This window comes from Streptomyces sp. NPDC041191 (assembly GCF_055591945.1).
In genome coordinates this window covers 59,923-117,593 of record NZ_JBVIZC010000002.1, presented here as the reverse complement: position 1 = coordinate 117,593, position 57,671 = coordinate 59,923, and the positions used below count along the sequence as shown (strand labels likewise).

Here is a 57,671-nt window from a genome sequence, read left to right as displayed (position 1 = left end):
GTCGTGCGGGTCGAGCACCTCCTCAACCGGTACGGCTCCCTGGCGGAGCAGGTCCTCGACCTCGTCGCCGAGGACCCCCGGCTCGGCGAGCCGCTTCCGGCGGCCGACGACTACCTGCGCGCCGAGATCGTCTACGCCGCCTCGCACGAGGGCGCCCGCCACCTGGACGACGTCCTCACCCGGCGGACCCGGATCTCCATCGAGACCTTCGACCGGGGCACCCGCAGCGCCCGCGAATGCGCGGAGCTGATGGCTCCGGTGCTCGGCTGGGACGACCACCAGATCGACAAGGAGGTCGAGCACTACCGGAAGCGGGTGGAGGCGGAACGCGAGTCGCAGCGGCAGCCCGACGACCTGGCGGCGGACGCCGCGCGGCTGGGAGCGCCGGACATCGTGCCCCTCTGACGGCGTTTCGGCTGTCCTGGAGGGGTGTGGAGGGATTCCTCCCGGAGGGTTCCGGAGGTCCTCCGGTTTCCGCGGTGGTCCTCCGGGAGTTTTTCCGGAGGCGCCGCGGGGAATTCTCCGGCGGTTTCCCGCCGGTGTTCCGGGGGCTCTCCACCGCTCCTCCCGCGGCCCCCTCCCCGCCCCTCCCGTGTTCCTCCCCCGGCCCCCCGTCAGCCTTTTGACGGTCCTTCGGCCGTCTTCCGGCGGTCCTGCCGGGGCCCTTTCGCGGCCCCGCGCCCGGACGCCCGGGTCGTCCGTATCGGGTGGGAACCTCCGGAGTGCGCGGCGGCGTCGTCGTTCCGGAGTGCGGACCCGGGGGCGCCACCCGTCCCGTGGTGAGGGACAATGGGCTCTCTTCCAGGGCGGGTTACCGCATCGTGCGGGAAGCGGCAGACGCGGCGGAGATCAGGGATCGCAGAGGGGACGCATGTCGGAGGCGGAGCAGTCGCGGGACACGGCGAAGGACCCCGGGCGGGACGCCGCCGCGGGGGCCGCGACCGACGGCGACCGAGGAACGGTTCCGGCCGCGCGTGAGCCGGGGCGGGACGCGAAGGACACGCAGGCCGGACAAGGTGCGCAGGACTCCGGGGAGGGCGCGGGGGCAGCGCGCGACACCGAGGACGCCGAGCCCGGGGAGACCGCCCCGGGCACCGGGCCGTCGGGCGCGGGGGCCGCGGACGCCGACGCGCCGGGCGCGCGGGCCGTCCCGGACGCCACGGGCGCGAAGGACCCCGGAAGCGGGCGGTCCGACGGCGCGGCGGGTGCCGGGGCCGGGAGGACCGGGACGGCCGGCCGGCTCCAGGGGACCGAGCCGTCCACCGGGCGCGCCGGATTCGGCGCCGGGGACGGCGACGGCGGTGACGGGCGCGGGACGACCGCGAACCCCGGTGCCGCGCGCGACGGCGGCGGCACGGCGCGCGGCGGCGAGCCGCGCGGGAACCCGGCGGGCGAGGGGCGGCTGCTCGCCGGCCGCTACCGGCTCGGCGCGGTCCTCGGGCGCGGCGGCATGGGCACCGTGTGGCGCGCCACCGACGAGACCCTCGGCCGCACCGTCGCCGTCAAGGAGCTCCGCTTCCCCAGCAGCATCGACGAGGACGAGAAGCGACGCCTCATCACCCGGACCCTGCGCGAGGCGAAGGCCATCGCCAGGATCCGCAACAACGGCGCCGTGACCGTGTACGACGTCGTCGACGAGGACGACCGCCCGTGGATCGTCATGGAGCTGATCGAGGGCAAGTCCCTCGCGGACGCCGTGCGCGAGGACGGCACCCTCACGCCCCGGCGCGCCGCCGAGGTCGGCCTCGCCATCCTCGACGTGCTGCGTTCGGCCCACCGCGAGGGCATCCTGCACCGCGACGTGAAGCCGTCCAACGTGCTGATCGCCGAGGACGGCCGCGTCGTCCTCACCGACTTCGGCATCGCCCAGGTGGAGGGCGACCCCTCGATCACCTCCACCGGCATGCTCGTCGGCGCCCCCTCCTACATCTCGCCCGAGCGCGCCCGGGGCCACAAGCCCGGCCCCGCCGCCGACATGTGGTCGCTCGGCGGCCTCATCTACGCGGCCGTCGAGGGCACCCCGCCGTACGACAAGGGCTCCGCCATCGCCACCCTCACCGCGGTGATGACCGAGCCGGTCGACCCCCCGAAGAACGCGGGTCCCGAACTCGAGAAGGTCATCTACGGCCTCCTCGCCAAGGACCCGGCGCAGCGGCTCGACGACGCCGGCGCCCGGGTCCTGCTGCGGGCCGTGCTCGACGCGCCGGCGGAGACGCCCCCGGTCTCCCCCGAGGTGACCAGGGTCGTACCGCTGCCGCCGCACCCCACGGGGACGCCGGCGGCCCCGGCGGCCGGCCGGGACAAGGGCCCGGACGCGACGTCCGAGCGGATGCGGGGCGCCCTGAGGTCCGTGCGCGACGCGGCGGCCTCCGCGAAGGCGGAGCCGAGGCCGAAGCCCCAGCCGCTCCAGGGCGGCGGCAGGCAGGCCCCGGCCCGCGCGCCGCTGACCGACGTCGTGCCCCGCCGCACCCTGGTCGTCATCGCCGCCGTCGTGGTCCTCGCCCTGCTCGGGACGATCCTGGCGGTCTCCCTCGGCGGGGGCGACGCGGACAAGGGGAAGGACGACACCGCGGCCTCGGCCGGCGCCTCCACGGGCGGCCGGGACGGCACGGACGGTTCCGGCGGCGGCAAGGACCCGGCCGATCCCGGGCAGCAGGGCGGTGCACAGCCCGGCGGCGACGGCGCCACCGGCTCGGCGGGCACCGGCGGCACGAACGGCGCCACGCCGTCGGGAACCCCCTCCGGCACGCCTTCCGGAACGCCGTCCGGCGGCACGGGCGCGCCGCTGCCCGCCGGCTACACCCTCGTCACCAGCGACCGCTTCCACTTCACCATGGCCATGCCCGCGACCTTCCGGCTCAGCACCATCCCCGGATACGACCTCGGCGGCATCTTCAGCGAGAACGGCGGATTCCCGCGCGTCCAGGTCGACTTCAACGACAGCCCGAAGGACAACGCGGCGAGCGCCTGGGAGCTGGCCAAGATCGGCGTGGCCGCCACCAGCAAGGACTACAAGCACATCGGCATCAGCCCCGTCTCGTACAAGGGCTACCCGACGGTCGCCGACTGGGAGTTCGAGCGCACCCAGAAGGGCGTGCGCGTCCACGTGCTCAACCGCGGCTTCAAGGTGGACGCCGGACGCGGCTACTCCATCATGGTCACCTGCGCGGCGGGCGAGTGGAACGGCCCGGAGTGCAGGACGCTGCGGGAGACGGCGTTCGCCACGTTCAGCCCCAAGGGCTGAGCCCGGCCCGTATCGTGAGGGACCGGGAACCGTACACGGTCGAACAGAGCCGTCGGCCGTACGGTCCCGGACCTGACCGGACCGGAACCGGCGGACCCGCGTGATCCCGCACGATCCCGGGTATCCGCAGGTCCACGGGGGACAGCGCGCGTGGGGAGGCGTCGTGGACGACTACGCGGGAAGGGTGCTCGCGGACCGCTACCGTCTGCCGCTGCCGCCGGAGGACGCGGTCGCGGCCGGGGACGACCTGACGGAGACGTACGCCTTCGACACGTACAGCGGGCAGGAGGTCCTGGTCCGCCGGGTGCCGCTGCCGGAGTTCGTGGACGCCGAGGTGCTCGACGGCGACGACGGCCCCGCCGATCCCCGCGACGGTGCGGGACGGGCCACCCGCCGGCCCGCCGAACCCGTCGTGCGCCGGGCGATCGAGGCGGCCCAGGCCGCCGCGCAGATCCCCGACCACCCCTTACTGGACCAGGTCTTCGACGTCTTCGCGGAAGCCGGTTCGCTGTGGATAGTCAGCGAACGCGTGGCGGCCAGGCCGCTGGCCGCGTTCCTCGCCGAGCGGCCGCTCAACCCGTACCGGGCGGCCGAGATCGGCGCCGACGTCCTCACCGCCCTGCGCGCGCTCCACGCCCACGGCTGGGTGCACCGGAACATCACCTCCCGGACCGTGCTCGTCTGCGACGACGGCCGGGTGATGCTCACGGGCCTCGCGGTGGGCGCCGCCGAGGAGGCCCTCTGCGGCTACGCGCCGGTACCGGCGCCCGAGCCGGACGACGCGTACGGGTTCGGCCGCCCGTCCTCTCCGGAGGGGACGGAGGGGTACGGACCGGAGGCGGCGTACGGGGCGGAGACCACCGGCCCGGAGGCGTACGGCCCGGAGGCGTACGAGGAGCCGCACGAGGAGCCGCACGGGCCGGAGGCCCACGGGCCGTCCGGAGGGTACGAGCCGGAGGAGCACGCCTCCGGGCGGTACGCGTACGCGGACGAGTACGGGGCCACCGTGTACGTGCCCAAGGAGTACGACTCCGAGGAGTACCACCCCGACGCCCACGCTTCCGGGGCGTACGGCTCCGGGCCCCGTCGCCCGGAGGTGTACGAGGCGGTCCCCCACGGGCCGGACGGCGACGACCGCCCCGGGGCGGACCCGGACGGGGGAGCCGTGACCGGCGCGTGGCACGAGCCCGCCCGCGCCCCGGAGACCGGGGCCGACGCCGTCGGGGCCGGCACGCACCCCGGAGGCGATGACCACGCCGGGACCGGCACCGACCCCGAGGCCGGCCCCGAGGGCGCCTCGCACGGGGCCCCTCACGACGACTCTCCGGAGCCCCCCGCCCCCGACGCCTACGGCGCCGACCCCTACGGGCGGGCGACGGCGCCCCCGGCAGAGGCGCGGCCCGTCGCGACGCCGCCGACCGCCGACGTACGGGCCGCGCGGGCCGGGGCCATCGCCGCCTACCGGGCCGGTGCGCGGGCCGCCGCCCGGATGGGCGAGACCGGTGCCCTGCCCGTGCAGCGCCCCGCGTCCCCGGAACCGCCCGCGCCGCCTCCACCGCCCACGGCGCAGGCGGTCGGCGCGCCCGAGCCGCAGTGGTGGTCGCGGGTGGCGGACGAGGACGACGACGACGGCGACGGCGACGAGCCGTACGGCGGCGGCCCGAGGACGGGCCCGCCGCGCGTGATGCTGACCGGCAGCTGGAGCGACGGCCCGCACAGCGCGCGGGACGGCTCCGGTCCGATACCGGCCGGCGGCGGTTCCGGCCGGGGTCCCGTGCTGCCCGGCTCGGGACGCCCGGCGCTGCCCGCCGGATACACGGCGGCCCCCGGGACCGAGCGCCTCCCGGTCGCCGCGGGCGTCCCGGAGGCCCGGCGGGAACCCGTGCCGGCCGAGGTCCACCGGGGACCGGCCACGCGTCTCGCCGCCGAGCGGGCCCGGCAGACCCGGATCGCGGTCGTCGGCGCCGTCACCGAGCGCTGGGCGCCCGAACAGGCCGGTCCCGTGTACGAGAACTGGCGCCTGGCGCCGCCCGTCGGACCCGCCACCGACCTGTGGGCACTCGGCGCGCTCCTCTACCGGGCGGTCCAGGGCCACGCCCCCTACCCGGAGGACAGCGCGGCCGAACTGGTCCAGCTCGTCTGCGCCGAGCCGCCCGCCTTCGCCGAGGAGTGCGGACCCCTGCGCCCGGTCGTGGAGTCCCTGCTGCGCCAGGACCCGGACGAGCGGCCCGACTTCGAGGAGCTGCGCGGCTGGCTGCGCTCCCTCGTCCGCTCGGCGCCCGAGCCGGACGCCGGGTTCGGCGTCGTACCGCTGCCGTCCGACGGGGCGCGGCTGCCGATCGTGCGCCGGCGCGGCGAACTGGTGCGCCGGTGGCGCAAGGGCGGTAAAGCCGACAAGAGGGGCAAGAGCGGCAAGGGGGCCGAGGGGGAGGGAGCGGGCCGCCGTCGTCACAGGCGCGGCCGGGACCCGCACGCCGTGACCCGGCACGAGGACACGCGCGCGCAGGACCACGGGGCCGTCCGGCAGCACGCGCACGCGCCCGAGTACACGCCCGCGCCCGAGTACACATCGGGGTCCGAGTCGTACGCACCCGAGTCGTACGCACCCGAGCCGTACGCGCCCGCGCCCCCGCCCGAGCCGTACGCGTCCGCCCGTGGGACCGGACACGCCCGGGAGGCCGGGCACCCGCGCGTACGGGACGACGTCCGTGAGGAGTTCGACGAGGGATACCACGAGGAGCTTCCCCAGCGCGCCCCGCGTGCGCCCCGGCCCCCGCGCGCCCCGCGCACGCCCGCCGGGGCTTCGGGTTCGCCCCGTTCCCTGGGCTGCATGCTCCTGGCTCTGGTCCTCCTGCTGCTCGCCGGGGTCGTCGCGTACGCCGTCCTCTTCATGTCCCGCGAGGGGAGCGCGCCCGAGCCGGGCACGCCCACGACCCGCCCGGACCCGGGCACCGCCGCACCCCCTACGGGCGGTGCCGGTACGGGCGGTCCCACCGCGAGCGGCCCGTCGGCGAGCACCGGGCGGACCGGTGCGCCGGCCACGACCCCGCCCCCGGCGAACCCGTCCGCCCCCGCGCCGGCCGCCGGGTACACCCTGCGCCAGGACCCGGAGGGGTTCCGGATCGGGGTGCCGAACGGCTGGCGGCGCAGCCCGATCAACGACGCCGGTCAAGTGCGCTACACGGGCGGCGACTTCACGATGATCGTGGTTCCGGGACGTGACAGCGTCAGGGACAACGGTTCCGACCCGCTGGTGTACCAGAACGCCAAGGAGCGCGAGCTGGAGCCGTGGCGGGCGTCCAGCTGGTCGGGGGCCGAGCGGACGCGCCGGATCGACGTCGGCAGCACGGCGACGGCCACGGGCAGTTACTGGTGGCTGGACGGCACGGGCCGCGAGGTGTTCGTCCGCAACCTCGTCCTGATCGACGGCGGCCGGTACCACGTCGTCCAGGTCATCGGCCCCTACGCCGAACGGGACAGGGTCTCCGAGATCCACGACGAGGCCACCAAGGCGTTCCGGCCGGGCCGCTGAATCCCTACGGGCCCGCCCCCGGCCCCTGTTGGGACGGAGGATTCCCACCGGCCCACGGTCACAGTGCTGTTCCTTTGACGGCCCCGAGGTTCCGCCGCCCGTGCCCCCCTCCGTAATCTGGCTCCAGAAGGAACGGGCGGGGGCAAGTGGAACATTCACAGAGCACGGGGTCCGGACTGCTGCTCGCCGGGCGCTACCGGCTGGGCGAGTCCATCGGACGCGGCGGCATGGGCAAGGTCTGGCGTGCGCACGACGAGGTGCTGCACCGCGTGGTGGCGGTCAAGGAACTGACGGCCGGACGGTTCGTGGCCGAGGCCGACCGCCTCGTGCTGCACGCCCGTACGCAGAAGGAGGCGCGCGCCGCCGCGCGGATCACGCACCCGGGCGTGGTGACCGTGCACGACGTCCTGGAGCACGACGACCGGCCGTGGATCGTGATGCAGTACGTCGACGGGCCCTCGCTCGCCGACGCCGCCAAGGAGTCGGGGCCGATCGAGCCCCGCGAGGCGGCCAGGATCGGGCTGCACGTCCTCGGCGCGCTGCGCGCCGCGCACGCGGCCGGAGTGCTGCACCGGGACGTCAAGCCGGGCAACGTCCTGCTCGCGCGCGACGGCCGCGTCCTGATCACCGACTTCGGGATCGCGGCGATCGAGGGGGACTCGACGATCACCCGGACCGGCGAACTCGTCGGCTCCATCGACTACCTGGCGCCCGAGCGCGTGCGGGGCAGCGACCCGGGCCCCGCCTCCGACCTCTGGTCGCTCGGCGCCACGCTCTACACGGCGGTGGAGGGCACCTCGCCGTTCCGCCGCACCTCCCCGATCAGCACCATGCAGGCCGTGGTGACCGAGGAGCCGCCGCGCCCGGAGAAGGCGGGTCCGCTGGCGCCCGTCATCGTGGCCCTGCTGCGCAAGGACCCCGCACAGCGGCCGCGCGCGGACGAGGCCGAGCGGATGCTGCTCGAAGCGATGGAGGGACGCACGCCGGCGGCGGCCCAGGCGTACGTGCCGACCCAGCGCGTGGCCAGGGAGGACACGGACGGGGCGGCCGGGGAGGCCGAGCGGGAGCGGGAGCGCCCGGAGGACCGCACGGACCCGGGGAGCGGGTCCACCGCACCGCGCGGGTCCACCGCCCAGTGGCCCCGGCCGCCCCGGGCCGCCCGGCCCTCCCCGGTGCCCCGACCGCCCCAGCCGCCCCACACCGCTCCGCCGGTGGCGCCCGGCCCGTCCGGGCGCGGCCGGTGGCGCACCGCCGTCCTGGCGGCCGTGCTCGCCGGGCTGGTCGCGGGCGGCGCCGTCTTCGTCACCATGAACCGGGCGGGGGACCGCGACGCCGACGGCTCCGGAGGAGCGGTCGCCACGGCCACCGGCGGAGCCGCCGCCGGCACCGCCGCCACGGGCCCGACCGGACCCCCCGACGGGAAGACCGGCGGGAAGACCGGGAAGCCCGGGAAGACCGGCATCCCGGACGGCTGGCACCGCGTCGAGGACCCGGAGGGCTTCAGCCTCGTCGTCCCGGACGGCTGGACGCGCCAGACGGAGGGCGACCAGATCGACTACACCCCGGACAACGGCAACCACCGCATCCGGATCAGCATCGACCGCAGCCCCGACTTCGAGAACCCGTACATGCACGCGCTGGACCTGGAGCGCGTCCTGGCGAAGCGGATGGACTACACCCGGGTCAAGCTCCTTCCGACCACCTACCGCGACCAGACCCTCTCCTGCCTGTGGGAGTTCACCTGGACGGAGAAGACGACCTTCCCCGGCCCCCGGCGCGCGATCGACCAGATGTACTACGGCGACGACGGCACCGAGTACGCCCTCTACATGTCCTCGCCCGAGTCGAGCTGGGAGACCACCCGGAAGCAGTTCGACGTCATCCTCCGGCACTGGCGGGAAGCGGGCGAGCAGACGAGCGGGTAGAGGCCGAAAAATCTCCGTGGCCGCCCTTCGGCAGTCGTGAGTCCCTGATCAGGGCTTATGTGCCAGTGATCGCTGGCGCGGTGTGCGCCCGTGGTGAAAACGCGTTACCGACGGGTACCCAAAGGGCGGACGGCGGCTTACGCTCGCCCTCATGACGGACTCGCAGGCCCCCGCCGCCCCTTCGGTTCCCGACGCTCCCGCCGTGAAGGCCGGGACCGCCCCCGCCGGGGCGACCAACCCGGTCGCGCCCGCGCCGCCCGGCGTCCGGACCGCCGCCGACGTCGTGACCCCCGACGTGGTCGCCCGGCTCACCCGCGGGGTGGTCGGCTCCGGCCGGACCGCCAACCACACCCCCTTCACCGGGGAGAAGCTGGCGGACCTGCCCGAGTCCACCCCCGAGGACGTCGCCGAGGCGTTCGCCCGCGCCCGTGCCGCCCAGCCGGTCTGGGCCGCCACCCCGGTCAGGGCCCGCGCCGCCGTCCTCCTCCGCTTCCACGACCTCGTCCTCCAGCGGCAGGCCGAGGTCCTCGACCTCATCCAGCTGGAGACGGGCAAGGCGCGCCTGCACGCCCACGAGGAGATCCAGGCCGTCGCCGTCGCCGCCCGCCACTACGGCCGCAAGGCGTCCTCCTACCTGCGCCCCCGCCACCACACCGGTGTCGTGCCGACCCTCACCAAGGTCACCGAGCTGCGCCAGCCGCGCGGGGTCGTCGGCCAGATCGCGCCCTGGAACTACCCGCTCGAACTCTCCGTCGGCGACGCCCTCCCGGCCTTCGTCTCGGGCAACGCCGTCGTCATGAAGCCCGACACCGAGACCGCGCTCACCGCGCTGTGGGCCCGTGACCTGCTCATCGAGGCCGGACTGCCCGCCGAGGTCTTCCAGGTCGTCCTGGGCGAGGGCCCGGTCGTCGGCCCCGAGGTCGTCCGCCACGCCGACTACGTCTCCTTCACCGGCTCCACCCGTACCGGCCGCGAGGTCGCGCAGGGGGCCGCCGCCCGTCTCGTCGGCGTCTCCCTCGAACTCGGCGGCAAGAACGCCATGCTCGTCCTGAAGGACGCCGACGTCGAGAAGGCCGCCGCCGGCGCCGTCCGCGCCTGCTTCTCCTCCGCCGGACAGCTCTGCATCTCCATCGAGCGCCTGTACGTGCACGAGTCCGTCGCGGACGACTTCGTCGCCCGCTTCGCCGCCCGCACGAAGGCGATGCGGCTCGGCACCTCCCTCGCGTACGGGGCCGACATGGGCTCCCTCGTCGGGGAGCGGCAGCTGGAGACGGTCAAGCGGCACGTGGAGGAGGCCGTCGCCAAGGGCGCCAAGCTCGTCGCGGGCGGCGTCGCCCGCCCCGACGTCGGTCCCCTCTTCTACGAGCCGACCATCCTCGACGGCGTCGAGGCCCCGATGACCGTCTGCAACGAGGAGACCTTCGGACCGGTCGTCTCCGTCTACCGCTTCACGGACGAGGACGAGGTCGTCGAGCTGGCCAACGCCACCCCGTACGGCCTGAACTCCTCCGTCTGGACGAAGGACTCGCGCCGTGGCCACGCCGTCGCCGCCCGGCTGCGCACCGGCACCGTCAACATCAACGAGGGGTACGCCCCCGCCTACGGCAGCGTGCAGTCCCCGATGGGCGGCATGAAGGACTCCGGGCTCGGCCGCCGCCACGGCTCGGAGGGCATCCTCAAGTACACCGAGGCGCAGACCGTCGCCCAGCAGCGGCTGATCCCGCTCGCGCCCTCCTTCGGAATGGACGACGAGAAGTACGCCGCGTTCATGAGCACGTCCCTGAAGGTGATGAAGGCCCTGCGCCTGCGCTGATCCCGCACCGGCCCGTCCGTCCCGGCCCGGACCCCGCGTCCGCGCCGGCACGGGCACCCGTGCCGCCCGATCCTTTCGCCCCTTTCCGCACGAGGAGAGCCATGACCGCGGTACCCCCTGCCCAGAATCAGGAAGCGAGCGACGCGGACGACGCGTACGACTACGACGTCCTCGTCGTCGGCTCCGGCTTCGGCGGTTCGGTCACCGCCCTCCGGCTCACCGAGAAGGGCTACCGGGTCGGCGTCCTGGAGGCCGGCCGCCGCTTCACCCGCGAGACGCTGCCGAAGAACTCCTGGGACCTGAAGAACTTCCTGTGGGCCCCCGCCCTCGGCCTCTACGGCCTCCAGCGCATCCACCTGCTCGGCAGCGTCATGGTGCTCGCGGGCGCCGGCGTGGGCGGCGGATCCCTCAACTACGCCAACACCCTCTACGTACCGCTCAAGGCGTTCTTCGAGGACCCGCAGTGGAAGGACATCACGGACTGGGAGGACGAGCTGCGGCCGTACTACGACCAGGCCAAGCGGATGCTCGGCGTCCGGCTCAACCCGACGATGACCCCCTCCGACGTGCACCTCAAGTCGGCCGCGCAGGCGATGGGCATCGGCGACACCTTCCACATGGCGCCCGTCGGGGTCTTCTTCGGGGACGGCGAGGACGCCGACGGGAAGACCAGGGCGAAGCCGGGCGGGGAGGCCCCCGACCCCTACTTCGGTGGCGCGGGTCCGTCCCGGCGGGCCTGCTCCGAGTGCGGCGAGTGCATGACCGGCTGCCGGCACGGCGCCAAGAACACCCTCAACGAGAACTACCTGTACCTCGCCGAGAAGGCGGGCGCGACCGTCCACCCCATGACGACCGTCGTCACCGTCACCGAGGACTCGCGGGGCGGCTTCGCGGTGAAGACCCTGCCCACGGACAACCGCAAGAAGGGGAAGGGCCGGACGTTCACGGCCCGCCGGGTGGTGATCGCGGCCGGCACGTACGGCACGCAGACCCTGCTCCACCGGATGAAGGACACCGGGCTGCTGCCCCGGATCTCGAACCGGCTCGGCGAGCTCACCCGCACCAACTCCGAAGGACTGGTCGGCGCGCAGACCACCGACCGCCGCTACCGGAAGAAGCACGGCGCGGAGAAGGCCGACTTCACCCGGGGCGTCGCCATCACCTCGTCCGTGCACCCGAACGCGAACACCCACATCGAGCCGGTGCGGTACGGCAAGGGCTCCAACTCCATGGGCAGCCTGACCGTCCTCCAGGTGCCCTACGGCGCCCACCGGGTGCGCGGCTGGTTCCTCAACCTGCTCCGTCACCCGGCGCTCGCCGCCCGCTCGCTCTCCAACCGGAAGTGGTCGGAGCGGACCATCATCGGCCTGGTCATGCAGTCCCTCGACAACTCCCTGACCACCTACCGCAAGCCCGGCGGCATCGGGAAGGGCCTGCTCACGGCCCGCCAGGGGCACGGGGCGCCGAACCCGGTGCAGATCCCGGAGGCCACGCAGGCCGCCACCCTCCTCGCCGAGGAGATCAACGGCTTCGCGGGGTCCAACGTCGGCGAGCTGATGGGCACCCCGCTCACCGCCCACTTCCTGGGCGGCTGCCCGATCGGCGCCGACGCCGGGTCCGGCGTCATCGACCCGTACCACCGGCTCTACGGCCACCCCGGGATCTCCGTCGTCGACGGAGCGGCCGTCTCCGCCAACCTCGGCGTGAACCCGTCCCTGACGATCACCGCCCAGGCGGAACGGGCCATGTCCTTCTGGCCCAACAAGGGCGAGGAGGACCCGCGCCCGGAGCAGGGCGGGGAGTACGTGCGGCTCGCGGCGGTCGAACCGAAGTCCCCCGTCGTCCCGGCCGGGGCGTTCGGCGCCCTGCGGCTGCCGTTCCTGGGGATGCCGGCGGTCCCGCCCAAGCGGGCGTGACGCACGCCGTCCCGGCCGGGACGGCCCGCTCGTGCGAAAGGGCGCTGCACCCCCCTCCGAGTGCAGCGCCCTTCCAGTTTTTGGTGGTGCCGCATAGATGACCCGTGATCCCCGGGATTGGTTGTAGGGGATGCGCGGGACGTGCTTGTGATGTGAGTCACACCCGCTTCGGGCGCGAACGAGGGCCCCGTGGCGCGATTCCGGTCGCGGCACGGGGCCCTCGGGGTCGGCACCGGTGTCAAGGCAGCGGCGGTGCCGAGCGCTGCGGCGCCGGGAGGACGCGCCGCCGGGGAGGAGGAACGGGGAGGGTGCGGGACGGAGGGGGCGGGGGAGCGAACGAAGGGGACGGGCGAAGGGGACGAGGGCGCGGGACGGGGTTCCGTACGGGCTCGGGGCTCCGTGCGGGCTCGGCGGTTCCGTGCGGTGCCGGAGCCGTCGGGGTGCGGCCGGGAAGCCGGTTGCGGTCGGTCCCGGGCGTCCCCGGGACCGACCGCCCTTTCTTGGCGACCGGACCGCTGTCCCCTGCCGTCCGGCCACACGCGCTGGTGCGAGGTCCCACGACGTACCGGAGGCACGCCACACGCCCCAGCGAAGCCACGCGTGGTTTTCTTCGGGCCCGCCCCTGGCTGGCACGGACACCCGGACCAACGAAGCCCCCGCGGAGCCGGTCACGCGCCGTACGGGTGAGAGCGGGCCCGAACGCAGATGCGGGCACCCACCCCGTCCGCCCGCTCGCCCGCCTGCCCGCCCGCCCGCCTGCCCGGTCGCCCGTCTGTCCGTTTGTCCGGCCGCTCGTCTGTCCGGTCGCCCGTGCCGCGCCCGTGCCTCAGACGCGTCCCCGGCACAGCTCCAGCACCGTCATCGCGAGGGTCGTGCCCGGCTTGCCCAGGGCGTCCCGGTAGTGACCGAGGACCTCCATCTCGCGGGCGAGGTTCACCCGGCGACCGCCGGAGGAGATCCGGGCCTCCTGGATGACGGCCGAGACGGCCATCCGCTCCTGGACGAGGCCGATGATCCGGTCGTCCAGGGCGTCGATGCGCTCCCGGGCGTTCCCGATCAGCGCCACCGCCTCGTCGGTGCGGGCGCCGGTCCTCTCGGCGCCGGTCTTCCGGGGGGCGGTCTCGCCGGCGGTGGTCTTACCAGCGGTGGTCTTACCGGGGGCGGTCTTTCCGGTGGCCTTCTCGCCGGTGGTGATGTGCGTCGTCATGAGGGGGCTCCTGTACGGGATCGGTCGCCCCGGAGCGGCACGGTCCGGAGACAAGCAGAACGCCCCGGGCCTTGTCGGCCCGGGGCGCCTGGGAAGTCGCTTGTCAGTTGCTCAAGCAGCACGACCATGGCAGCCGGTGGGCCGGTTGCCATAGGTAAAGACGAAGGTCGGGTGCTCGCGCATGCCCCCAGTATGGACCCCGGCGCGGCGCCGGGGACAACCCGGGCCCGGATGGTGAGACGAAAGGTTCGTCCGGCACGCCGGTAGAATCGACAAATAGCACCCCTTGCAACAGCCCCCCTTTCGAGGGACTCCCTCCTACCGCCGGAAGGCCGCCGTAGTGTCATCAGCGACCCCCGCTGCCGCGCCCGACGTCACCAACCCGGACGTAGTCCTCGTTGTCGACTTCGGCGCCCAGTACGCCCAGCTCATCGCCCGCCGCGTCCGTGAGGCCCGGGTCTACAGCGAGATCGTCCCGTCCACCATGCCGGTGGCCGAGATGCTGGCCAAGAACCCGAAGGCGATCATCCTCTCCGGCGGTCCTTCCTCCGTGTACGCGGAGGGCGCCCCCCGCCTCGACCGCGCGATCTTCGAGGCGGGCGTCCCCGTCTTCGGCATGTGCTACGGCTTCCAGCTGATGGCGACGACCCTCGGCGGCACCGTCGACAACACCGGCGCCCGTGAGTACGGCCGCACCCCGCTGCACGTCTCCCGTGCCGGCTCCACCCTCTTCGAGGGCACCCCCGTCGAGCAGTCGGTGTGGATGTCGCACGGCGACGCCTGCTCCGCCGCCCCCGAGGGCTTCGCCGTCACCGCCTCCACGGACGTCGTGCCGGTCGCCGCCTTCGAGAACGACGAGAAGAAGCTGTACGGCGTCCAGTACCACCCCGAGGTGCTGCACTCCACGCACGGCCAGCAGATCCTGGAGCACTTCCTCTACCGGGGCGCGGGCATCGAGCCGAGCTGGACCACCGGCAACGTGATCGAGGAGCAGGTCGCGGCCATCCGCGCCCAGGTCGGCACCAAGCGCGCCATCTGCGGGCTCTCCGGCGGCGTCGACTCCGCCGTGGCCGCCGCCCTCGTGCAGAAGGCCATTGGCTCGCAGCTCACCTGCGTGTACGTCGACCACGGTCTGATGCGCAAGGGCGAGACCGAGCAGGTCGAGAAGGACTTCGTGGCCGCCACCGGCGTCCAGCTGAAGGTCGTGGACGCGCAGGAGCGCTTCCTCACCGCCCTCGCCGGGGTGTCCGACCCGGAGACCAAGCGGAAGATCATCGGCCGCGAGTTCATCCGCGTCTTCGAACAGGCCCAGGCCGAGATCGTGGCCGAGGGCGCCGCCGACGGCGAGGAGGTCGCCTTCCTCGTCCAGGGCACGCTCTACCCGGACATCGTCGAGTCCGGCGGCGGCACCGGCACCGCCAACATCAAGTCCCACCACAACGTGGGCGGCCTCCCCGAGGACCTGGAGTTCGAGCTCGTCGAGCCGCTGCGCCAGCTCTTCAAGGACGAGGTCCGCATGGTCGGCCAGGAGCTCGGCCTGCCCGACGAGATCGTCCAGCGCCAGCCCTTCCCCGGCCCCGGCCTCGGCATCCGCATCGTCGGCGAGGTCACCAAGGAGCGCCTGGACCTGCTGCGCGAGGCCGACGCCATCGCCCGCGAGGAGCTGACGGCCGCCGGTCTCGACCGCGACATCTGGCAGTGCCCGGTCGTCCTGCTCGCCGACGTGCGCTCCGTGGGCGTCCAGGGCGACGGCCGCACCTACGGCCACCCGATCGTGCTGCGTCCCGTCTCCTCCGAGGACGCCATGACGGCCGACTGGTCGCGTCTGCCCTACGACGTGCTCGCCAAGATCTCGACCCGCATCACCAACGAGGTCGCCGACGTGAACCGCGTCGTCCTCGACGTCACCAGCAAGCCCCCGGGCACCATCGAGTGGGAGTGACCCCTCCCCTCCCGCCGGTCGCCGAAGCCGTCGTCCCGTGCCCACCCGCACGAGACGGCGGCTTCGCCGCGTCCGGACCCCACTGACCCACCGGTCCACTGACCCACCGGTCCGCCGACCCACCGGTCCGCTGACCCGCCGGTCCGCCGACCCACCGGTCCGCTGGCCCACCGATCCACCGACCCGTCGGTCCGTCGGTCCGCCGACCCACCGGCTCATCGCTCCACCGGCTCATCGATCCGCCGGCTCATCGATCCACCGGACGGAACTCCTTCCGTCACACCATCGCCTCACCTTTCCGTACGTCAATGTGACGACCTGGCAATCACTCCCCGGCGGAGCGCGGACGGCGGACGAGAGGGCCCCCGGTACGGCACAATTCCGTGGAGCCAATGGCTTGTTGGCCCTTCGGGACGCGGCGGAACGTGTCGTGGAGCGAACTCGGGGAGTGACCACCGTGGCGGTTCGAGGGGCGCGACAGTACGGCGACCACGCGACGGCCTGCGCCGACCGCGCCCACTGCACCCGCTGCGTCCACTGCGCCCACAGTGGACGGGCCGGTCACCGACGTGCCGTCGCCGCCTTCCTCGCCCGGCGCGACGAACTCGCCGCCGGTCACGGCGTCCCCGCGGCCGTCGCCCACTCACCGGTCGCCGCCCGCCAGTGGGTCTCCGACGAACTCGCCCAGACCGCCCGCGCGGTCGCCGCGCACGGCCGGGAGGCCGAGACCGCCCGGCTCGACCGGGTACGGCGCGGAAGCCTCTTCACCGTCTGGGGCACCGTCCTCGCCCTCCTCCTCGGCCAAGCCCTCACGGCGATCGGGACCGGCTGGACCGGTGCCCGCACGGCCGGCCTCTGCGCCGCCCTGACCCTTGCCGTCCTCCTCAGCGCCGCCGCCCACGCCCACCGGGCACGCGGCGGCCTCCTCGCGCCCCTGACCGGCGAGGACAACAGACTCTCCACCCCCCATGCCGTCGCTGCCGCCTGGCTCCTGTTTCTCACCTTCTCCCTCCTCTCCCCGACCTTCCTGCTGCTCCGGTCACCGGTCGCGACCGCCTTCGGCCTGTCCCGGGGCGCCGGCCTGCTCACCGCCCTCGCCCTGGTGGCGGCCGTCGTCGTCACCGTCCGCCCCGTCACCACCGCCGGGATCGCGGCGGGCCGCCTCCAGAAGGTGCGCGCCGACCGGCCGCGCGCCACCGACCTGCTCTGCGACGACAGCGGCCGGGCCGCCCTCGCCGACGTCCAGTACCTCCTGGTCTCCGGCGCGGTCCTGGTCCCGGCGGCCGTGGGGCTCGCCCACGACCCCGCCCGGCTCCCCGCGGTGCCCTGGTCCCTCGTGCTCCTCCTCGGTGTCTCGGCCGCCTGGTACCTCGCCGCGAAGCGCACCGAGGGCGTCCGCCCCGTGATCCACTCCGTGGTCCGGTCCCGGGAAGCGGGTGACCTCGACGCCCCCATCCGCACCGGTGACGACATCGAGATCCGTGGCCGGGGCTTCGTCCCGCCCGGTGCGAACGCCCCCGACTCCCTGGCCCGCCTGGTCGTCCGCATCGGCCCCGTCCACGCGCACGTCCCTCTGGTCCCGGTTCCGGGCGGCTTCGCCAACCCCACCGACACCGTGCTGACCGTCCCCCTTCCCGCGGACGTGGAACCGGGCCGGGTGGAGGTCTCGGTCGTGACGGCGGCGGGCGTGGAGACCGGCAAGGTCACCATCGACATCGTGGACTGAGCGTCCTGCCACCCTCCCGCACCCCGGAGCGACGCCGCCCCGGGGCGGTGAGGCGGCTGTGGGACCGAAGCGGCTGTGGGACTGGAGCGGCAGTGGGACCGGAGCGGCAGTGGGAGGAGAATCGTTCGCGGACAGTCGCACGGTGTGTGGAGAGGTGACCGACGATGACGGGAAAGACGGACCGGACCGACGGACCGCCCCACGGCGCGGACGGCGGAAACAGGACGGTCGGTCCCGGTGGAGACGGCGCAAGCGGTGCTGAGGGCGCGGGCGGTCCCGGCGTGGCAGGCGGATCCGGCGACGCCACGGGCAGCGCGGGCGGCCTCGGTGGACGGGGGAAGGCGGTCGCCTCCCGTTGTGCTCTCCTTCCGTTGCGGATCTTCCTCGGGATCACGTTCCTCTACGCCGGACTCGACAAACTCGCCGATCCCTCCTTCCTCGCCGCCACCGGTGACGGCTCCCTCGGCGAGACCATGCGCGGGGTTCGGGACAGTTCCGCGCTCCCGGCCCTCGTCGACCTCGCCCTCAAGGGTCCCGTCGGCTTCGGGTACGCCATCGCCTTCGGAGAACTCGCCGTCGGGATCGGGACCCTCTTCGGCCTCTTCGCCCGGGTGGCGGCGCTCGGCGGTGCGCTGATCTCGCTGAGTCTCTGGCTGACCGTGAGCTGGCAGGTGCACCCGTACTACCTCGGCAACGACCTCGTCTACCTGATGGCCTGGCTCCCGCTGCTGCTGGCCGGAGCGCCGGTGCTCTCGCTGGACCGGCTCCTGGCCGAACGGCGCCGTATTCGATAGGCGACCCAGGTCGCGAGGACGGCCGTTCCCAGGCCGCCGCAGAGCGCCGGGACCACCGCGTACCACGGTGTCGTCCAGGCTCCTGAGGCGTCCCCCGCGTACAGGGCGGCCAGAACGAGGGCGGTGAGGCCGACGAGGAGCCGGCCGGGGCGGAACTCATGAAGCAGCACGGGTGACCTCCACCTGTCCGAGTGCGACCTCCAACGAGAGGTCCAGGGTGCCCGCCGGGGTGGTCCCGGCCGGCGGAGCGAGCGTGCGGATCTCCTCGCGGTCCTGCGCGATGTCGATGTCGTGAGGGGGCTGTCCCGGCAGCTGAAGGTCGCCCAGCGCCACCTTGATGTGCACCTTCACGACCGTGTTCTTCGGGACGATCACCATGAGCCGTCCGGCACCCACTTCGGCGCCGGTGGTGACCGTCGTGCCCGGGGGTACCGGGAGCCGTGACAGGTCGAGCGTGCCGACTCCGGCTCCCAGCTCGTAGCGCGGCTGCACGGCGCCCGCCGATGCCGGTGTCCACGTCTCACGGGCCCACTCCGTGCTGATCCGTTGGGGCAGCGCCGTCGCCAGGGCGAGCAGTCCCGCCGTGACCACGGTCAGGAAGACCGTGCCGAACCCGGTCCGCCCGAGGAAACTGCTGACGACCAGCCCCAGCCCGAACACCGCGAGGGCGGCGGCCAGACCGATCTGCAGACTGGTGCCCAGCGGCTCGGTTTTCCAGGTCAGAGCTGTTCCGAGCCCGCCCGCCACCAGCGCGAGCAGGAAGACGAGGCCGCCGATGGAGAGCGGGCTCCGCCGGACGGAAGGCGTCGGGCGTCCGGACTCCCGGGGCGCGGGACCCCACTGACTGCCGGGTTTCGGCACCTTGCCGTCGACCTTGCCGTCCTCGTCCAGGACGCCGTGCGGGCCCCACAGGTAACCGATGGCCAGTCTGCCCGTCGAGCCGTCCTTGACGATCGGGTCCTTCCACCACGAGGTGTACTCGATCAACGGCGGAGCTTTCGTCTCCGGCGGGGCCTCGGCCACGGCGAGCGCGGCCGCCGTGTCCGTCCTGCCCTCGCTCTCGACCGCGCCGGTCTGCCGGCGCCGCGACCAGACCGCCGCCCCGCACACCGCGAACGCCACCATCAGCGAGGAGCCCAGCATCGGTCCGCTGTGCAGCATCGACAGAAAGAGTCCACAGCCGATCAGCGCCATCAGCAGAGCGGCGAGGGAAGACCCGGAGACCCGGCCGGTCAGCAGCCTTCGTCCCTCGTTCTCCTCCTCGCCCGCGAGCGGGACCAGCAGCCACGCGAAGCCGTAGAAGATCAGACCGAGGCCGCCCGTCACCGCCAGAACGGCGACCACGACGCGGAAGATCACCGGGTCGAGGTCGAAGTGCCGGCCGAGACCGCCGCAGACACCGCCCACGACCTTGCTTCCGCGTGTCCGCCGCAGCGGCGCGGCGGGAACGGCCTCCGCCACCGGCGGGGCCTCGTGCTGCGAAGGCATCGAACTCGTCATGCGTCCATGGTGACGGCCCGTGACGCCGTACGGCACCGGGGCCGACCCTGGCCCGCCCCTGATATTCGGGGCCCCCTCGTCCCTGAGGCCGTACCGGGGGAGATCTCAGGGCGGACCCTGATGTCCGGGGCGGACCGAACGTGTGACGATCGGTGCATGTCCGCATCCACCCGTGTCACCGAGACCGACGAACCGCCCGTACGCAGGCTCTACCGGAGCGCCGACGGGCGGTGGCTCGGCGGTGTCGCGCGCGGTCTCGCGGGACACCTCGGCCTGCCGGTCGTCTGGGTGCGCGCGGCGTTCATGGTGCTGGCTCTGCCGGACGGCCTCGGCGCCGTGCTCTACGCGGTCTTCTGGATCGTCGTCCCGCTCGGTGTCGGCGGACGGGCCGCCCCGCGTCCCGTCTTCGAGACCACCCCGGACGGGCGCCGCAGACTGCGCAAGCCCGACCGGGGCCAGGTCTTCGCCCTGGTCGCCCTCGCCGCAGGCCTGGCGGTCGTCGCGGGGAACGTCAGTTTCGACAACGAGACCGGCCGGTACGTCTGGCCCCTGCTCCTCACCGGCATCGGTGTCGTCGTCTTCTGGCGCCAGGCGGACAACGCCCGCCGCGCCAGCTGGACCGACCCGGGGCCCCACAGACGTGCCTTCCAGCTCGCCCGCGGCCTCGTGGGCGTCGCCCTGGTCGGCACGGGCCTCGCGGTCTTCGTGGTGGTCCGCGGCTCCGTCGCCCAGCTCGGTACGGCCCTCACCGCCGCCGTCGCGGTCCTCACCGGCATAGCACTGCTCGCCGGCCCCTGGCTGGTGCGCATGTCGCAGGACCTCACGGAGGAGCGGACCATGCGCATCAGGGCCCAGGAAAGAGCCGAGGTCGCGGCCCACGTCCACGACTCGGTGCTGCACACCCTCACCCTGATCCAGCGCAACGCCGACGACGCGGGCGAGGTGCGCCGCCTCGCCCGGGCCCAGGAGCGGGAGCTGCGGAACTGGCTCTACAAACCGGAGGGCACGGGCAGGGACGAAGAGCCCCGGACCCTCGCGGAGGCGGTGAGGAGAGCGGCGGCCGAGGTCGAGGACAAGCACGGCGTCCCGCTGGAGGTGGTCGTCGTCGGCGACTGCCCGCTCGACGAAGGACTGGTCGCGCAGATACAGGCCGCGCGCGAGGCGATGGTCAACGCCGCCAAGTACGGTGGCGAGGGCGGTGCGGTGCAGGTGTTCGCCGAGGTGGACGGCCGCACGGTCTTCGTCTCGGTGCGGGACCGGGGGCCGGGCTTCGATCTGGACGACGTGCCCGAGGACCGGATGGGCGTACGAGAATCGATCATCGGCCGGATGCAGCGCAACGGCGGTACGGCCCGGTTGCGGTCACCGCAGGGCGGCGGCACCGAAGTGGAGCTTGAGATGGAGAGGGCGGACGGATGAGCGACGAGACCGGAGCGACGGCCGGGACCGGTGCGGGGGCGGCGCCGTCGGACGGGGGGCGCCGGGTCCGTGTGGTGCTCGTGGACGACCACCGCATGTTCCGTACCGGGGTGCAGGCCGAGATCGGCCGGACCGAGGTCACGGGCGTCGAGGTGGTCGGTGAGGCGGCCGACGTCGACCAGGCGGTCACGGTCATCACCGCGACCCGCCCCGAGGTCGTTCTGCTGGACGTGCACCTCCCGGGCGGCGGCGGGGTCGAGGTGCTGCGGCGCTGCGCGAGCCTGCTGGGGGCGCCCGAGAACCCGGTCCGCTTTCTGGCCCTGTCGGTCTCGGACGCGGCCGAGGACGTGATCGGGGTGATCCGGGGCGGGGCCCGCGGCTACGTCACCAAGACGATCACCGGCACCGATCTCGTGGACTCGATCTTCCGGGTCCAGGAGGGCGACGCCGTCTTCTCCCCCCGGCTCGCCGGCTTCGTCCTGGACGCCTTCGCCTCGACGGACGCGCCCCCGGTGGACGAGGACCTGGACCGTCTCACCCAGCGGGAGCGGGAGGTGCTCCGGTTGATCGCCCGTGGATACGCGTACAAGGAGATCGCCAAGCAGCTCTACATCTCGGTGAAGACGGTCGAGTCGCACGTGTCGGCGGTCCTGCGGAAGCTCCAGCTCTCCAACCGCCACGAGTTGACCCGCTGGGCCACCGCCCGCCGCCTGGTCTGAGACCGCTGTCCGGTCCGAACGCGTCGTACGAGCCCGACGTGTTCGACCGGACGTGCCCGGCCGGGTCAGCCCACCCGGGTCGCCCCGGCGAAGGGCATCTCGTCGATCGGGGCGATCCGGATCGGGGTGCCCGGACGGGGGGCGTGGATCATCCGGCCGCCGCCGATGTAGAGACCGACGTGGCTGATCCCGGAATAGAAGAAGACGAGGTCGCCGGGGGCGAGCTGGGAGCGGGAGACTCGCCGGCCGGCGTTGATCTGGGTGTACGTGGTGCGGGGCAGGGAGACGCCGGCCGCGCGCCAGGCCGCCTGGGTGAGGCCCGAGCAGTCGTACCCGGAAGGGCCCGTCGCCCCCCACACGTACGGTTTGCCGAGTTGGGCGTGGGCGAAGGAAACGGCCTGGGCGGCCCGGGCGTTCGGGGCGGTCACCGGTCCGCGCCGGTCGGAGCCCGACGAGCGGTCGGCCCGAACGGGGGCGGAGCCACCGGAGGAACCGGTCGTGACCGTTCGCGCCGAGGCGTCGGGACCGGAGCCGTTCCGGACGGTGGCGGCCGCTTCGTACCGCGCCCGTTCCTCCGCGGTCAGCCGGTCGAGCAGGGTCCTGGCCGCCGCCAGCTTGCCGAGTACGGTCGCCTTCTGCCGCCTCAGCTCCGCCTCGTGCCCGCGCAGGGCGGCCAGGCGGTCCGCCGACTCGTCGCGCAGCTGCTCGATCGCGCCGATTTCGCGCCGTACGGTCCGGATCGCGGCCGCCTGCCGTTCCCCGGCCTTCTCGGCGAGCGCGGCCCGCTCCAGGTACTGGTCGGGGTCGGAGGTGAGGGCGAGCCGGAGGGCGGGGTCGAGCCCTCCGGAGCGGTACTGGGCGGCGGCCACGGCCCCGAGGGCGTCCCGCGCGGTATTGAGCCTCTGGGTCCTGCGGGCGGCCTCGTCGCGCAGCCGGTCGAAGGCCGCACGGGCCCGGTCCGCCTTCTCCTTCGCCCCGTTGTACCGCTCGGTCGCGACCTCGGCCTCCTCGTAGAGCCGGTCGACCTTCGCCCTGGTCTGGGCGGTGGTGGGCCGGGGGTCCGCGTGTCCGGACCCTTCGAAGAGCGTCGCCGTCGCCGCGGAGGCGAGGGCGAGGGTGGCGGCGGTGCGGACCGCCTGACCGCCGAAGAGAGACTGCCTGGCTTTGCGGTGCGCTGCCACGAGGGCGGTTCACATCCTCTTTCCCTGGGGGACGGTGTCCGCCGGGTCGGCGGCGGCCCGCACAGGGAAGACGGACCGCCGCCGTTTTCAGCGGGGATGGCCGACAACCGCCGGAAGACCGGCGGCGGTGGGGAGCCGGCCACCTGGGAGAGGACGCTAGGCCCGGGGGTGCGTCCGGACGGCCTGTTGACCGCTATTGGCGTCGGATGACGGGACGGAGATCGTTCTTTTTCGTCGGATGGCGAAGCGGGGAACGGACCGGACACCGGATCGGTGCCGGACCGGGTGCCCGGCCGGGGGACGTTCCGGCGACCGCCCGCGGACCCGGCGCCGGGGAGCCGGACCCGGCCGGAGGACGGTACCGGAGGCCCGGTTAGGCTCCGCCTCATGGACGTACTCATCAATGTCTTCGTCGCCCTGCACATCATCGGTATCGCCTCCCTGCTGGGCGGTTTCCTCACCCAGATGAAGGCGATGGGCGCCGGTACGGCCCGTTTCAGCCCCGCGATGCTGCACGGCGCGCTGACCATGCTGATCACCGGCATCGCGCTCGTCGGTCTCCACCAGGCCGAGGACCACCCCGTGAACAACCTCAAGATCGGCATCAAGCTGGCGGTGCTGGTCGTGATCCTTGCCCTCGTCTACGTCAAGCGGGACGAGGAGAAGGTCGACAAGGGCCTCTTCGCCGCCGTCGGCGCCCTGACCGTGGCGAACATCTTCATCGCGACCCTCTGGACCTGATCCGGATCGGGCCCGGGTCCGCCTCCCCGTCCTACCCGGATCGGGCCCGGGTCCGCCCCCTTCCTGTCCGGACCCGCACGGATCCGCCCCGGACCCACCCTCCCGAGACCCTCCCGGAACCGTCCCGGGCCCCCGCGTCCGCTCCGGACCGGCCCCGCGCCGCCGCCCTCGCCACCGGGGGATGTGACCCGTTCCGCAGCCCCGCGGCGAAGGCGGCTTCCGAAGGCGGGCCCGGATGTCGGTGCGGCGTCCTAGACTCGTGAGGCGATGAGCAGCCTCTTTGACGACAGTTTCCTGGCCGGCCTCCAGAACCACTCCCCGGAGGAGCCCCCGCCGCCCCCCGAGGACGACGAGCACGGCTCCCCGGCTCCGGAGGAGGTCCCGCACGACCTCTTCGGAGGGCGCTTCGACGCGCCCCCGCCCGCCCGGGACACCCACTACCGCGACGGCGCCCCGCGTCCCGCCGTGGACGCCGCCGCGCTCCTGGAGGGGCTGAACGAGCAGCAGCGCGCCGCCGTCGTCCACACCGGCACCCCGCTGCTCATCGTCGCCGGTGCCGGTTCCGGCAAGACCCGGGTGCTCACCCACCGCATCGCCCACCTCCTGGCCACCCGGCACGTCCACCCCGGTCAGATACTGGCGATCACCTTCACGAACAAGGCCGCCGGCGAGATGAAGGAGCGCGTCGAGCAGCTGGTCGGCCCGCGCGCCCACGCCATGTGGGTTATGACCTTCCACAGCGCCTGCGTCCGCATCCTGCGCCGCGAGTCGAAGAGGCTCGGCTTCACCTCCTCCTTCTCGATCTACGACGCCGCCGACTCCAAGCGCCTGATGGCGCTGGTCTGCCGCGACCTGGACCTCGACCCGAAGAAGTTCCCGCCGAAGTCGTTCAGCGCCAAGATCTCGAACCTCAAGAACGAGCTGATCGACGAGGAGACCTTCGCCGACCGGGCCGCCGACGGTTTCGAGAAGACGCTCGCCGAGGCGTACCGGATGTACCAGGCGCGGCTGCGCGAGGCCAACGCCCTGGACTTCGACGACATCATCATGACGACGGTCCACCTGCTCCAGGCGTTCCCCGATGTCGCCGAGCACTACCGCCGCCGCTTCCGTCACGTCCTCGTCGACGAGTACCAGGACACCAACCACGCCCAGTACACGCTCGTGCGGGAGCTCGTCGGGACCGGTTACGACGACCTCGGCCCGGCCGAGCTGTGCGTCGTCGGCGACGCCGACCAGTCGATCTACGCCTTCCGCGGCGCGACGATCCGCAACATCCTCCAGTTCGAGGAGGACTACCCGGACGCGACGACGATCCTCCTGGAGCAGAACTACCGCTCCACGCAGACGATCCTCTCGGCCGCCAACGCCGTCATCGAGCGCAACGAGTCCCGCCGCCCCAAGAACCTGTGGACCAACGCGGGCGAGGGCGCACGGATCACCGGCTACGTCGCGGACACCGAGCACGACGAGGCCCAGTTCGTCGCCGACGAGATCGACCGGCTCACGGACGCGGGCGAGGCGAAGGCCGGGGACGTCGCCGTCTTCTACCGGACCAACGCCCAGTCCCGCGTCTTCGAGGAGATCTTCATCCGCGTCGGGCTGCCCTACAAGGTCGTCGGCGGTGTGCGCTTCTACGAGCGCAAGGAGGTCCGGGACGTCCTCGCGTACCTCCGCGTCCTCGCCAACCCCGAGGACAACGTCCCGCTGCGCCGCATCCTCAACGTCCCCAAGCGGGGCATCGGCGAGCGGGCCGAGGCGATGATCGACGCCCTCTCGCTCCGCGAGAAGATCACCTTCCCGCAGGCCCTCCGGCGGGTGGACGAGGCGTACGGCATGGCCGCGCGCTCCGCGAACGCCGTCAAGCGCTTCAACGCGCTCATGGACGAGCTGCGCACCGTCGTGGAGTCCGGCGCCGGCCCCGCCGTCGTCCTGGAGGCCGTCCTGGAGCGGACCGGTTACCTGGCCGAACTCCAGGCGTCGACCGACCCGCAGGACGAGACCCGGATCGAGAACCTCCAGGAACTCGCCGCCGTGGCCCTGGAGTTCGAACAGGAGCGCGGCGAGGAGCCCGCGACCCTCGCGGAGTTCCTGGAACAGGTGGCCCTCGTCGCCGACTCCGACCAGATCCCCGACGAGGACGAGGAGGGCAGGGGCGTCATCACCCTGATGACCCTGCACACCGCCAAGGGCCTCGAGTTCCCGGTGGTGTTCCTCACCGGCATGGAGGACGGCGTCTTCCCGCACATGCGCGCCCTCGGCCAGACGAAGGAGCTGGAGGAGGAGCGCCGTCTCGCGTACGTGGGCATCACGCGCGCCCGCGAGCGGCTCTACCTCACCCGTTCGGCGATGCGCAGCGCCTGGGGCCAGCCCTCGTACAACCCGGCGTCGCGCTTCCTGGAGGAGATTCCGGCCACGCACCTGGAGTGGAAGCGGACCGGTCCGATGGCGAAGCCCGCCGGGCCGACCTCGGGGATCACCTCCTCGCGCTCGCGTTCCGGCCCCTCCGGGTTCGCCACCCGGCGCGCCGGCGAGAAGCCGGTGGTCTCGCTCCAGGTGGGGGACCGGGTCACGCACGACCAGTTCGGCCTCGGCACGGTCATGGCGGTGACCGGCGCGGGCGCGGACGCCCAGGCGACGGTCGACTTCGGCGACGAGAAGCCGAAGCGGCTGCTGCTGCGGTACGCGCCGGTCGAGAAGCTGTAAGGACGTACGCGCACGGAGGAGGGCCCCGGCTTCGGCCGGGGCCCTCCTCCGTAAGCGCGGGGAAGCGGTGGGCTCAGCCGGCGGTCGGGTCGAGGCCGTGGCTGCGGAACCAGGCGAGCGGGTCGATCGCGTAACCGCCGTTCGGCCGCACCTCGAAGTGGAGGTGGGGGCCGGTGGAGTTGCCGGAGTCACCGGAGTACGCGATGACGTCGCCGGCCTTCACGTGGCCGGAGCGGATCTTGGCGCTGCTGAGGTGGCAGTACCAGGTCTCGGTGCCGTCCGGGGCGGTCACGATCACCATGTTGCCGTAGGCGCTGTTCAGCTGGGTGCGGACGGTGCCGTCCGTCGCGGCCATCACGGGCGTGCCGCCGAACACGGGGAAGTCGATGCCGGTGTGCACGGACATCCAGTTGAGGCCCGCCTGGCCGAACCGCGCGCTGAGCCGGTGGAGCTTCACGGGCAGCGCGTACTTGGGACGCAGCGCCTCCTTGCGGGCCGCCTCCGCCTCGCGCTTCTTCTTGTCGGCCGCCTGGCGGACCCGCAGGTCGATGCGTTCCTGGGTGCGGCTGGCGCGGGCGCCGAAGTCGCGGGCGTCCTCGCTGAGCGCGGCGAGCTGGGTGTCGAGGGCCTTGTTGGCGGCGACCTGTTCGGCCGGGACGGAGTCGGCGGCGGCGAGGGCGGTCGTGCCGCCCTTCTGCTCGCCCTCCGCGCCGGGGCCGGCGAGTCCTCCGACGGAGGCGGCGGCGATGCCGGCGGCCCCCACGACACAGGCGGAGGGGACGGCGACGGTCAGCAGCGCGGACCGCTTGGCGGGGGTGCGGCGGCGGCTGCGGCCTCCGGCGGAGGAGCGGCGCGCGGGGCGGCCTGCGGCGGGAGGCGCGGTACGGAGTTCCGCGGCGGGGCCTTCGTGGGGGGCCTCGGCGCAGTCGTAGGGGTCTTCGCCGGACACGCCGGCCTCGTCGTCCCCGAAGAGGGCTTCGGCGCCGTCGGTCTCTGCGGTCCCGCCGGTCTCCGCGGTCCCGCCGGAGGGGAGGTCCGCGTACGCCTCCGTCTCGGGGTCGTACGGGAAGGCGAACTCGGCGGTGTGCTCGACCGGGCTCTCGGCCGGGTGCTCGTTCCGGCCCTCGGCCTGCGGGGTGTACTGGTGGGGGACGACCGGTCCGGGCTCCGGGGCGGCGTGGTTCCACGCGGTCGCGTCGTAGGCGCCGGTCTCGGTCGCGAAGGCGGGCGCGGCCCACTGGCCGGTGGTGCTGTAGGTCTCGTAGCCGTACGCCCCCTGGGCGGCGTACGCGCCGGAGTGGAGGGTCTCGTACTGCCCGGTGTGCTGGGCCTCGGTCCAGGCGGAGGCGTCCCACTGGCCGGTCGTGTCGTACGGCGCCGCGGGGGTCGCGTACGAGCCGGTCGCGTCGTGGGGGAGGGCGACGTTCCACTGGCCGGTGGTGTCCCACTGGCCCGTGGCGTCCCACTGCCCGGTCGTGTCGTACGACCCGGTGCCGTGCTGCCCGGTGTCGTACTGCCCCGTCGTGTCGTACGTGCCGGTGGCGGCGTGCGGGCCGAAGTTCCACTGGCCGCTGTGGTCGGCGTGGCCGTCGGGGTAGGCGCCGAACAGCGGGTCTACGGCGAAGCTGCCAGTGGTGTGGGCGTCGTCTCCGACGTACCCGGCGTGGGGGTGCTGGTCGTTCACCAACGTCTCTCTCGCCTCGGCAGCAGGACCAGTCCGGGGCGGGCCCGACGAGGGGTGTCCCGGGGGTAAGCAGTGGCGCGACTGTACCCGGCGGTATGCGCGGCGGACAATCTTCGGAGGGGTTTGCACCCGCAGGAAACGGGCAATCGGTCGTGTTTCGCCAGCTCGCGGGGAGAGCCTTGGCCTTGTGTTCGAGAAAAGTTCGAACGGGAGTGTCGCGCGGTCAGGCGACGGAGGACGCCCCGGGCTCCTCCCGCCCGGCCGGGACGTCGGTCCCGTCGGCGTCGAGCGCCTCGCGGACCCCGGCGGCCACCGCCGGATGCACGGGCAGCGCGAGGTGGCCGATGCCGCTGACGCGCACGTTGTGCGCGGACAGGTCGGGGTGGTCGAGGCGCGCGGTCTCCACCGGCACCATCACCCGGTCGAGGTCGCTCCAGAAGCTCACGAACCTGGTCCGGCAGCCGGGTGCGGGTCCGGCCAGGTCCCGCAGCACCTCCGAACCGGGGCGCATCTGCCGTACCAGCGGGTGGGCGTCGGCGAGCCGGGCCACCGTGGTGCCGGAGTGCGGGGTGCCGAGCGTGACCAGGGTGCGCACCCGGCGGTCACCGCCGAGACGCTGTACGTAGTAACGGGCGATCAGCCCGCCCAGGCTGTGGCCCACGAGATCGACCTCGTCGTGTCCCGTACGGGCGCGGATCTCCTCCACCCGGCGGCCGAGGAGGGCGGCGGCGGCCCGCAGGTCGCAGGTGAGCGGCGAGTAGTTGAGCGAGACGATCCCGTCACGGCCGTGACGGACGAGGGAGCGGCGCAGCAGGACGAAGACGGAGCGGTTGTCGGCGAAGCCGTGCAGGAGGACGACGGGACGGCGGTTCCCGGTGATCCCGGCGGGGGGATCGGCGGCGGTGGCGGGGGAGAGGCGCTCGGCCACGATTCCGGTGGGATACAGGACGAGGTGGCCGGTGAGGATCGCGCACTCCAGCGCGGTGGCCTTCATCAGGGCGGTGGCCCTGGTGAACTCCGCCGCGACCCTGGTGAATTCCATGACCGGCCTCCCGGGCGGCGCGCGGGGCCGGACGGAAACGCCGGCGCACCGCGTTCCCCGCACCGCGGGCGGCGGTGCGGAGACACGACGGCCACGTCGCGGCTCCCTTCGCGACCGGCCCCGCCTGCGGCTGGTGGGCCCGGGAGGGCCCGGAGGCGGGGGACGGCGCGGAGCGAACATGTCCCACGTGTGATTTCCCCCTCTGTCGCCGTCGCGAAACAGCCGCTTGCGGGATGCTGGGGATAACGTTCGTTCACCTCCCCGGCAAAGAGGCGCGGGGGTCGCATGTGGAGGCAGTGATGGGTGTGACCGGTCCGATCCGCGTGGTGGTGGCCAAGCCGGGTCTCGACGGCCACGATCGCGGGGCCAAGGTGATCGCGCGGGCCCTCCGGGACGCCGGCATGGAGGTCATCTACACCGGGCTCCACCAGACGCCCGAGCAGATCGTCGACACCGCGATCCAGGAGGACGCCGACGCGATCGGCCTCTCGATCCTCTCCGGGGCGCACAACACGCTCTTCGCGAAGGTCCTGGAGCTGCTCAGGGACCGTGACGCGGAGGACATCAAGGTCTTCGGCGGCGGCATCATCCCGGACGCGGACATCGCGCCGCTGAAGAAGAAGGGCGTGGCGGAGATCTTCACGCCGGGCGCCACCACGACGTCCATCGTCGACTGGGTGAACGCGAACGTCCGCGTCGCCGCCTGACCCGCGCCGCGTTCCGCCCCTCGCCGCCAGGGCCCTCCCCCCGGGAGGGCCCTTCGGCGTTCCACGTCCCACCACCGTCCTCCGGCCGTTCCCCGCGGACCGCCCCGGACGGTTCAAGGAGACGGACGGTTCAAGGGGACGGTCGGTTCAAGGGGACGGTCGGGGCACGGAGTCCGGCCGGCGGGGCGGGGCAGGTGCCGGAGGCGCCGGTTCGGGGGCTCCGGGGGGTGGATCGCAGGCGCCGGGAGGCGTCAGTTCGGCGCGTATCGCCGCGCGCAGACGGAGGGTGGAGACCAGGCGCCGGAACGCCTCCGCCCAGTAGCCGTCCGCGCCGGGGACGATGTCCTCCGCCCCGTCCGGCCGGGCGGCCAGGGGTTCGAGCCACCGGGCCGCCTCCGGATCGAGGCAGCGCTCCGCCAGTCCCATCACCCCGCTGAAGCTCCAGGGGTAGCCGCCCGCCTCGCGCGCCGCGTCGAGGGCGTCGACGACCGCCCGGCCGAGCGGTTCCGCCCACGGCACGGCGCAGGCGCCCAGCAGCTGGAACGCCTCCGGCAGCCCGTGCGCCGCGACGAACCGGGCGACCCAGAGGGCCCGCTCCTCCGGGGGCAGCAGCGACAGGAGCTGGGCCCGTTCCGCGAGCGACGGGGTGCCGGGGCCCGTGGCGGGCGGGACCTCGGGCGGACCGAGCAGGGCGCGCGACCAGGCCGCGTCCCGCTGCCGTACGGCCGCCCTGCACCAGGCCGCGTGCAGTTCGTCCCGCCAGCCGTCGGCGACCGGCAGGGCCACGATCTCCTCCGGGCCGCGCCCGCCGAACCTGGCCGGCCAGCAGGAGAGCGGGGCGGACTCGACGAGCCGGCCCAGCCACCAGGACCGCTCGCCCCGGCCCGCCGGAGGGGTCTCCACGACGCCGTCGCGCCGCATCGCCGCGTCGCACTCGTGCGGGGCCTCGACGCCGATCGTCGGCGTGTCCGCCGTCCGGTCGGGGCCGACGCAGGCCACGGCCCGTGCCGCCATCCGGTCCGCGAAGGCGGAGGCCGGCAGCGCGGAGAGCAGTTCGGCGGCGGTGGCCCGGACGTTCCGGCTGCGGTCGCCGAGGGCCTCCTCCAGGAACGCCTCGTCCGCGTCGGAGAGTCCGGTCCGCAGCGAGTCCAGGAACATCAACCGGTCCTCCGCCCGCTCGGTGGTCCAGGTGGAGGCGAGCAGGGCGAGACCGGCGGCCGGGTCCTCGGTCCGTACGGCGGTGAGCAGGGCGACCCGTTCGGCGAACAGGCCCTCGCCCCACAGGGCCCGCACCCCCTCCGCGTCCCGGGGGGACGGAAGGCCGCCGCCCGCCCCCGTACCGCGGAGGGCGAACTTCCACTCGGGGTTGAGCCGGGCCAGCCACAGGCCGCGCGGCCCGGCGAGGCGGAGGGCGTGGGGCCGCAGGTCGGTACGGGCCCGGGCCGCGTCGAGCAGGGCGGGCAGAACGGCGGGCGGCGCCTTGTACCCGTGCCGGTTGGCGAGGACCAGCCACTGCGGGAGCAGTTCGGCCAGATCGGGGTCGGTCCCGCGCCGCCCGGTGGGCGCGGTCCGTCCGGCGAGCAGCAGTCCGAGGCGCCGTCGGGCCGCCTCGGGCAGCGGTTCGCGCGGGTCCTCCGGCGCGGGCGCGGGCGGCGGCACGGCGGGGCCGGGGCGCAGGCCGGCCCTGCGCCGCACGGTGTGCAGCGCGGCGGCGTCGAGCAGCGCGTGCGCCGCCGCCTCCCCGTCCGCCGTCCCGCGCGCGAGCCCGGTGGGCGTCCGCCGGTCCGTCCCGAGCAGCGCCGCGGTGACCAGCTCCTCCCAGGCCGTTGCGGTGGTGTCCCCGCCGGGGACGGGGGAGCCGGTGGTCGTGGCGGTGTCCATCAGGCTCCTCCGGGCGGTCGGTGGTGCGGTGGGCGGTGCCGCTCCCGTGGGCCGGTGGGCGGCGGTCGGCGGGCGGGGGGCGTCATACGAGGGGGACCGTCTCGGCCGGGGCCTCCGGTGACCAGGCGGCGAGCGGGGTGAAGCCCCGGTGCCCGCACTCCCCGAAGACGGTCACCGGAGCACCGCCCGACAGTGCGACGAGGCGCCAGAGGCCCGGCCGGGACTGGGCGGCGGGCGCCAGGGGCAGGGCCTCGCGGCCGTCCGCGTCGGCGAGCTGCCAGCCGTACTCGGCCCGTGCCGGTACGACCCCGCTCAGCGTCACGGGCCACGCCTCCAGCCACGGGTCCTCGCGCAGCGCGCGCCCGTACGCGTCCAGTCCCTCGCCGACCGGGCCGCCCGGCGGCGGTCCGGCGGGGCCGGCGACCGGGACGAAGCGCTCGCCCGGCTCCGCCCGCAGCTGTCCGGAACCGGCGTGCGGGGTCAGCTCGCCGTCGAGCACCGCGCCCACCGGGAGTTCCAGCCGGGGCGTCCGGCCCGCCGCCCCGTAGGAGAGCAGGAGCGCCGTGCGCCCGCCGGTCGTGCCGTGCAGCCAGGTGCGCCGGGTGATCAGCCGGGTGTCTCCCGTGTCGTACCGCGCGAGGACCAGCCAGTGGTCGCGCACCGGGGCGCCGGCGACCGGGGCGGGGAGGCCGACCCGGGTCCGCACGGTCGTCGCGAAGGGCGCGGGGAGCCGGTCGGCGGCCGGCCAGGCCCGGCCGAGGAGGTGGGTCAGCGCGCTCTCCTCCAGGAGCCGCACGGGCCAGCCGGGACCGGACCCCGGTATCGCCCCCAACTCCCTCGCCCTGCTCGCCAGTCCGGGGGCCTGGGCGTCGACCATGCGGGCGGCCGTCTCCTCCCACGGCCCGGCTCCCGCCCGCTCGGCCGTCGCCAGGCCGCCGCGTATCAGGTCGGCGAGCCGTTGCTCCAGCTCCCGCGCGCCCGAGGTGATCCGGGCCGCCCTCCGCTCGGCCCGGCGGCGGGCGGCCGCCGGGTCCGCCGTGTCTCCGGCGGATTCCCCGGTGGCTTCCCCGGCGTCCCGGGCCGCGTTTCCGGGGCGTTCGCGCCGCTCCTCCTGCCACCGCTCCACCCAGTCGGGCGCGGCGGCCTTCCCGAACGCGGCCCCGTCCGACGCCAGGAGCCGGAGCAGGCCCAGAACGTGTCCGCACGGGGACGTGCGGCCGGGACAGTCGCACGCGTGCGCGGAGCCCGCCGTGTCGGCGGCCGTCCGGTACGCCGGACCGCCGCCGTCCCGGCACACGCCCCACACGACACCGTCCCCCCGCCCCGTGTCCGACCACGGCCCGGCCGTGCCGAACGCGCTCTCCGCTCCACGTGAAACCTCGTCAGGAGCCGGTTCCGGCACCTGATCGACCGCCCGACGCACCCCCATGCCATCCATGTCCACGACGGTAGGGGGCACCACTGACAACGGCCCCGGCCCGCCCTCGGCCCCGGCCCCGGCCACGATTCCGATTCCGGCTCCGGCTCCCCTCCCGGACCCCACCCCGGTCTCGATCCCGGCCCCGATCCCTTCCCCGGCCCGGGAGTTCAGGCGGGCGGAAGGCCCGGAGGAATTTGACTTTGCCATTTCTTTACGGTTCTCTGCGCGGAACGCACCTCGTTTCCGCGTCCAGGGGGATCCTCGTGAAGCGCACCGCCCGCACCGCCGTCCCGGCCCTCGTCGTCACCGGCCTCGTCCTCGCCCTCGGCGCCTGTTCGGCAGCCGCCGAGAAGGCCGTCGACCAGGTCGACAAATCCGTGAACGAGACCTACGAGATCACCTACGAGGTCACGGGCAAGGGGATCGAGTCCATCGAGTACCACGCCGGCGGCGGCACCGCGATGAAGCCGGAACTCGCGTCGGAGAAGAAGCCCGTCACTCCGTGGAAGAAGACGGTGACGCTGAAGGGCGTCATGCCGCCGGCCGTCATGCCGGTCTCGCTCGACCCCGCCGACCTCACCTGCAAGATCCTCCACGACGGCAAGGTCATCAAGGAGGCCAGGGGTGAACGGGCGATGGCGGGCGGCTGCGTCGCCGTCTCCCCCGTGGCCGGCTGACCCCCCGTCACCCCGGGCGGTCCTCCCACCCCTTCCGACCAGCGGCGACACCTCACTGTCAGTGCCATGGTGCACGGTGGATCGCACAGCAGGTCGAACGATCTGGAGGGGGAGTCATGCCCGTGCCCGAAACCATCGCGCAGCCCGGTTCCGGTGTCGAGACGGACGCCGGGGCGGGACGGCCGCAGGCCTCCGCCGAGGTCCTGCGTCCGCACGCGGAGCACGCCTTCGCCGGTGAACTCGCGGCGCTCGCCGCGGCCGACGACCGGCCGAGGCCCGCCCGCTGGCGCCTCTCGCCCTGGGCCGTCGCCACCTACCTCCTCGGCGGCACGCTTCCCGACGGGACCGTCGTCACACCCAAGTACGTCGGTCCGCGCCGCATCGTGGAAGTCGCCGTCACCACGCTCGCCACCGACCGGGCGCTGCTGCTCCTCGGTGTGCCCGGCACCGCCAAGACCTGGGTCTCGGAACACCTCGCCGCCGCCGTCAGCGGCGACTCCACCCTCCTCGTCCAGGGCACCGCGGGCACCCCCGAGGAGGCGATCCGGTACGGCTGGAACTACGCCCGGCTCCTCGCCCACGGCCCCGACCGCGACGCGCTCGTGCCGAGCCCCGTCATGCGCGCGATGGCGCGGGGCATGACGGCCCGCGTGGAGGAACTCACCCGCATCCCCGCCGACGTGCAGGACACGCTCATCACGATCCTGTCCGAGAAGACCCTGCCCGTCCCCGAACTCGGAGAGGAGGTGCAGGCCGTGCCCGGCTTCAACCTCATCGCCACGGCCAACGACCGCGACCGGGGCGTCAACGAACTCTCCGGAGCGCTGCGCCGCCGCTTCAACACGGTCGTGCTGCCGCTGCCCGCGACCCCCGAGGAAGAGGTCGACATCGTCGCCCGGCGCGTCGAACAGCTGGGACGTTCCCTGGAACTGCCGGTCCCGCCGGACGGCGCGGACGAGATCCGCCGGGTCGTCACCGTCTTCCGCGAACTGCGCGACGGGGTCACCACCGACGGGCGCACCAAGGTCAAGTCCCCCTCGGGGACGCTCTCCACGGCCGAGGCCATCTCCGTCGTCACGGGCGGTCTCGCCCTCGCCGCCCACTTCGGCGACGGCGTCCTGCGCCCCGCGGACATCGCCGCCGGCGTCCTCGGCGCCGTCGTCCGCGACCCGGCCGCCGACCGGGTCGTCTGGCGGGAGTACCTGGAGACGGTCGTCCGGGAGAGAGACGGCTGGAAGGACTTCTACCGCGCCTGCCGCGAGGTGACCGCATGACCCCGCCCACCGCCGGGACCCGGGCCCCCGGCCGGACGGACGGCCCCCTCCTGCTCGGCGTACGGCACCACGGGCCCGGGTCCGCGCGGGGGGTGCGGGCCGCGCTGGAGGCGGCGGAGCCCGCCGCCGTGCTGATCGAGGGACCCGCCGAGGGCGACGCGCTCGTCGCGCTCGCGGGGGAGCCGGGTATGCGGCCGCCGGTCGCGCTGCTCGCCCACGCCGTGGACGATCCCGGACGGGCGGCGTTCTGGCCCATGGCCGAGTTCTCGCCCGAGTGGGTCGCGATCCGCTGGGCCCTGGACCGGGGCGCCGCCGTCCGCTTCATCGACCTGCCCGCCGCGCACACCCTCGCCGCCTCCGACCCCACCTGGGGCGACGGCGAGAGCGAGGAGGACCAGGTCGCCGGGGACGGACCCCCGTGCGCCTCCGCCGCTCCCGGACCCGCTCCCGGTCCCGCCGCGGAAGGACGGGGAGCCGGGTCCGGGGCCGGAGCCGCCCCCGGCCCCGGACCCGGACCCGCCGGACCCGGACTCCCCGCCGCCCCCGCCACCGGGGTCGGCGGGGGCGGTCCCGGGCCCCGGGCCGACCCCCGGATCGACCCCGTCGCCGAACTCGCCCGGGCCGCCGGGTACGAGGACGCCGAGCGCTGGTGGGAGGACGCCGTCGAGCTGCGCGGCCACGGCGACCCCGCCGCGCCCTTCCAGGCCCTCGCGGAGGCCATGGGCGCCCTGCGGGAGGCGTACGGGCACGGCGGGTACCCCCGCGACCTCGTCCGCGAGGCGCACATGAGGCTCCGGATCCGGGCCGCGAGGAAGGAGTTCGGGGACTCCGTCGCCGTCGTCTGCGGCGCCTGGCACGTCCCCGCCCTCGCCCGGCGCACCACCGTCGCCGCCGACCGGGCCCTGCTCAGGGGCCTGCCCAGGGTGAGGACCGAGACGACCTGGGTCCCCTGGACCCACCGCAGGCTCGCCCGCCGCTCCGGCTACGGCGCGGGCATCGACGCGCCCGGCTGGTACGCGCACCTGTTCACCGCCCCCGACCGGCCCGTCGAGCGCTGGATGACCCGGGTCGCCGGGCTCCTCAGGGCCGAGGACCACCCGGTCTCCACCGCCCACGTCATCGAGGCCGTCCGGCTCGCCGGCACCCTCGCCGCCCTGCGCGGCCGCCCGGGTCCCGGCCTCGAAGAGACCACCGACGCCGTCCGGGCCGTCCTCTGCGAGGGCTCCGACGTGCCCCTCGACCTGATCCGCGACCGCCTCGTCGTCGGTGACGTGCTCGGCGAGGTCCCGGCGGGCGCCCCCGCCGTCCCCCTCCAGCGCGACCTGGGCCGACGGCAGCGCGCCCTGCGCCTCAAGCCCGCGGCGGAGGAGCGCGAACTCGCGCTCGACCTGCGCAAGCGGACGGACGGCGACCGCAGCCGCCTGCTGCACCGGCTGCGGCTCCTCGGCGTCCACTGGGGCGAGCCGGCCGTCGGCCGGACCGGCACCGGCACCTTCCGGGAGACCTGGCGGCTGCGCTGGGAGCCCGAACTGCACGTCCGGGTCGCCGAGGCCGGCGTCTGGGGCACCACCGTCGAGTCCGCCGCCACCGCCAGGGCCGGGTCCCGGGCCCTGGCGGCCACCACCCTCACCGACGTCACCGCCCTCGCCGAGGACTGCCTCCTCGCCGGGCTCACCGGCGCCCTCCCCGTCGTCATGCGGGCGCTCGCGGACCGGGCCGCGCTCGACACCGACGTCGTCCACCTCGCACAGGCCCTTCCGGCCCTCGCCCGCGCCCTGCGCTACGGCGACGTCCGGGGCACCGACACCGCGGCCCTCGGCGAGGTCGCCGCCGGCCTTGCGGAGCGGATCTGCGTCGGCCTGCCGCCCGCCTGCGCCGGACTCGCCCCCGACGCCGCCGCGCCCCTGCGCGAACGGATCGACGAGGTCCACCGGGCCCTCGGCCTGCTGCCCGGCGCGGCCGGGCTGCGCGACCGCTGGGCCGGGGTCCTGCGCGGGCTCGCCGCGCACGACCGGGTGCCCGGTGTCCTCCGGGGCCGGGCCGCCCGGATCCTCCTGGACGAGGGGCGGCTCCCCGGCGACGAGGCCGCCCCCCTGATGAGCCGCGCCCTCTCGCCCGCCACCCCGCCGCCCGACGCCGCCGCCTGGATCGAGGGCTTCGCCGGCGGCGCCTCCGGCGGCGGGCTGCTCCTCGTCCACGACGAGCGCCTCCGCGGCCTCTTCGACGCCTGGCTCGCCTCCGTACCGGCCGGGGCGTTCACCGACGTCCTGCCCCTGCTGCGCCGCACCTTCTCGGCGTACGAGCCGGGGGTCCGCCGCACCCTCGGCGAACTGGCCGCCCGGGGCCCGGGAGCCGGCGGTCCGGGCCCCGCCGCGCCCGGCGTGCCCGGCTTCGCCTCCTCGCCCGACCGGGAGCGCGCGGACGCCGTCCTGCCCCTCCTCCACCTCGTCCTCGGCACGGAGGTCCCCGCATGAGCACGCTCCCGGACGCCCCCGTCTCCCCGCGCCCCGCCCCCGCCCCGCACCGCCCCCCGGACCCCGCCGACGAGCGGCTGCGCCGCTGGCGCCTCGTCCTCGGCGGCGACGCCGACGGCACCGGCCGCGCGCTCGCCGGAACCGACGCCGCCGTGGACAGGACCCTCACCGCCCTCTACGGCGCAAGCCCCGGCGACCGCGCCGGACTCGGCCGCACGGCCGGACTCGGCGCCTCCGCCCCCTCCGTCGCCCGCTGGCTCGGCGACATCCGCGCGTACTTCCCCGGCAGCGTCGTCCAGGTCATGCAGCGCGACGCGATCGACCGGCTCGGCCTCGACACCCTCCTCCTGGAACCGGAGACGCTGGCGGCCGTCGAGGTCGACGTGCACCTCGTCGGCGCTCTCCTCTCCCTCCGCGGGGCCATGCCCGAGACGACCAGGGAGACCGCCCGCGCCGTCGTGCGCAAGGTCGTGGACGACCTGGAGAAGCGCCTCGCCACCCGTACCCGGGCCGTCCTCACCGGCGCGCTCGACCGGTCCGCCCGGACCGGTCGCCCCCGCCACCGGGACATCGACTGGAACCGCACCGTCCGCGCCAACCTGAAGAACTACCTGCCCGCGCACCGCACGGTCGTCCCCGAGCGGCTCGTCGGCCACGGCCGCGCCTCCCGGGGGGTGCGGAAGGAGGTCGTCCTCTGCGTCGACCAGTCCGGCTCCATGGCGGCCTCCGTCGTCCACGCCGCCGTCTTCGGGGCGGTACTCGCCTCGATGCGGACGATCGCCACCCGGCTCGTCGTCTTCGACACCTCCGTCGTCGACCTGACCGACCGCGTCGAGGACCCGGTGGACGTCCTCTTCGGCACCCGCCTCGGCGGCGGCACCGACATCAACCGCGCCCTCGCCCACTGCCAGTCGCGGATCACCCGTCCCGCCGACACCGTCGTCGTCCTCGTCAGCGATCTGTACGAGGGGGGCATCCGCGACGAGATGCTGAAGCGGGTCGCGGCGATGAAGGCGTCCGGCGTCCAGTTCGTGGCGCTGCTCGCCCTCTCCGACGAGGGCACCCCCGCCTACGACCGCGACCACGCGGCGGCGCTGGCCGCGCTCGGCGTCCCGGCCTTCGCGTGCACCCCGGACCTGTTCCCGGAGATCATGGCGGCCGCCCTGGAGAAGCGGCCCCTGCCGATACCCGCCGCCTGACCGCGCCCGGACCCCGGGCGGTCGGACACCCGGACTCCGGGCGATCGGGTGCCCGGCCCCCGGCCCCCCGGTCACCCGGTTCGCGGTCCGTCCGTCGTCCGTCCGCCCCGGGCGGCGCCTGCGGAATCCGTCGCGTGACCCGTCCGCACGAGCGTCCGAGGGGCGACTGAGTTCCTTGTCACAGGGGCCTCCGGACGCCCTCCGCCCCGTCCCTCCGCGCGGAAGGGGTGGTCGGGAGGCCGGGCCCCGCCTGGGGCGACCGCCGGAACCGGCCGCCCGGGGACCCCCGGGGACCGCCCTTCCGCCCCCACGGCCTGTGACCCGTATCACCGCTCTCGCGCGATCCGCGATTTAGGGACCCACGGCCCGCGGCGATAACCTGCGAGACGGACATGCCGCGTCCACGGACACCGTGTACGCCTCCCTTGTGACAGAGCAGTCACGTTGCCCTTCGCGGCACGCCCACGCAGACAACGAACCGCGATCATCAGAAAAGGGACGGACGCGCGTGGACCTGTTCGAGTACCAGGCGAGGGACCTCTTCGCCAAGCACGGTGTACCGGTGCTGGCCGGTGAAGTCATCGACACGCCTGAGGCGGCGCGCGAGGCCACCGAGCGTCTTGGCGGCAAGTCGGTCGTCAAGGCGCAGGTGAAGGTCGGCGGCCGCGGCAAGGCCGGCGGCGTCAAGCTGGCCGCCACCCCGGACGAGGCCGTCGCCCGCGCGACGGACATCCTCGGGATGGACATCAAGGGCCACACGGTCCACAAGGTGATGATCGCGGAGACCGCTCCGGAGATCGTCGAGGAGTACTACGTCTCGTACCTCCTCGACCGCACCAACCGCACCTTCCTGGCGATGGCCTCCGTCGCCGGCGGCATGGACATCGAGGAGGTCGCCGCGACGACCCCCGAGAAGCTCGCCAAGGTGCCGGTCGACTCCAACAAGGGCGTCGACATCGTGAAGGCCCGCGAGATCGTGGCCCTGGCGCAGTTCCCGGCCGACGTGGCCGAGAAGGTCGCCGAGGTTCTCGTGACCCTGTGGGACACCTTCGTCGCCGAGGACGCGCTCCTCGTCGAGGTCAACCCGCTGGCCAAGGTCGCCTCCGGCGACATCCTGGCCCTCGACGGCAAGGTCTCCCTCGACGAGAACGCCGACTTCCGCCAGCCGGAGCACGAGGCCCTGGAGGACAAGGCGGCGGCCAACCCGCTGGAGGCCGCGGCCAAGGCCAAGGGCCTCAACTACGTCAAGCTCGACGGCGAGGTCGGCATCATCGGCAACGGCGCCGGCCTGGTCATGTCGACCCTGGACGTCGTCGCGTACGCCGGTGAGAACCACGGCGGCGTGAAGCCGGCCAACTTCCTCGACATCGGCGGCGGCGCCTCCGCCGAGGTCATGGCGAACGGCCTGGAGATCATCCTGGGCGACCCGGACGTCAAGTCCGTGTTCGTCAACGTCTTCGGCGGCATCACCGCCTGCGACGAGGTCGCCAACGGCATCGTCCAGGCCCTGGAGCTCCTCGCCTCCAAGGGCGAGGAGGTCACCAAGCCGCTGGTCGTGCGCCTCGACGGCAACAACGCCGAGCTGGGTCGCAAGATCCTGTCGGACGCCAACCACCCGCTGGTGCAGCGCGTGGACACCATGGACGGAGCGGCCGACAAGGCCGCCGAGCTCGCGGCTGCGAAGTAAGGGACGAGGGACACCAGAGCCATGGCTATCTTCCTCAACAAGGACAGCAAGGTCATCGTCCAGGGCATGACCGGTGCCACGGGCATGAAGCACACCAAGCTCATGCTGGGTGACGGCACCAACATCGTCGGCGGCGTGAACCCGCGCAAGGCCGGCACGACCGTCGACTTCGACGGCACCGAGATCCCGGTCTTCGGTTCCGTCGCCGAGGCCATGAAGGAGACCGGCGCCAACGTCTCGGTCCTCTTCGTGCCGCCGGCCTTCGCGAAGGCCGCCGTCGTCGAGGCCATCGACGCCGAGATCCCCCTCGCGGTCGTCATCACCGAGGGCATCGCCGTCCACGACTCCGCCGCGTTCTACGCGTACGCCGTGGAGAAGGGCAACAAGACCCGCCTCATCGGCCCGAACTGCCCCGGTCTCATCACCCCGGGCCAGTCCAACGCCGGCATCATCCCGGGCGACATCACGAAGCCGGGCCGCATCGGCCTGGTCTCGAAGTCCGGCACGCTGACGTACCAGATGATGTACGAGCTCCGTGACATCGGCTTCTCGTCCGCCGTCGGCATCGGTGGCGACCCGGTCATCGGCACCACGCACATCGACGCCCTGGCGGCCTTCGAGGCCGACCCGGAGACCGACCTGATCGTCATGATCGGCGAGATCGGCGGCGACGCCGAGGAGCGTGCGGCCGACTTCATCAAGGCCAACGTCACCAAGCCGGTCGTCGGCTACGTCGCGGGCTTCACCGCGCCCGAGGGCAAGACCATGGGCCACGCCGGCGCCATCGTCTCCGGCTCCTCCGGCACCGCCCAGGCGAAGAAGGAGGCCCTGGAGGCCGCGGGCGTCAAGGTCGGCAAGACCCCGACCGAGACGGCCAAGCTGGCGCGCGCGATCCTCGCGGGCTGACGCCGCCGCACCGCACAGCGAGTGGGCCCCGCCCCTCCCGGCCCGTCCGGGCGGAGGGCGGGGCCCACTCGCGTGTCCGTACCGCGACGGGCGCCCCGCGACGGCCGTCCCGCCGCCGGGGCCCGCCCGCGCCCGCGGCGGCTATCCGAGCACCGGGACCAGCCGTTCGGGGCCGGGGTGGGGCTCGGAGCGCAGCTTGTCGCGGAGCTCCAGGTCCTCCGGGCGGAGCTTCTCCGGGCCGCCGCGCACCGGCACGCCGCCGACGCTCTCGCCGGGGGCGTTCACGGGGATGTACCGGGTCGGCGCGGTCACCACGGTGAAGCCGGTCATCGCGACGAGGACCGCCGTCGCGCAGACCACCGCGCGCGTCCAGGCGCGGGCCCGGTGCTCCCCACCGGTCCGGACCGAGCGGGCCGCCGGGAGCTCCGCCGTCGGCGCCTCCGTGACCGGCGCGCTCAGCCGCCGGTGCAGGTCCTCCGGCCCGGCGAGCCCGGGGACCCGCTTCCCGAGGACCGTACGGGCGTGCAGCAGGCGGTGGGCGGCGGCGGGGGTGCTCGCCTCCGTCTCGGCCGCGGTGTCCGGCAGGTCGAGTCCGAGTCCGTCGTAGAGCAGCACGGTGCGGCGGTATGGCGGCGGCAGTTCGAGGAGGGCGGAGAGCAGCGCCCGGCGGTCCGCCCCGGCCGGCGGGGTGTCGGGGTGCCGGTGGGCGCGGCGCAGCCGGTGCCAGGGGGAGAGGGCGTACTCGTGCGCCGCCGCCCGCACCCAGCCCACCGGGTCGGGGTCGACGGCGACCTCGGGCCAGCGCTGCCACGCCTGCTGGAAGGCGCGCTCGACGGACTCGCGGGAGAGGGCGCGACGGCCGGTGAGCAGGTACGTCTGGTGGGCGAGGGCGGGCGCGGCGTACGCGTAGAGCGCGTCGAACGCCTCCTCGGGGGTGAGGGCGGGCACGGCGGGGCTCCCGCCCGGCTCCGGGGCGGGGGCTTCCGGGGCCACCGCTTCGGGGACCGCCGGTCCCGGGCCGGCCGTTCCCGGGGCCGCCGTTTCCGGGGTGGCCGGTTCCGAGTTCGCCGTCTCCGGCACCGCCGGTTTCAGGCGTTCCGACGGGGCGAGGACGGCGTCCCGCGCGGACCCGGAGAAGGGCTCCGGAGCCGGCCCGGAGACGGAGACGGAGACGGCCCCGGGCGTGGCGGAAACGGACGCGGAAGCGGCCCCGGGCCCGGAAGCGACCTCCGGCGTGGGCCCGGAAACGGGCGTGGAAGCGCCCCCGGGCGTGGGCGCGGAAGCGGGAACGACCCCCGGCGCGGACCCGGAAACGGGCGCGGGAGCGGAGACGGAGGCGCCGGCCGGAAGAGAAGTCGGCGGGGTGGGGCCCGAAGGGGTGAGGACCGCCCCCTGGAGTGCCGTCTCCGCCTCCCGGGTCTCCGGGCGCGCGTCCGGCCGCGCTCCCGGCTCTTCGCCCCCGACGGGGCGGGAGAGGGGGAGGGGACCGCCGGACCCGCACGCGCCGAGCAGCCTCGCGTACGCCTCGCGTTTGCGCCCCCGGGGCGCCGAACGCCCCGTCTCCCACGCCTTCACCGTGGCTTTGGTGACGCCCACGGCCTCGGCGACCTGCTCCTCGCTCAGGGCGAGGGCCTCGCGCAGCCTGCGCCGCTCCTTGGGGGGCGGAAGGGCGGCGGGAGGAGAGGAATCCGCGGTGCTCCGGCTCATGGGCGCGTACCTCCCGCAGAGCTTTTCTGGGCGGAAAAGAACATAAACGTATATTGAGCGACACCACGGTTGTTTGCCTGTTACGCGGAGAAAGCGCGTGTCGTTGGCAGCATGTCCCCCGTGACCCATGCGACCGATCACCCCCTGGTCCAGGGCGGCCGCTCCGCCGCGCTCGCCACCGCCTGCGTCCGGGGCGGGGTCGCCGCCGGACTCGGCCTCGGCGTCCTCGCGGTCCTGGTGGTCGCGGCCTGGATCAGCTCCCCGTTCCCCGACGGCGGTCCCGGCGGGGCCCTCCACGTGGCCGCCGGGCTCTGGCTGCTCGCCCACGGGGTGGAGCTGGTCCGTACGGACACCCTGTCCGGCGTGCCCGCGCCCCTGGGCGTCGCCCCCCTGCTCCTGACCGTCCTGCCCGTCTGGTTCGTCCACCGGGCCGCCCGCGACACCCTCGACACGACCCGCGACCGGGACCGGCCGCGTCCCTCGCCGAGCGGTGCGGTCGCCTCGGTGGCCGGGGGATACCTGCTGGTCGCGGCCGTGGTGGTGGTCTACAGCGAGAGCGGTCCGCTGCCCGCCGAGCTGATCACGGCCGGACTCCGGCTGCCCGCCGTGGTGGTCGGCGCGGCCGGGGCGGGGGCCTGGACGGCGCTCGGCCGCCCGCTGCCCGGGGTGCGGCAGGCGGTCGCCCTGCGCGCGGCGGGACTCGGCCTCCTGACGCTGTTCTGCGGCGGCGCGGCGGCCGCGGCGGTCTCGCTGGTCTGGCACGCGGGCCGGGCGCAGGCGTCGTTCCTGGGCCTCGCGGGGGAGTGGTCGGGGCGGGCGGCCCTCGCGCTGCTCGTTCTGGCGCTGCTGCCGAACGCGGCCGTGTGGGGTGCCGCGTACGGCCTCGGCCCCGGGTTCGCCGTCGGTACGGCCGCGCTCGCGACCCCGCTGGGCCTGACCGGGGACCCGGCCGTACCGCCCTTCCCGCTCCTGGCCGCGCTGCCCGCCGAGGGGCGGGGCGTGTGGTTCCACTGGGCGGTCGCGGCGGCCCCGGCCGCCGCCGCCGTGGTGCTGGGCCACCGGGTGGGCCGGGCGGCGCGGGCCTGGACGGTCCGGGACGCGGTGCTGACGGTTCTGGGCGCGGCCGCGCTGTGCGGGACGGCCGTGGCCGTCCTCGCGACCGCGGCGGGCGGTCCGCTCGGCTCCGGCCGGCTGTCCGCGTTCGGTCCGGTGTGGTGGCGGGCGGGGGCGGCGGCGGTGGTGTGGGCGCTCTGCGCGGGCACGCCGACGGCCCTCGGGGTACGGGCCTGGGTCCGCCGGACGCCCCGCGCGGAACGCCGGGCGGCCCGCGCGTCCTCGCCCGTGCCCGCCCCCGCCCCGGACACCCAGGAGACGCAGCGGCAGCCCTCCGGGGTGTGGAGCCCGCTCCGTACCCGGGACCGGGCGGAGGCACGGAGCCGGGCGGGAACGTGGTTCCGGGCCCGTTCCGGGCGCCGGGGCCCGGAACGGGAGCCCGGCCGGGACGCCGGCCGGTGGACCGGGGCGGACTCCGGGTCCCGCCCCGCCGCCCCCGGGCTCCGGGCCGTCTCCGGGCTCCGGTCCTTCCTCGGGTTCGGGTCGCTCCCCCGGGCGAGGGCCGGGGCCGCGCCCGGAGCCGGCCCCCGGGTCCCCGGCGCCGGCCCGGGGCCCGAGGGCGAGGCGTACGACGATCCGTACGGCGACCCCTTCGACGGGCCCGGCTACGAGCCGTACGACTACCTCCCGGCCGCCTGGGAGCCCTCCCGGGAACCGGGACCGGGCCCGAAGGCGACCCCGGAGCCGGCCCCGGACCGGGCCGTGGACCCGCGCCCGGAACCGGACGCGACCCCGCCCCCGGCCTCGAAGCCGAAGCCGAAGCCGAAACCGGACACGGCCCCGGCCCCGGCCCCGAAGTCGATCCCGCATTCGACCCCGACCCCGACCCCGGACATCACCCCCGGTCCGGGCCCCACCGCCTAGCCGAAGGACCTACTCCCGGACCCCGAGGCCCGCCCGCAGCGGCTTCGGCAGGAGGTCGTTGCAGGCCAGCCGGCCCGCGTGGGTGAGGGCGTCGTCGCGGCACTCGTAGAAGTCGCGGTAGACGAGCTGGAAGGTGAAGCCGGCGGCGACGATGCCCAGGGCCACGACCGACGCGACCAGTCCGCTGATCGCGGCCGTCCGCATCGTCCGCAGCGGAACGGCCGCGCCGGGGGCGTCCCGCTCCGGTCCCGTCCGCCGCCCCGGGTCCGCCGGCCGGGACGCCTCCTGTGACGTCGGCGACACCCCGCCGGCCCCGCCCGGCGCCTCCCCGTCCCGCTTCGGCCCGGTGCGCAGGGAGCTGATCCCCCAGTAGAGACCGAGGGCACCGAGGAGCAGGGCCGGTTCCGGGAACCCGAAGAGGGCGAAGAAGAAGCCCCACATGCCGGCGAGGATCGCGTACCGCGCCCGCCGCTGCGCCGGGTCCGTCGGGTCCCAGCGGAGCCCCGGGCCGCGCTTCGGCCCGCCCTGGCCCGGACCGCCCTCGGGGTCGCTCCGGCGTTCCGGGCCGCGGCCGAAGCCGTCCTGGGAGGGGCCCGGCTGACGCGGGCTCCACCGGCCGTCGGACGGGCCCGGCGCGTCCGGGGCCCCGGACGCGTCGTCGTCCGGGCCCTCCGGTCGCCGCGGCTGCCACGGCTGGTCCGGCCTGCCCTCGGGCGGCGGCGCGAACGGGTTGTTGTCGTCCGTGGACTGGCGTTCCGGCATCTGCTGAACGTCTTCCCTCTGTCGTCTCGACCACGACCGCACCCGTGGTCTCCGCTGCTGTCTCGTACGCCGCACGTCCGTCGCCCCGGCGTCGTCTCCGGCCGGTACGCCCCACCGTGCGCTCCGGCGTCGGACCCTGACGCTACCGCCCGGCTCCGCCCCCGTCCCGTGGGGGCCGTCCCGTGTGCCGGTATCGTTGCTGCCGGTCGAGCCGTTCGTAGGGTTCCCCGTACCGAGCGATGCGATTCGTTCGTACGACCGCACAAACACCACGGAAAGAGTGACCCAGTGGCTGCCGCCCGCCTCGTCGTCCTGGTCTCCGGGTCCGGTACCAACCTGCAGGCCCTGCTCGACGCCATCGCCGCCGACCCCGGGGGGTACGGGGCGGAGGTCGTCGCCGTCGGCGCCGACCGCGACGGGACCGTCGGCCTGGAGCGCGCCGAGCGCGCCGGGCTCCCGACCTTCGTGTGCCGGGTGAAGGACCACGCGAGCCGCGAGGAGTGGGACCGCGCCCTGACGGAGGCGACCGCCGCGTACGCGCCGGACCTCGTCGTCTCGGCGGGCTTCATGAAGATCGTCGGCAAGGAGTTCCTCGCCCGCTTCGGCGGCCGGGTCGTCAACACCCACCCGGCCCTGCTCCCCAGTTTTCCCGGTGCCCACGGGGTGCGTGACGCCCTCGCCTACGGCGCGAAGGTCACCGGGTGCACCGTCCACTTCGTCGACGACGGCGTCGACACCGGCCCGATCATCGCCCAGGGCGTGGTCGAGGTGCGGGAGACGGACGATGAAGCCGCTCTGCACGAGCGCATCAAGGAAGTCGAGCGCTCGCTGCTCGTCGACGTCGTGGGGCGCCTCGCCCGGCACGGCTACCGCATTGAGGGACGAAAGGTTCATGTCGGTGAACACGGACACCGTTAAGCCCATCCGCCGCGCGCTGGTCAGCGTCTACGACAAGACGGGACTCGAAGACCTGGCCCGCGGCCTGCACGAGGCCGGTGTCGAGCTCGTCTCCACCGGCTCCACGGCCGGGAGGATCGCCGCTGCGGGCGTTCCCGTCACCAGGGTCGAGGAGCTGACCGGCTTCCCCGAGTGCCTGGACGGGCGCGTCAAGACCCTCCACCCGCGCGTGCACGCCGGCATCCTCGCCGACCTGCGCCTGGAGTCGCACCGCGAGCAGCTCGCCGAGCTGGGCGTGGAGCCCTTCGACCTGGTCGTGGTGAACCTCTACCCGTTCCGCGAGACGGTCGCCTCCGGCGCCACCCCGGACGAGTGCGTCGAGCAGATCGACATCGGCGGCCCCTCCATGGTCCGCGCCGCCGCGAAGAACCACCCGTCCGTGGCGATCGTCACCAGCCCCGAGCGGTACGCCGACGTGCTCGCCGCCGTCCGGTCCGGCGGCTTCGACCTGACCGCCCGCAAGCGGCTCGCGGGCGAGGCGTTCCGGCACACCGCCGCGTACGACGTGGCCGTGGCCTCCTGGTTCGCCGACGACTACGCGGCGGCCGACGACAGCGGCCTCCCCGGCTTCCTGGGCGCCACGTACGAGCGGAAGAACGTCCTGCGGTACGGCGAGAACCCGCACCAGGGCGCCGCGCTCTACGTCGACGGGACGGGCGGCCTCGCCGAGGCCGAGCAGTTCCACGGCAAGGAGATGTCGTACAACAACTACACGGACACCGACGCCGCGCGCCGGGCCGCGTACGACCACGACGAGCCCTGCGTCGCGATCATCAAGCACGCCAACCCGTGCGGCATCGCGATCGGCGCGGACGTCGCCGAGGCCCACCGCAAGGCGCACGCCTGCGACCCGCTGTCGGCGTTCGGCGGCGTCATCGCCGTCAACCGCCCGGTGACGGTCGAGCTGGCCGAGCAGGTCGCGGAGATCTTCACCGAGGTCATCGTCGCCCCGGCGTACGAGGACGGCGCCGTCGAGATCCTCGCCCGGAAGAAGAACATCCGCGTGCTGCGCGCCGAGGGCGCCCCGGCCAACCCGGTCGAGGTCAGGCCGGTCGACGGCGGTGCCCTCCTCCAGGTCACCGACCGCCTCCAGGCCGACGGCGACGACCCGGCGCACTGGACCCTCGCGACCGGCGACGCCCTCTCCGCCGAGGAACTGGCCGAGCTGGCCTTCGCCTGGAGGGCGTGCCGCGCGGTCAAGTCCAACGCGATCCTGCTCGCCAAGGACGGTGCCTCGGTCGGCGTCGGCATGGGCCAGGTCAACCGCGTCGACTCCGCGAAGCTGGCCGTCGAGCGGGCGGGCGAGGAGCGGGCACGCGGCTCCTACGCCGCCTCCGACGCCTTCTTCCCCTTCCCCGACGGCCTGGAGATCCTCACGGCGGCCGGCGTGAAGGCGGTCGTGCAGCCCGGCGGCTCGGTCCGCGACGAGCTGGTCGTCGAGGCCGCGAAGAAGGCGGGCGTGACGATGTACTTCACGGGGACGCGTCACTTCTTCCACTGAGCCGCCGACAGGCGACCGGGCGTGAACGGACGGCCCGCCGGTTCCCCGGAACCGGCGGGCCGTCCGCGTCGGCGCCCCGGCGGGTGCATCCGCCGATCGGGTGGTCTCTGTTCTAATGGGTTGCTCTTTTGTCGACCACTGGTGGTGGGGGCGTGGTGTTGGACGTACAGAACAGGTCCGCCGGGGAGGCCGTCACCGGCGCCCCCGGGGTCGCGGCCGCCGAGCCCCCGGAGCGGCCCGCCCCCGTCCCGCTCCGTCCGTACCTGATCCTCGCGGCCGTCCTGTGCGCCCTCTTCTTCCTGTACTCCTGGGTGCAGTACGCGCAGTTCCGCACCCCCTCCTGGGACCTCGGGATCTTCGGGCAGTCCGTCCGGGCGTACGCCGAGTTCCGGGCCCCGGTCGTCGACATCAAGGGTCCGGGCTTCCCCATACTCGGGGACCACTTCAGCCCGGTCACCGCCCTGCTGGCGCCGCTGTACTGGATCTGGCCCTCGCCGGTCGCCCTGCTCTTCGCGCAGGCCGCGCTCTTCGCCGCCTCCGCCGTCGTCGTCGGCCGCACCACGCAGGAGGTCCTCGGCAGCCGCGCCGCGGGCATCGCCCTCACGGCCGCGTACGGGCTCTCCTGGGGACTCCAGGAGGCGGTGCGGTCCGACTTCCACGAGATCGCCTTCGCCGTCCCGCTGCTCGCCCTGGTCTGCCGGGCCCTGCTCCTCGGCCGCTGGACGGCCGCCGCCGCCTGGTCCGCCCCGCTCGTCCTGGTCAAGGAGGACATGGGGCTCACCGTCGCCATGGTCGGCGCGGTCCTCTTCCTCAAGGGGAGCAGGCGGCTCGGCGCCGCCCTGGCCGGCTTCGGCACCGCCGCCTTCGCCCTCACCGTCCTCGTCCTGATCCCGGCGGCCAGCAGCCTCGGCCGGTACGACTACTGGTCCAAGATCGAGAAGACGGGGGAGGGGGCCGATACCTCCTTCGGGCAGCTCGTCGCCGGCGCCCTCGCCTCGGGCGAGCGCTGGGAGATGGTCCTCCACCTCCTGGCGATCACCGGCTTCCTGGCCCTGCGCTCCCCGCTGGTCCTGCTCGTCCTGCCGACCCTGGGCTGGCGCTTCCTCTCCCAGGACCCCAACCACTGGGGCATGCACTGGCACTACAGCGCCATCCTCATGCCGGTCGTCCTCGCGGCGCTCGTGGACGGCGTCCGCGCGGTGCGCACCTCGCCGCGCGCCTGGCTCGCCTCGTACGGGAGGGTCGCCGTCCCGGTGGCGACCACGGTCGCGCTGGTCCTCGCCGTGAACCTCCCGCTGCGCGACCTGCTGAAGCCGGAGACGTACCGGACGGACGTCCGGGCCGAGCAGGCGCGGGCGGCGGTGGACGCGGTCCCGGAGGGGGTGAGCGTGGAGGCGGACGTCTCGCTCCTCGCCCACCTCACGGCGGACCGCCGGGTCTACTGGGCGGGCTCCTCGCAGGAGGTCGATCCGGACTACCTCGCCTACGACCTGCGGGGCTGGTCGCAGCAGATCTCGGACCCGGCCGAGCTGGCCGCGCAGCTCCACCCGGGCGCGCGGTACGAGATCACGCACCGCTCGGAAGGTTTCGCGGTCCTGCGGCGGAGGTGATCCCGGGGCCGGGGGAAAACCCGGTCCGGAGGGAAGCCCGGTCCGGGGGAAGCCCGGTCCGGAGAGAAGCCCGCTGGTTCCGGGAGGAATTCCGGGGCCCGGGGAAAACCTTCCGGACCCCGGGGAGATCCCGGAGGTGCCGGGGGAACGGCCGAGGGCCGCCCGGCGGTGTGCCGGACGGCCCTCGGAGCGGCGGGGAACCCGCCGGGAGCGCTACTTCTTGACGACGAGCGTGCCGGCGGCACGGTCGTGCCAGCCCTGCAGCTTGCCCGAGTTGTCGAAGAACGGCGACAGGTAGACCAGGAGCTGGCCGATGCCGCAGAGGACCGCGCCGACCATCGGGATGATCCAGCGGATGAAGCCGCCGCCGACGCCCGGCTTGCCGCCCGTGGCCTCCTTGACGACCCGCAGCCCCAGCGCCATCTTGCCGAGGGTGGCGCCGACGAAGGCGATCATCAGCCACTCGTAGAGCATGGTGGCGATGAAGATCAGGAAGAGGAAGCCGAAGAAGGCGGCGAATATGCCACCCGCGGCGGCGGCCTGGTCGTTGATGCAGGTCTGGTAGGCCGGGGTCATCGGGTCGAGCTTCGCGCAGTCCTCGATGGACTTGGCCGCGCCCATCACGCCGGCCAGGCCGACCAGCGACAGAATCCACGAGATGACGCCGATGGCCACGCCGTCGATCAGGCGCGCGGCGAACCGCAGACCCATCGAGGCGACCTGCACGGTGCCGAGACCGTGCAGGTTGATGTAACCGTTGTTGGCCTGGAGCGTGCCCGGAGCCTGCGGGTACGCGCCCGGCTGCTGGGGGTACCCGTAACCCTGCTGCGGGACGCCCTGGGGCGCCTGCTGGGGGTAGCCGTAGCCGGGCTGCTGACCCTGACCCTGGTCCTGGGGCTGTCCGTAGGGGTTGTTCGGGTCGCCGAAACTCATCGCGCGATTCCTCCGTGATTTTTCTGTGCGGGGACGACGCGGCCGCGCGGAGGACCTTCACGACTATCGAGCGGATTTCCCCCCGGCACTTTCCGCGGTAGTACGCCGGTCATCGTCGTCGCAACCTCGACTTTTTGTCCAGTCGTCACGAGACGGAGTTGTACGAGTGCAACCTTTCGCCCGTACCGCCCGCCGTCCGGCGACCGCGAATTGGAACATGACGGGTGGCATCCGGGAAGATGGCCCCATGAGCGCCCAGATTCTCGATGGCAAGGCCACCGCGGCCGCGATCAAGTCCGACCTGACCGTCCGTGTGGCGGCCCTCAAGGAGAAGGGCGTCACGCCCGGACTCGGCACCCTCCTGGTCGGTGACGACCCGGCGAGCCAGAAGTACGTGGCCGGAAAGCACCGCGACTGCGCGCAGGTGGGACTCGCCTCCATCCAGCGCACCCTGCCCGCCACCGCCACCCAGGAGGAGATCGAGGCGGTCGTCCGGGAACTCAACGAGGACCCGGAGTGCACGGGTTACATCGTCCAGCTCCCGCTGCCCAGGGGCATCGACGAGAACCGCGTCCTGGAACTGATGGACCCGGTCAAGGACGCGGACGGCCTGCACCCCACCAACCTCGGCCGCCTCGTGCTCAACGAGCCCGCCCCGCTGCCCTGCACGCCCAACGGCATCATCACCCTGCTGCGCCGCCACGGCGTGAAGATCGACGGCGCCGAGGTCGTGGTCGTCGGGCGCGGCGTCACCATCGGGCGTCCCATGCCGCTGCTCCTCACCCGCCGGTCCGAGAACGCGACCGTGACCCAGTGCCACACCGGCACCCGGGACCTCTCGGCGCACCTGCGCAACGCCGACATCGTCATCGCGGCGGCGGGCGTGCCGCACCTGATCAGGCCGGAGGACGTGAAGCCGGGCGCGGCCGTCCTCGACGTCGGCGTCTCGCGCAACGCCGAGGGCAAGATCCTCGGTGACGTGCACCCCGGCGTCGCCGACGTGGCCGCCTGGATCTCCCCCAACCCGGGCGGCGTCGGACCGATGACCCGGGCCCAGCTCCTCGTCAACGTCGTCGAGGCCGCCGAGCGCGCGGCCGCGGCGCTCTGACATGGGCTCCGGGAACCCGGAGTCGACCGGTGACCGGCCCGGGACGAGGCGCGGCGTGCGGCGGCCCCCGCCCACCGTCGTCACCGCCGGCACCGCGCGCCCCGAGGGCGGCGGCCGGGCCGCCGCCGGTGACGCGCCCGCGCCCGCGCGCCAGTGGCCGCTGCTCGTGGTCCTCTGCCTCGCCGGGGCGGGGCTCCTCGTGGTGGGCACGGACGCGTTCCCGCAGTCCTTCCGGGTGGGGGCGATCCTGGTCGGGGCCGGGCTCCTGACGGGCGCCGTGATGCGGCGCGTGGTGCCCTCCGTGGGCATGCTGGCGGTCCGGTCCCGCTTTACGGACATGATCACGTACGGGGTGATGGGCGGCCTCATCGTGCTGCTCGCGCTCATGGTGCAGCCGGGGCCCTGGCTGCGGATCCCGTTCCTGGAGGACGTCCTCCACCTGACGGTGACGTAGGTCCCGCCTTCCGGTTCGCGAGGTGTGCGGCGCCCGCCCTCTCCCCCGTGGGAGGGCGGGCGCCGACGTGATCAAGGGTCATGTACGCGCCAATGGTGGGACAAGGCCCGTCGGCGCGCTGTGGCACGGAAGTGACCATTCCGCTACGTCGGCCGCGCATCCGGGGCGCGCGCCGTCCCGGAAGCTGCCATCCTTCGACGTGGCGGGCGGAGCAGGGGACGGGGAACGGCGAACAGAGGGCGAGGGGACGGCACATGCCTGGCTGGAAGGCGCTTCCGGACGGACTCGACCCGGAGACGCGCGCGCTCACCGAGCGGATGCGCCGCCTGATCGACCGCAGCGGCCTCGGCGTCGTGGCCGTCGCCGAACGCACCGGACGCGAACGCTCCCAGTGGGACGCCTACTTGAGCGCCCGCCGGCCCGTGCCGCGCACGGCCGTGGCCGCCCTCGCGGAGGTCACCGGCGCCGACGCGGGGGAGCTCGCGGCCCAGTGGGAGCGTGCCGAACGGGCGAGGGGCCGTTCCGCTTCCGCCCCGGGCCCGGGCGGTGGGGCACCGGACGGCGGAGGGCGGTCGGGCGAAGGCCCGGACGTCGGGCACCCGGTCTCCGGAGGGCGGTCGGGCGAAGGCCCGGACGCCGGGCACCCGGTCTCCGGAGGGGAGTCCGGTGGAAATCCGGCCGGCGAATCCCCGGGCGCCGCAAGGCGGTTCGACGGGCCCCCGGGTGCCGTGAGGCCCGTCGCCGGAGAACCCGTCGCCGGAGGCCCCGTCGTCGGAGAACCGTGGGGCGCGGCGGGTTCCGGTGGTCACGACGACCGCACCCTGCGGATCCGGCACCTCGGCGGCCCGGTTCCGGAGGAACCGTCGGACCCCGCACCCGGGCGCGTGCCCCCGCCCTCCTCCGGGCCCGCCGCGCCGCCCCCGACCGGTGCCGCATCCCCGCCCCCGCCCCCGCCCGGCGAAGCCGCACCCCCGCCCGCCCCCGCTCCCCGCCGCCGGGCCGCGACCGTGCTCCTCCGCGTGGCCGGGGGCCTCGGCGCCCTGCTCGTCGTCGCCGCCGCCCTCCTCCTCGTGGACCTGGGCGGCGGCGGGACCGACGGCACGGACGGACGCGCGGCCGCCCCGTCCACCACCCCGGCCCCGAGCCCCACGCGCCGTACGGACCTCCCGGCGGGGGTGGAGTGCTCCGGTGCCGACTGCGCGGGCCGGGACCCCGAGGCGATGGGCTGCGGCGGCCCCCTCGCCACCACCGTCGCCCGCGCCCGCGTCGGCACCGCCCGGGTCGAGGTCCGCCACAGCGCCGTCTGCGCGGCCTCCTGGGCCCGGATCACCGGCGCCGCCCCCGGCGACAGCGTCACCGTCGAGGTCGGGGGCGCCGTCCGGAGCGCCCTCGTCCCGGAGGCCGCCGACGGGGCGACGGCGCGGACCGACGCGTACACCCCGATGCTCCCCGACGCCCCCGGTGCGGCCGTACGGGCCTGCGGTGCCCTCGCGGACGGCAGCGAGGGCTGCGCGAAGGGCCGTTGAGGCACCCGCCCGCGCCCCGGCCGTCTTCCGCGCGCCGCCGGCCGGCCCGCCGGCGGAGCGCCGCCCCCCTTCACCGCGCCCCGCCGGCCGGCCCCGGGCGAACCGCGCGCGGACGGGTGGCAGTGAGCCGGACCACAAGGAGGTGGGGGTTCAGGGGGGCCGGGGTCGGATAGCCTGACCGCTGGATATCTCTTCACATCGAGACACCGATCGATCAAGAGGGGTATCCCGCACCAGGGGCAGGGACCCCCACCGCCAGCTGTCTTACGGAGATCGCCATGACCCGCACTCCCGTGAATGTCACCGTGACCGGCGCGGCCGGCCAGATCGGCTACGCGCTGCTCTTCCGCATCGCCTCCGGCCACCTGCTCGGCGCGGACGTGCCGGTCAAGCTGCGCCTCCTCGAGATCCCGCAGGGCGTCAAGGCCGCCGAGGGCACCGCCATGGAGCTCGACGACTGCGCCTTCCCGCTGCTCAAGGGCATCGACATCTTCGACGACCCGAACCAGGGCTTCGAGGGCGCCAACGTCGCGCTGCTCGTCGGCGCCCGCCCCCGCACCAAGGGCATGGAGCGCGGCGACCTGCTCTCCGCCAACGGCGGCATCTTCAAGCCGCAGGGCAAGGCCATCAACGACCACGCGGCGGACGACATCAAGGTCCTCGTCGTCGGCAACCCGGCCAACACCAACGCCCTGATCGCCCAGGCCGCCGCCCCGGACGTGCCGGCCGAGCGCTTCACCGCGATGACCCGCCTGGACCACAACCGCGCGCTCAGCCAGCTCGCGCAGAAGACCGGCGCGTCGGTCGAGGACATCAAGCGCCTCACCATCTGGGGCAACCACTCCGCGACCCAGTACCCGGACATCTTCCACGCGGAGATCGCCGGCAAGAACGCCGCCGAGGTCGTCGACGACGAGGCGTGGCTGGCCGACACCTTCATCCCGACCGTCGCCAAGCGCGGCGCCGCGATCATCGAGGCCCGTGGCGCGTCCTCCGCCGCCTCCGCCGCGAACGCCGCCATCGACCACGTCCACACCTGGGTCAACGGCACCGCCGAGGGCGACTGGGTCTCCATGGGCATCCCGTCGGACGGCTCCTACGGCGTCCCCGAGGGCCTCATCTCGTCCTTCCCCGTCACCTGCAAGGACGGCGCGTACGAGATCGTCCAGGGCCTGGAGATCAACGACTTCTCCCGCGCCCGCATCGACGCCTCCGTGCAGGAGCTCGCCGAGGAGCGCGACGCGGTCCGCGAGCTCGGCCTCATCTGAGCCCGGCGCCTTCCGGCTCCGCGATTCCGGCGCCCCCGGCCCGTACGACCGACCGTACGGGCCGGGGGCGCCGTTTTTCCGTCGGCGGAAGGCTCCGGCCTCCCCTATGCTGTGCCCCCGGCGCCGATCGAACAGGCCGGTGAACAGGGACAGTTGCGTACCATCGGGGGAGTTTTGGCACAGTCGTCCGTACCCCATCAGCCCGGCCGGCCGCCGGACGTACCGCCGTCCGGCGACCCCCCGGCCGCCGATCCGCGCCGCGCGCCGGCCGCCAGCGAGGCGACCCGGCTGCTCTGCGCCGGCACGTACCTCGACGAGGGCTTCCGCGACGCGGTCATCGAGGAGCTGTACGTCCACGAGGAGCGGTTCGCCGCCCCCTCCCTCGGCTACGACGCCGCCCGCGTCCTCGCCCACGCACTGCGCGCCCGCCGCGTCGAACTCGGCTGGGCCGCCTGCGTCCTGGCCCTCTGGATCGTCGCGCTCCCGCTCACCAAGGGGCTGGTCCTCCTCCTCGTCGTGCCCTTCCTGGTGCTCGGCCTCGCCCGCCGGGTCCGCGGCCGGACCGCCGCCGCCCCCGTGTACCGCGTCGTCGCCGCCTTCCTCCTGCGCTGGTACGGGCGGCTCATGCTCCTCCAGTCGGTGCTGCTGCTCCTCCTCCTGGCCCTGGCCACCGAGGAGGCCCGCTGGGAACTCCTCGGCGACCTCTCCGAGGCGGGCGAGATCCTGAACCTCGCCGCCGTCCTGGTGGCGGGCGGACTGCCGGGCATCGGCGCGGCGGAGGTGTGGATCACCCTCGCGGTGCCGTTCCTCGTGGCCTGGGCGGTGGCCGGGCGGCGCGGCCAGTTCGCCCGCGCGCTCACCCAGGAACTCTCCCGGGAACGCTTCCCCGACCTGCGCGCCGACCCGGCCGAACGGGCCGAGGGGCCCCGCTTCCGCCGGCTGCGCGACCGCATCCGGATCGAGCAGCACGCGCGGCTCGTCCTGTACGGGGCCGACGACCCGTTCTGCGGCGCCGGCGAGCCGTACGAGCCCTGGTCGCTCTCCATCGAGCTGCGCCCGCGCCGGGACCTGGACGGCGGGGCGCCCGAACCGCTCGACAACAGCGCCGTCATGCGGCACGTCGTCCCGCTCGTGGAGGCGCTGCGCGTCCCCTCCCCGCACGGCTCGCCGCGGCTCCGGGACGCCGTACGGGACCGGTTGCGCGAACTGGAGATCGACGAGGTCGTCTTCCTGCCCGTCGACGGCCTCCCGGCCCGCACCGCGGCCCCGTACACCCCGGAGGGGTTCGAGGCGCACCGGTCGGGCTCCATTGAGGAGGGCGGCGAGACCCGCCGCCACTTCCTCCGCGTCCGGGTCGGCGGCTGGGGCGAGGAGATCGTCACGACCGTCTTCGTCCGCGTCCACACGCAGGGCGGCATGCTGATGCTGGAGGTCGCCCCGCACGTCCTGCGGCCCGTGAAGCCGCTCTACCGGCACGCCGACCGGATCGCCCACCGCTACCGGCACAACCACCGCTTCGGCAAGGCCGTCTGGGCCCTCGGCCGGACCCCGCGCTCCGCCGGGGACGCCGTGGTCACGCTCTGGCGCGGACTCGTCCACCTCTGGCAGGTGCTCACCGGCGGCCACACCCGCGCGCTGCCCGAGGGGCCGGCGGCCTCGGTCCGCGAACTCGGCTCCGACGACGACGCCTCGCTGTTCCAGGAGATGGACATCAGCCGCTACCTGAAGAGCGTGCAGGACCGGGTCGCGAACGGCGTGACCACCGCCCTCCGCGAAGCGGGGTACGAGACCGCCGAGTTCGAGCAGAAGATCGTCCACGTCGCCGAGGGCGGCACGTTCATCGAGAACTCCAGGGGCAATGTCACCCTGGGCCACCACAACACCGTCACCAGCAGGACCTTCACCACCACGACGACCGGAGGCGACCGTGGCTGACCACGACAACTCCCCCCGCCCCGGGGGCATCCACGTCACCAACACCGAGGGCAACGTCACCATCGGCGACCACAACACCGTCATCAGCACCGTGGCCGGCGGCCGGCCGGCCCGCGACCCCGGCCAGGAGGAGCTGCTTCGCGCCGTCCGCAGGCTCCGCGCCGACCTGGGGGGCGTCGTCCCCTCCGAGGGGACGGCCGCCCTGGACGCCGAACTCTCCGATGTCCAGGACGAGATCGAGGGCACCGGCCGCGCGGACACCGGCCGCCTGACCCGGCTGCGCCGCGCCCTCGCGGACGCCGGGGCCGTCACCGGCGTACTCGCCTCGGGCGTGGCCGTGACGCAGGCCGTCGCCGCCCTGCTCGGAGGATGAGGTGAGCGGCCACGGGGGCGGCGGGGCGGGCGGGCTCCGCTGGAACGACGAGACGCAGCGCTGGGAGACGGGGAACGGCCCCGGTGCACCCGTGACCGGGAACGGGGCCGGGAGCGGTGGCGGGTCCGGCCCGGTTGTCCCGCCGCAGCCATCGCCACCGGAGTACGCGCCCGCGTACGGGCCGGCGTACGCGCCCGCGTACGGGCCGGCGTACACCCCGGTCCACGGGCCGGGCGCGGACGGC

The 57,671-nt window shown here is 74.5% G+C and carries 41 protein-coding genes (2 of these 41 only partly in view); 31 read left to right on the top strand and 10 right to left on the bottom strand.

Annotated elements, in window-relative coordinates; genetic code table 11:
- From ACZ6AQ_RS03590 to ACZ6AQ_RS03565, 6 genes are all read left to right on the top strand, one after another.
- On the top strand, positions 1–405 hold the final stretch of the coding sequence (locus ACZ6AQ_RS03590; RefSeq protein ID WP_468757209.1) for a glycerol-3-phosphate dehydrogenase/oxidase. Its footprint begins 1,302 nt before the window's first position; only the last 405 of its 1,707 coding nucleotides appear in the window; the start codon falls outside the window, past its left edge; it ends in the stop codon at positions 403–405.
- 466 nt (positions 406–871) lie between these two features.
- Positions 872–3,244: a serine/threonine-protein kinase gene (locus tag ACZ6AQ_RS03585; protein ID WP_468757208.1), complete on the top strand. Its 2,373-nt coding sequence runs from the start codon at positions 872–874 to the stop codon at positions 3,242–3,244.
- 163 nt (positions 3,245–3,407) lie between these two features.
- Positions 3,408–6,776 (top strand): protein kinase, encoded by a 3,369-nt coding sequence (locus ACZ6AQ_RS03580; protein ID WP_468757206.1) that lies wholly within the window; start codon positions 3,408–3,410, stop codon positions 6,774–6,776.
- Between the two features lie 146 nt (positions 6,777–6,922).
- Entirely contained in the window at positions 6,923–8,701 is a 1,779-nt protein-coding gene (locus ACZ6AQ_RS03575) for a serine/threonine-protein kinase (RefSeq protein ID WP_468757205.1), read from the top strand.
- Positions 8,702–8,852: 151 nt separating this feature from the next.
- Complete coding sequence (locus ACZ6AQ_RS03570) at positions 8,853–10,514, top strand: succinic semialdehyde dehydrogenase (RefSeq protein ID WP_468757204.1); 1,662 nt, start codon at positions 8,853–8,855, stop codon at positions 10,512–10,514.
- Positions 10,515–10,615: 101 nt separating this feature from the next.
- Entirely contained in the window at positions 10,616–12,430 is a 1,815-nt protein-coding gene (locus ACZ6AQ_RS03565; protein WP_468757202.1) for a GMC oxidoreductase, read from the top strand.
- Positions 12,431–13,256: 826 nt separating this feature from the next.
- Here the strand turns inward: ACZ6AQ_RS03565 and ACZ6AQ_RS03560 are convergent.
- Positions 13,257–13,637 carry a chorismate mutase gene (locus tag ACZ6AQ_RS03560; protein ID WP_468757200.1) on the bottom strand — a complete coding sequence of 127 codons (381 nt, stop codon included), beginning with the start codon at positions 13,635–13,637 and terminating at the stop codon, positions 13,257–13,259.
- Between the two features lie 340 nt (positions 13,638–13,977).
- On the opposite strand from ACZ6AQ_RS03560, the gene guaA reads away from it, so the two are divergent.
- From guaA to ACZ6AQ_RS03545, 3 genes are all read left to right on the top strand, one after another.
- On the top strand, positions 13,978–15,579 hold the full coding sequence (guaA, locus tag ACZ6AQ_RS03555) for a glutamine-hydrolyzing GMP synthase (RefSeq protein WP_468757198.1): 1,602 nt from the start codon (positions 13,978–13,980) through the stop codon (positions 15,577–15,579).
- Between the two features lie 457 nt (positions 15,580–16,036).
- Positions 16,037–17,305, top strand: a complete 1,269-nt coding sequence (locus ACZ6AQ_RS03550; RefSeq protein ID WP_468757196.1) for a hypothetical protein — start codon at positions 16,037–16,039, stop codon at positions 17,303–17,305.
- Positions 17,306–17,469: 164 nt separating this feature from the next.
- A complete protein-coding gene (locus tag ACZ6AQ_RS03545; protein WP_468757194.1) occupies positions 17,470–18,099 on the top strand; it encodes a DoxX family protein in 630 nt (209 codons plus the stop codon).
- A gap of 156 nt (positions 18,100–18,255) precedes the next feature.
- Here ACZ6AQ_RS03545 and ACZ6AQ_RS03540 read toward each other — a convergent pair whose 3' ends face one another.
- A complete protein-coding gene (locus ACZ6AQ_RS03540) occupies positions 18,256–19,599 on the bottom strand; it encodes a PspC domain-containing protein (RefSeq protein ID WP_468757192.1) in 1,344 nt (447 codons plus the stop codon).
- A 156-nt stretch (positions 19,600–19,755) separates the two neighbouring features.
- Between ACZ6AQ_RS03540 and ACZ6AQ_RS03535 the strand changes: the two genes are divergently transcribed.
- Positions 19,756–21,018 carry a PspC domain-containing protein gene (locus ACZ6AQ_RS03535; RefSeq protein ID WP_468757190.1) on the top strand — a complete coding sequence of 421 codons (1,263 nt, stop codon included), beginning with the start codon at positions 19,756–19,758 and terminating at the stop codon, positions 21,016–21,018.
- A complete protein-coding gene (locus tag ACZ6AQ_RS03530; protein WP_388697780.1) occupies positions 21,015–21,737 on the top strand; it encodes a LuxR C-terminal-related transcriptional regulator in 723 nt (240 codons plus the stop codon). Before ACZ6AQ_RS03535 ends, ACZ6AQ_RS03530 begins: the two co-directional genes overlap by 4 nt.
- A gap of 65 nt (positions 21,738–21,802) precedes the next feature.
- Here the strand turns inward: ACZ6AQ_RS03530 and ACZ6AQ_RS03525 are convergent, their stop codons facing one another.
- Positions 21,803–22,918, bottom strand: a complete 1,116-nt coding sequence (locus ACZ6AQ_RS03525) for a C40 family peptidase (protein ID WP_468757188.1) — start codon at positions 22,916–22,918, stop codon at positions 21,803–21,805.
- 387 nt (positions 22,919–23,305) lie between these two features.
- On the opposite strand from ACZ6AQ_RS03525, the gene ACZ6AQ_RS03520 reads away from it, so the two are divergent.
- Positions 23,306–23,659 carry a hypothetical protein gene (locus tag ACZ6AQ_RS03520; protein ID WP_468757186.1) on the top strand — a complete coding sequence of 118 codons (354 nt, stop codon included), beginning with the start codon at positions 23,306–23,308 and terminating at the stop codon, positions 23,657–23,659.
- Positions 23,660–23,926: 267 nt separating this feature from the next.
- A complete protein-coding gene (gene pcrA / locus ACZ6AQ_RS03515; protein ID WP_468757184.1) occupies positions 23,927–26,365 on the top strand; it encodes a DNA helicase PcrA in 2,439 nt (812 codons plus the stop codon).
- Between the two features lie 73 nt (positions 26,366–26,438).
- Here the strand turns inward: pcrA and ACZ6AQ_RS03510 are convergent, their stop codons facing one another.
- Positions 26,439–28,049: a M23 family metallopeptidase gene (locus ACZ6AQ_RS03510; protein ID WP_468757182.1), complete on the bottom strand. Its 1,611-nt coding sequence runs from the start codon at positions 28,047–28,049 to the stop codon at positions 26,439–26,441.
- Positions 28,050–28,272: 223 nt separating this feature from the next.
- Positions 28,273–29,091 (bottom strand): esterase/lipase family protein, encoded by an 819-nt coding sequence (locus ACZ6AQ_RS03505; RefSeq protein ID WP_468757180.1) that lies wholly within the window; start codon positions 29,089–29,091, stop codon positions 28,273–28,275.
- A 299-nt stretch (positions 29,092–29,390) separates the two neighbouring features.
- Here ACZ6AQ_RS03505 and ACZ6AQ_RS03500 point away from each other — a divergent pair, with 299 nt between their 5' ends.
- Complete coding sequence (locus tag ACZ6AQ_RS03500; protein WP_468757178.1) at positions 29,391–29,798, top strand: cobalamin B12-binding domain-containing protein; 408 nt, start codon at positions 29,391–29,393, stop codon at positions 29,796–29,798.
- A 147-nt stretch (positions 29,799–29,945) separates the two neighbouring features.
- Here ACZ6AQ_RS03500 and ACZ6AQ_RS03495 read toward each other — a convergent pair whose 3' ends face one another.
- Complete coding sequence (locus tag ACZ6AQ_RS03495; RefSeq protein ID WP_468757176.1) at positions 29,946–31,679, bottom strand: DUF5691 domain-containing protein; 1,734 nt, start codon at positions 31,677–31,679, stop codon at positions 29,946–29,948.
- An 82-nt stretch (positions 31,680–31,761) separates the two neighbouring features.
- Positions 31,762–33,117 carry an SWIM zinc finger family protein gene (locus ACZ6AQ_RS03490; RefSeq protein WP_468757174.1) on the bottom strand — a complete coding sequence of 452 codons (1,356 nt, stop codon included), beginning with the start codon at positions 33,115–33,117 and terminating at the stop codon, positions 31,762–31,764.
- A 245-nt stretch (positions 33,118–33,362) separates the two neighbouring features.
- Between ACZ6AQ_RS03490 and ACZ6AQ_RS03485 the strand changes: the two genes are divergently transcribed.
- The 6 genes from ACZ6AQ_RS03485 (at position 33,363) to sucD (ending at position 41,316) form a co-directional block, all read left to right on the top strand.
- Positions 33,363–33,776 (top strand): hypothetical protein, encoded by a 414-nt coding sequence (locus tag ACZ6AQ_RS03485; RefSeq protein ID WP_468757172.1) that lies wholly within the window; start codon positions 33,363–33,365, stop codon positions 33,774–33,776.
- A gap of 116 nt (positions 33,777–33,892) precedes the next feature.
- Entirely contained in the window at positions 33,893–35,050 is a 1,158-nt protein-coding gene (locus tag ACZ6AQ_RS03480) for an ATP-binding protein (protein WP_468757170.1), read from the top strand.
- Positions 35,047–37,524 carry a DUF5682 family protein gene (locus ACZ6AQ_RS03475; RefSeq protein ID WP_468757168.1) on the top strand — a complete coding sequence of 826 codons (2,478 nt, stop codon included), beginning with the start codon at positions 35,047–35,049 and terminating at the stop codon, positions 37,522–37,524. The genes ACZ6AQ_RS03480 and ACZ6AQ_RS03475 overlap by 4 nt, the downstream gene beginning before the upstream one ends.
- Positions 37,521–38,723 carry a VWA domain-containing protein gene (locus tag ACZ6AQ_RS03470; RefSeq protein ID WP_468757167.1) on the top strand — a complete coding sequence of 401 codons (1,203 nt, stop codon included), beginning with the start codon at positions 37,521–37,523 and terminating at the stop codon, positions 38,721–38,723. Before ACZ6AQ_RS03475 ends, ACZ6AQ_RS03470 begins: the two co-directional genes overlap by 4 nt.
- Positions 38,724–39,231: 508 nt before the next feature.
- Entirely contained in the window at positions 39,232–40,410 is a 1,179-nt protein-coding gene (sucC, locus tag ACZ6AQ_RS03465; RefSeq protein ID WP_388697754.1) for an ADP-forming succinate--CoA ligase subunit beta, read from the top strand.
- Between the two features lie 21 nt (positions 40,411–40,431).
- Entirely contained in the window at positions 40,432–41,316 is an 885-nt protein-coding gene (sucD, locus tag ACZ6AQ_RS03460) for a succinate--CoA ligase subunit alpha (protein WP_132912553.1), read from the top strand.
- Between the two features lie 141 nt (positions 41,317–41,457).
- On the opposite strand, the gene ACZ6AQ_RS03455 is transcribed toward sucD, so the two are convergent.
- Positions 41,458–43,023, bottom strand: a complete 1,566-nt coding sequence (locus tag ACZ6AQ_RS03455) for a helix-turn-helix domain-containing protein (protein ID WP_468757165.1) — start codon at positions 43,021–43,023, stop codon at positions 41,458–41,460.
- A gap of 120 nt (positions 43,024–43,143) precedes the next feature.
- Between ACZ6AQ_RS03455 and ACZ6AQ_RS03450 the strand changes: the two genes are divergently transcribed.
- Positions 43,144–45,000 carry a cell division protein PerM gene (locus ACZ6AQ_RS03450; RefSeq protein ID WP_468757163.1) on the top strand — a complete coding sequence of 619 codons (1,857 nt, stop codon included), beginning with the start codon at positions 43,144–43,146 and terminating at the stop codon, positions 44,998–45,000.
- A gap of 9 nt (positions 45,001–45,009) precedes the next feature.
- On the opposite strand, the gene ACZ6AQ_RS03445 is transcribed toward ACZ6AQ_RS03450, so the two are convergent.
- A complete protein-coding gene (locus tag ACZ6AQ_RS03445; protein WP_468757161.1) occupies positions 45,010–45,762 on the bottom strand; it encodes a hypothetical protein in 753 nt (250 codons plus the stop codon).
- A gap of 288 nt (positions 45,763–46,050) precedes the next feature.
- On the opposite strand from ACZ6AQ_RS03445, the gene purN reads away from it, so the two are divergent.
- The 3 genes from purN (at position 46,051) to ACZ6AQ_RS03430 (ending at position 49,830) form a co-directional block, all read left to right on the top strand.
- Positions 46,051–46,680: a phosphoribosylglycinamide formyltransferase gene (gene purN / locus ACZ6AQ_RS03440; protein ID WP_468757160.1), complete on the top strand. Its 630-nt coding sequence runs from the start codon at positions 46,051–46,053 to the stop codon at positions 46,678–46,680.
- A complete protein-coding gene (purH, locus tag ACZ6AQ_RS03435) occupies positions 46,655–48,220 on the top strand; it encodes a bifunctional phosphoribosylaminoimidazolecarboxamide formyltransferase/IMP cyclohydrolase (protein WP_468757159.1) in 1,566 nt (521 codons plus the stop codon). Before purN ends, purH begins: the two co-directional genes overlap by 26 nt.
- Before the next feature lie 152 nt (positions 48,221–48,372).
- Positions 48,373–49,830 (top strand): DUF2079 domain-containing protein, encoded by a 1,458-nt coding sequence (locus ACZ6AQ_RS03430; RefSeq protein ID WP_468757157.1) that lies wholly within the window; start codon positions 48,373–48,375, stop codon positions 49,828–49,830.
- A gap of 213 nt (positions 49,831–50,043) precedes the next feature.
- Here ACZ6AQ_RS03430 and ACZ6AQ_RS03425 read toward each other — a convergent pair whose 3' ends face one another.
- Positions 50,044–50,763, bottom strand: a complete 720-nt coding sequence (locus ACZ6AQ_RS03425; RefSeq protein WP_388697740.1) for an RDD family protein — start codon at positions 50,761–50,763, stop codon at positions 50,044–50,046.
- A gap of 247 nt (positions 50,764–51,010) precedes the next feature.
- Between ACZ6AQ_RS03425 and ACZ6AQ_RS03420 the strand changes: the two genes are divergently transcribed.
- The 7 genes from ACZ6AQ_RS03420 to ACZ6AQ_RS03390 all read left to right on the top strand — a co-directional run.
- Entirely contained in the window at positions 51,011–51,871 is an 861-nt protein-coding gene (locus ACZ6AQ_RS03420; protein ID WP_388697738.1) for a bifunctional methylenetetrahydrofolate dehydrogenase/methenyltetrahydrofolate cyclohydrolase, read from the top strand.
- 55 nt (positions 51,872–51,926) lie between these two features.
- Positions 51,927–52,325 carry a DUF3017 domain-containing protein gene (locus ACZ6AQ_RS03415; protein ID WP_468757156.1) on the top strand — a complete coding sequence of 133 codons (399 nt, stop codon included), beginning with the start codon at positions 51,927–51,929 and terminating at the stop codon, positions 52,323–52,325.
- A gap of 254 nt (positions 52,326–52,579) precedes the next feature.
- Complete coding sequence (locus ACZ6AQ_RS03410) at positions 52,580–53,851, top strand: helix-turn-helix domain-containing protein (protein WP_468757155.1); 1,272 nt, start codon at positions 52,580–52,582, stop codon at positions 53,849–53,851.
- Between the two features lie 278 nt (positions 53,852–54,129).
- The gene (locus ACZ6AQ_RS03405) at positions 54,130–55,119 is read left to right on the top strand and encodes a malate dehydrogenase (RefSeq protein ID WP_468757154.1); all 990 of its coding nucleotides are present in this window, start codon (positions 54,130–54,132) and stop codon (positions 55,117–55,119) included.
- 174 nt (positions 55,120–55,293) lie between these two features.
- Positions 55,294–57,054, top strand: a complete 1,761-nt coding sequence (locus ACZ6AQ_RS03400) for a hypothetical protein (RefSeq protein WP_468757152.1) — start codon at positions 55,294–55,296, stop codon at positions 57,052–57,054.
- Complete coding sequence (locus ACZ6AQ_RS03395; protein ID WP_468757151.1) at positions 57,047–57,427, top strand: hypothetical protein; 381 nt, start codon at positions 57,047–57,049, stop codon at positions 57,425–57,427. The genes ACZ6AQ_RS03400 and ACZ6AQ_RS03395 overlap by 8 nt, the downstream gene beginning before the upstream one ends.
- A 1-nt stretch (position 57,428) precedes the next feature.
- Positions 57,429–57,671: the start of a serine/arginine repetitive matrix protein 2 gene (locus ACZ6AQ_RS03390; RefSeq protein ID WP_468757150.1), read on the top strand. Its footprint extends 714 nt past the window's final position; only the first 243 of its 957 coding nucleotides appear in the window; it begins with the start codon at positions 57,429–57,431; its stop codon lies beyond the right edge, outside the window.

Bases quoted from the DNA above. Each gene is read 5' to 3' on its own strand.
- ACZ6AQ_RS03585 (WP_468757208.1), top strand. From the start codon at position 872: ATGTCGGAGGCGGAGCAGTCGCGGGACACGGCGAAGGACCCCGGGCGG.
- ACZ6AQ_RS03425 (WP_388697740.1), bottom strand. From the start codon at position 50,763: ATGAGTTTCGGCGACCCGAACAACCCCTACGGACAGCCCCAGGACCAG.
- ACZ6AQ_RS03535 (WP_468757190.1), top strand. From the start codon at position 19,756: ATGTCCGCATCCACCCGTGTCACCGAGACCGACGAACCGCCCGTACGC.
- pcrA (WP_468757184.1), top strand. From the start codon at position 23,927: ATGAGCAGCCTCTTTGACGACAGTTTCCTGGCCGGCCTCCAGAACCAC.
- ACZ6AQ_RS03540 (WP_468757192.1), bottom strand. From the start codon at position 19,599: ATGACGAGTTCGATGCCTTCGCAGCACGAGGCCCCGCCGGTGGCGGAG.
- ACZ6AQ_RS03570 (WP_468757204.1), top strand. From the start codon at position 8,853: ATGACGGACTCGCAGGCCCCCGCCGCCCCTTCGGTTCCCGACGCTCCC.
- purH (WP_468757159.1), top strand. From the start codon at position 46,655: ATGTCGGTGAACACGGACACCGTTAAGCCCATCCGCCGCGCGCTGGTC.
- ACZ6AQ_RS03530 (WP_388697780.1), top strand. From the start codon at position 21,015: ATGAGCGACGAGACCGGAGCGACGGCCGGGACCGGTGCGGGGGCGGCG.
- ACZ6AQ_RS03500 (WP_468757178.1), top strand. From the start codon at position 29,391: ATGGGTGTGACCGGTCCGATCCGCGTGGTGGTGGCCAAGCCGGGTCTC.
- ACZ6AQ_RS03505 (WP_468757180.1), bottom strand. From the start codon at position 29,091: ATGGAATTCACCAGGGTCGCGGCGGAGTTCACCAGGGCCACCGCCCTG.
- ACZ6AQ_RS03455 (WP_468757165.1), bottom strand. From the start codon at position 43,023: ATGAGCCGGAGCACCGCGGATTCCTCTCCTCCCGCCGCCCTTCCGCCC.
- ACZ6AQ_RS03445 (WP_468757161.1), bottom strand. From the start codon at position 45,762: ATGCCGGAACGCCAGTCCACGGACGACAACAACCCGTTCGCGCCGCCG.
- ACZ6AQ_RS03545 (WP_468757194.1), top strand. From the start codon at position 17,470: ATGACGGGAAAGACGGACCGGACCGACGGACCGCCCCACGGCGCGGAC.
- ACZ6AQ_RS03490 (WP_468757174.1), bottom strand. From the start codon at position 33,117: ATGGATGGCATGGGGGTGCGTCGGGCGGTCGATCAGGTGCCGGAACCG.
- ACZ6AQ_RS03420 (WP_388697738.1), top strand. From the start codon at position 51,011: ATGAGCGCCCAGATTCTCGATGGCAAGGCCACCGCGGCCGCGATCAAG.
- ACZ6AQ_RS03405 (WP_468757154.1), top strand. From the start codon at position 54,130: ATGACCCGCACTCCCGTGAATGTCACCGTGACCGGCGCGGCCGGCCAG.
- ACZ6AQ_RS03560 (WP_468757200.1), bottom strand. From the start codon at position 13,637: ATGACGACGCACATCACCACCGGCGAGAAGGCCACCGGAAAGACCGCC.
- ACZ6AQ_RS03520 (WP_468757186.1), top strand. From the start codon at position 23,306: ATGGACGTACTCATCAATGTCTTCGTCGCCCTGCACATCATCGGTATC.
- ACZ6AQ_RS03470 (WP_468757167.1), top strand. From the start codon at position 37,521: ATGAGCACGCTCCCGGACGCCCCCGTCTCCCCGCGCCCCGCCCCCGCC.
- ACZ6AQ_RS03495 (WP_468757176.1), bottom strand. From the start codon at position 31,679: ATGGACACCGCCACGACCACCGGCTCCCCCGTCCCCGGCGGGGACACC.
- ACZ6AQ_RS03410 (WP_468757155.1), top strand. From the start codon at position 52,580: ATGCCTGGCTGGAAGGCGCTTCCGGACGGACTCGACCCGGAGACGCGC.
- ACZ6AQ_RS03565 (WP_468757202.1), top strand. From the start codon at position 10,616: ATGACCGCGGTACCCCCTGCCCAGAATCAGGAAGCGAGCGACGCGGAC.
- ACZ6AQ_RS03480 (WP_468757170.1), top strand. From the start codon at position 33,893: ATGCCCGTGCCCGAAACCATCGCGCAGCCCGGTTCCGGTGTCGAGACG.
- ACZ6AQ_RS03475 (WP_468757168.1), top strand. From the start codon at position 35,047: ATGACCCCGCCCACCGCCGGGACCCGGGCCCCCGGCCGGACGGACGGC.
- sucD (WP_132912553.1), top strand. From the start codon at position 40,432: ATGGCTATCTTCCTCAACAAGGACAGCAAGGTCATCGTCCAGGGCATG.